General features: G+C 46.0%; 64 protein-coding genes (1 of these 64 only partly in view). 54 read left to right on the top strand and 10 right to left on the bottom strand.

The features are described from left to right. On the top strand, positions 1-602 hold the 3' portion of the coding sequence (locus MHI38_RS05920; RefSeq protein WP_090922559.1) for a cytochrome c biogenesis CcdA family protein. The gene continues 118 nt to the left of window position 1, outside the view; the window shows 602 of its 720 coding nt (coding positions 119-720); its start codon lies beyond the left edge, outside the window; the stop codon is at positions 600-602. 107 nt (positions 603-709) lie between these two features. Here the strand turns inward: MHI38_RS05920 and splB are convergent, their stop codons facing one another. Further along, entirely contained in the window at positions 710-1,780 is a 1,071-nt protein-coding gene (gene splB, locus MHI38_RS05915) for a spore photoproduct lyase (protein WP_154888424.1), read from the bottom strand. Between the two features lie 186 nt (positions 1,781-1,966). Between splB and mntR the strand changes: the two genes are divergently transcribed. From mntR to MHI38_RS05900, 3 genes are all read left to right on the top strand, one after another. Then, positions 1,967-2,395 carry a transcriptional regulator MntR gene (mntR, locus tag MHI38_RS05910; protein ID WP_090922556.1) on the top strand — a complete coding sequence of 143 codons (429 nt, stop codon included), beginning with the start codon at positions 1,967-1,969 and terminating at the stop codon, positions 2,393-2,395. A 186-nt stretch (positions 2,396-2,581) separates the two neighbouring features. After that, positions 2,582-4,183 carry a family 10 glycosylhydrolase gene (locus tag MHI38_RS05905; protein ID WP_154888426.1) on the top strand — a complete coding sequence of 534 codons (1,602 nt, stop codon included), beginning with the start codon at positions 2,582-2,584 and terminating at the stop codon, positions 4,181-4,183. A gap of 130 nt (positions 4,184-4,313) precedes the next feature. Then, positions 4,314-5,315 (top strand): patatin-like phospholipase family protein, encoded by a 1,002-nt coding sequence (locus tag MHI38_RS05900; RefSeq protein WP_154888682.1) that lies wholly within the window; start codon positions 4,314-4,316, stop codon positions 5,313-5,315. Positions 5,316-5,411: 96 nt separating this feature from the next. Here MHI38_RS05900 and MHI38_RS05895 read toward each other — a convergent pair whose 3' ends face one another. Next, a complete protein-coding gene (locus tag MHI38_RS05895; RefSeq protein ID WP_154888428.1) occupies positions 5,412-5,750 on the bottom strand; it encodes a hypothetical protein in 339 nt (112 codons plus the stop codon). A gap of 5 nt (positions 5,751-5,755) precedes the next feature. Then, positions 5,756-6,748 (bottom strand): DUF1385 domain-containing protein, encoded by a 993-nt coding sequence (locus MHI38_RS05890; protein WP_090922548.1) that lies wholly within the window; start codon positions 6,746-6,748, stop codon positions 5,756-5,758. Between the two features lie 215 nt (positions 6,749-6,963). Between MHI38_RS05890 and MHI38_RS05885 the strand changes: the two genes are divergently transcribed. From MHI38_RS05885 to MHI38_RS05865, 5 genes are all read left to right on the top strand, one after another. Beyond that, a complete protein-coding gene (locus tag MHI38_RS05885; RefSeq protein WP_154888684.1) occupies positions 6,964-7,575 on the top strand; it encodes a YqhR family membrane protein in 612 nt (203 codons plus the stop codon). Between the two features lie 77 nt (positions 7,576-7,652). Further along, positions 7,653-8,096 (top strand): type II 3-dehydroquinate dehydratase, encoded by a 444-nt coding sequence (aroQ, locus tag MHI38_RS05880; protein WP_090922544.1) that lies wholly within the window; start codon positions 7,653-7,655, stop codon positions 8,094-8,096. A 39-nt stretch (positions 8,097-8,135) separates the two neighbouring features. Continuing rightward, positions 8,136-9,209: a M24 family metallopeptidase gene (locus MHI38_RS05875; RefSeq protein WP_154888433.1), complete on the top strand. Its 1,074-nt coding sequence runs from the start codon at positions 8,136-8,138 to the stop codon at positions 9,207-9,209. Between the two features lie 41 nt (positions 9,210-9,250). Continuing rightward, positions 9,251-9,808, top strand: coding sequence for an elongation factor P (efp, locus tag MHI38_RS05870; RefSeq protein WP_090922540.1), 558 nt, complete (start codon positions 9,251-9,253; stop codon positions 9,806-9,808). Positions 9,809-9,999: 191 nt separating this feature from the next. Continuing rightward, positions 10,000-11,253 (top strand): aspartate kinase, encoded by a 1,254-nt coding sequence (locus MHI38_RS05865; protein ID WP_090922538.1) that lies wholly within the window; start codon positions 10,000-10,002, stop codon positions 11,251-11,253. An 87-nt stretch (positions 11,254-11,340) separates the two neighbouring features. Here the strand turns inward: MHI38_RS05865 and MHI38_RS05860 are convergent, their stop codons facing one another. Next, on the bottom strand, positions 11,341-12,090 hold the full coding sequence (locus tag MHI38_RS05860) for a 2-phosphosulfolactate phosphatase (RefSeq protein ID WP_154888435.1): 750 nt from the start codon (positions 12,088-12,090) through the stop codon (positions 11,341-11,343). A 253-nt stretch (positions 12,091-12,343) separates the two neighbouring features. Here MHI38_RS05860 and spoIIIAA point away from each other — a divergent pair, with 253 nt between their 5' ends. The 26 genes from spoIIIAA to MHI38_RS05730 all read left to right on the top strand — a co-directional run bounded on the left by spoIIIAA (position 12,344) and on the right by MHI38_RS05730 (position 35,529). Further along, positions 12,344-13,348, top strand: a complete 1,005-nt coding sequence (gene spoIIIAA / locus MHI38_RS05855) for a stage III sporulation protein AA (protein ID WP_154888437.1) — start codon at positions 12,344-12,346, stop codon at positions 13,346-13,348. Then, positions 13,341-13,859: a stage III sporulation protein SpoIIIAB gene (gene spoIIIAB, locus MHI38_RS05850; RefSeq protein WP_154888439.1), complete on the top strand. Its 519-nt coding sequence runs from the start codon at positions 13,341-13,343 to the stop codon at positions 13,857-13,859. Before spoIIIAA ends, spoIIIAB begins: the two co-directional genes overlap by 8 nt. A gap of 29 nt (positions 13,860-13,888) precedes the next feature. Continuing rightward, positions 13,889-14,092: a stage III sporulation protein AC gene (gene spoIIIAC / locus MHI38_RS05845; protein WP_017687585.1), complete on the top strand. Its 204-nt coding sequence runs from the start codon at positions 13,889-13,891 to the stop codon at positions 14,090-14,092. Between the two features lie 31 nt (positions 14,093-14,123). After that, on the top strand, positions 14,124-14,513 hold the full coding sequence (gene spoIIIAD / locus MHI38_RS05840) for a stage III sporulation protein AD (protein WP_090922532.1): 390 nt from the start codon (positions 14,124-14,126) through the stop codon (positions 14,511-14,513). Between the two features lie 20 nt (positions 14,514-14,533). After that, the gene (gene spoIIIAE / locus MHI38_RS05835; RefSeq protein ID WP_090922530.1) at positions 14,534-15,724 is read left to right on the top strand and encodes a stage III sporulation protein AE; all 1,191 of its coding nucleotides are present in this window, start codon (positions 14,534-14,536) and stop codon (positions 15,722-15,724) included. Between the two features lie 32 nt (positions 15,725-15,756). After that, complete coding sequence (spoIIIAF, locus tag MHI38_RS05830; protein WP_154888441.1) at positions 15,757-16,608, top strand: stage III sporulation protein AF; 852 nt, start codon at positions 15,757-15,759, stop codon at positions 16,606-16,608. Between the two features lie 15 nt (positions 16,609-16,623). After that, positions 16,624-17,262 (top strand): stage III sporulation protein AG, encoded by a 639-nt coding sequence (spoIIIAG, locus tag MHI38_RS05825; RefSeq protein WP_090922526.1) that lies wholly within the window; start codon positions 16,624-16,626, stop codon positions 17,260-17,262. Positions 17,263-17,330: 68 nt separating this feature from the next. Then, the gene (locus MHI38_RS05820; protein WP_154888443.1) at positions 17,331-18,161 is read left to right on the top strand and encodes a SpoIIIAH-like family protein; all 831 of its coding nucleotides are present in this window, start codon (positions 17,331-17,333) and stop codon (positions 18,159-18,161) included. Between the two features lie 139 nt (positions 18,162-18,300). Beyond that, positions 18,301-18,771 carry an acetyl-CoA carboxylase biotin carboxyl carrier protein gene (gene accB / locus MHI38_RS05815; protein WP_090922713.1) on the top strand — a complete coding sequence of 157 codons (471 nt, stop codon included), beginning with the start codon at positions 18,301-18,303 and terminating at the stop codon, positions 18,769-18,771. Between the two features lie 53 nt (positions 18,772-18,824). Then, positions 18,825-20,168, top strand: a complete 1,344-nt coding sequence (gene accC, locus MHI38_RS05810; protein WP_154888446.1) for an acetyl-CoA carboxylase biotin carboxylase subunit — start codon at positions 18,825-18,827, stop codon at positions 20,166-20,168. 217 nt (positions 20,169-20,385) lie between these two features. Next, a complete protein-coding gene (locus MHI38_RS05805) occupies positions 20,386-20,796 on the top strand; it encodes an Asp23/Gls24 family envelope stress response protein (RefSeq protein ID WP_090922519.1) in 411 nt (136 codons plus the stop codon). 146 nt (positions 20,797-20,942) lie between these two features. Then, positions 20,943-21,482, top strand: a complete 540-nt coding sequence (amaP, locus tag MHI38_RS05800) for an alkaline shock response membrane anchor protein AmaP (RefSeq protein ID WP_090922517.1) — start codon at positions 20,943-20,945, stop codon at positions 21,480-21,482. A gap of 14 nt (positions 21,483-21,496) precedes the next feature. Continuing rightward, the gene (locus tag MHI38_RS05795) at positions 21,497-21,730 is read left to right on the top strand and encodes a DUF2273 domain-containing protein (protein WP_251511132.1); all 234 of its coding nucleotides are present in this window, start codon (positions 21,497-21,499) and stop codon (positions 21,728-21,730) included. Between the two features lie 215 nt (positions 21,731-21,945). Beyond that, complete coding sequence (gene nusB, locus MHI38_RS05790; protein ID WP_154888448.1) at positions 21,946-22,398, top strand: transcription antitermination factor NusB; 453 nt, start codon at positions 21,946-21,948, stop codon at positions 22,396-22,398. A 100-nt stretch (positions 22,399-22,498) separates the two neighbouring features. After that, complete coding sequence (gene folD, locus MHI38_RS05785; RefSeq protein ID WP_090922511.1) at positions 22,499-23,356, top strand: bifunctional methylenetetrahydrofolate dehydrogenase/methenyltetrahydrofolate cyclohydrolase FolD; 858 nt, start codon at positions 22,499-22,501, stop codon at positions 23,354-23,356. A 10-nt stretch (positions 23,357-23,366) separates the two neighbouring features. Further along, complete coding sequence (gene xseA, locus MHI38_RS05780) at positions 23,367-24,731, top strand: exodeoxyribonuclease VII large subunit (protein WP_154888450.1); 1,365 nt, start codon at positions 23,367-23,369, stop codon at positions 24,729-24,731. Next, positions 24,721-24,978, top strand: coding sequence for an exodeoxyribonuclease VII small subunit (gene xseB / locus MHI38_RS05775; RefSeq protein ID WP_090922507.1), 258 nt, complete (start codon positions 24,721-24,723; stop codon positions 24,976-24,978). The genes xseA and xseB overlap by 11 nt, the downstream gene beginning before the upstream one ends. Continuing rightward, the gene (locus MHI38_RS05770) at positions 24,971-25,876 is read left to right on the top strand and encodes a polyprenyl synthetase family protein (protein ID WP_090922505.1); all 906 of its coding nucleotides are present in this window, start codon (positions 24,971-24,973) and stop codon (positions 25,874-25,876) included. Before xseB ends, MHI38_RS05770 begins: the two co-directional genes overlap by 8 nt. 285 nt (positions 25,877-26,161) lie before the next feature. Continuing rightward, entirely contained in the window at positions 26,162-28,069 is a 1,908-nt protein-coding gene (gene dxs, locus MHI38_RS05765; RefSeq protein ID WP_154888452.1) for a 1-deoxy-D-xylulose-5-phosphate synthase, read from the top strand. Between the two features lie 31 nt (positions 28,070-28,100). Beyond that, complete coding sequence (locus MHI38_RS05760) at positions 28,101-28,946, top strand: TlyA family RNA methyltransferase (protein WP_154888454.1); 846 nt, start codon at positions 28,101-28,103, stop codon at positions 28,944-28,946. Positions 28,947-29,031: 85 nt separating this feature from the next. Next, a complete protein-coding gene (locus MHI38_RS05755; RefSeq protein WP_154888456.1) occupies positions 29,032-29,517 on the top strand; it encodes a hypothetical protein in 486 nt (161 codons plus the stop codon). Positions 29,518-29,607: 90 nt separating this feature from the next. Beyond that, complete coding sequence (gene ahrC / locus MHI38_RS05750) at positions 29,608-30,057, top strand: transcriptional regulator AhrC/ArgR (RefSeq protein ID WP_090922497.1); 450 nt, start codon at positions 29,608-29,610, stop codon at positions 30,055-30,057. A gap of 23 nt (positions 30,058-30,080) precedes the next feature. Then, on the top strand, positions 30,081-31,799 hold the full coding sequence (gene recN, locus MHI38_RS05745) for a DNA repair protein RecN (RefSeq protein ID WP_090922495.1): 1,719 nt from the start codon (positions 30,081-30,083) through the stop codon (positions 31,797-31,799). Positions 31,800-31,919: 120 nt separating this feature from the next. Next, entirely contained in the window at positions 31,920-33,248 is a 1,329-nt protein-coding gene (gene spoIVB / locus MHI38_RS05740) for a SpoIVB peptidase (protein WP_090922493.1), read from the top strand. 204 nt (positions 33,249-33,452) lie between these two features. Further along, positions 33,453-34,268, top strand: a complete 816-nt coding sequence (gene spo0A / locus MHI38_RS05735; protein ID WP_090922491.1) for a sporulation transcription factor Spo0A — start codon at positions 33,453-33,455, stop codon at positions 34,266-34,268. Between the two features lie 298 nt (positions 34,269-34,566). After that, on the top strand, positions 34,567-35,529 hold the full coding sequence (locus MHI38_RS05730) for a GGDEF domain-containing protein (protein ID WP_154888458.1): 963 nt from the start codon (positions 34,567-34,569) through the stop codon (positions 35,527-35,529). 322 nt (positions 35,530-35,851) lie between these two features. Here MHI38_RS05730 and MHI38_RS05725 read toward each other — a convergent pair whose 3' ends face one another. Beyond that, positions 35,852-36,670 (bottom strand): hypothetical protein, encoded by an 819-nt coding sequence (locus MHI38_RS05725; protein ID WP_154888460.1) that lies wholly within the window; start codon positions 36,668-36,670, stop codon positions 35,852-35,854. A gap of 582 nt (positions 36,671-37,252) precedes the next feature. Here MHI38_RS05725 and MHI38_RS05720 point away from each other — a divergent pair. From MHI38_RS05720 to MHI38_RS05705, 4 genes are all read left to right on the top strand, one after another. After that, positions 37,253-38,851 carry an AraC family transcriptional regulator gene (locus MHI38_RS05720; protein ID WP_261764508.1) on the top strand — a complete coding sequence of 533 codons (1,599 nt, stop codon included), beginning with the start codon at positions 37,253-37,255 and terminating at the stop codon, positions 38,849-38,851. 152 nt (positions 38,852-39,003) lie between these two features. Continuing rightward, entirely contained in the window at positions 39,004-40,038 is a 1,035-nt protein-coding gene (locus MHI38_RS05715; RefSeq protein WP_154888464.1) for an NAD(P)/FAD-dependent oxidoreductase, read from the top strand. Between the two features lie 268 nt (positions 40,039-40,306). After that, positions 40,307-40,960 (top strand): hypothetical protein, encoded by a 654-nt coding sequence (locus tag MHI38_RS05710; protein WP_154888467.1) that lies wholly within the window; start codon positions 40,307-40,309, stop codon positions 40,958-40,960. A gap of 539 nt (positions 40,961-41,499) precedes the next feature. Beyond that, the gene (locus tag MHI38_RS05705; RefSeq protein ID WP_090922478.1) at positions 41,500-41,976 is read left to right on the top strand and encodes a hypothetical protein; all 477 of its coding nucleotides are present in this window, start codon (positions 41,500-41,502) and stop codon (positions 41,974-41,976) included. 104 nt (positions 41,977-42,080) lie between these two features. On the opposite strand, the gene MHI38_RS05700 is transcribed toward MHI38_RS05705, so the two are convergent. Continuing rightward, entirely contained in the window at positions 42,081-42,680 is a 600-nt protein-coding gene (locus MHI38_RS05700; protein ID WP_090922476.1) for a thymidine kinase, read from the bottom strand. Positions 42,681-42,856: 176 nt separating this feature from the next. Here MHI38_RS05700 and MHI38_RS05695 point away from each other — a divergent pair, with 176 nt between their 5' ends. After that, positions 42,857-43,069: a hypothetical protein gene (locus MHI38_RS05695; RefSeq protein ID WP_154888469.1), complete on the top strand. Its 213-nt coding sequence runs from the start codon at positions 42,857-42,859 to the stop codon at positions 43,067-43,069. A gap of 40 nt (positions 43,070-43,109) precedes the next feature. On the opposite strand, the gene MHI38_RS05690 is transcribed toward MHI38_RS05695, so the two are convergent. Then, positions 43,110-43,427: a DUF2627 domain-containing protein gene (locus tag MHI38_RS05690; protein WP_090922472.1), complete on the bottom strand. Its 318-nt coding sequence runs from the start codon at positions 43,425-43,427 to the stop codon at positions 43,110-43,112. Between the two features lie 233 nt (positions 43,428-43,660). On the opposite strand from MHI38_RS05690, the gene lpdA reads away from it, so the two are divergent. The 5 genes from lpdA (at position 43,661) to lipB (ending at position 49,583) form a co-directional block, all read left to right on the top strand. Continuing rightward, positions 43,661-45,085, top strand: a complete 1,425-nt coding sequence (lpdA, locus tag MHI38_RS05685) for a dihydrolipoyl dehydrogenase (protein WP_154888471.1) — start codon at positions 43,661-43,663, stop codon at positions 45,083-45,085. Between the two features lie 142 nt (positions 45,086-45,227). Continuing rightward, a complete protein-coding gene (locus MHI38_RS05680; protein ID WP_154888473.1) occupies positions 45,228-46,256 on the top strand; it encodes a thiamine pyrophosphate-dependent dehydrogenase E1 component subunit alpha in 1,029 nt (342 codons plus the stop codon). Between the two features lie 2 nt (positions 46,257-46,258). Beyond that, positions 46,259-47,245 carry an alpha-ketoacid dehydrogenase subunit beta gene (locus tag MHI38_RS05675; protein ID WP_090922464.1) on the top strand — a complete coding sequence of 329 codons (987 nt, stop codon included), beginning with the start codon at positions 46,259-46,261 and terminating at the stop codon, positions 47,243-47,245. 37 nt (positions 47,246-47,282) lie between these two features. Beyond that, the gene (locus MHI38_RS05670; RefSeq protein WP_154888475.1) at positions 47,283-48,758 is read left to right on the top strand and encodes a dihydrolipoamide acetyltransferase family protein; all 1,476 of its coding nucleotides are present in this window, start codon (positions 47,283-47,285) and stop codon (positions 48,756-48,758) included. Between the two features lie 117 nt (positions 48,759-48,875). After that, on the top strand, positions 48,876-49,583 hold the full coding sequence (gene lipB / locus MHI38_RS05665; protein WP_154888478.1) for a lipoyl(octanoyl) transferase LipB: 708 nt from the start codon (positions 48,876-48,878) through the stop codon (positions 49,581-49,583). Positions 49,584-49,616: 33 nt separating this feature from the next. On the opposite strand, the gene prli42 is transcribed toward lipB, so the two are convergent. Further along, positions 49,617-49,718, bottom strand: a complete 102-nt coding sequence (prli42, locus tag MHI38_RS05660) for a stressosome-associated protein Prli42 (protein WP_090922458.1) — start codon at positions 49,716-49,718, stop codon at positions 49,617-49,619. 81 nt (positions 49,719-49,799) lie between these two features. Here prli42 and MHI38_RS05655 point away from each other — a divergent pair, with 81 nt between their 5' ends. Then, entirely contained in the window at positions 49,800-50,939 is a 1,140-nt protein-coding gene (locus tag MHI38_RS05655) for a M20/M25/M40 family metallo-hydrolase (RefSeq protein WP_090922456.1), read from the top strand. A 120-nt stretch (positions 50,940-51,059) separates the two neighbouring features. Here the strand turns inward: MHI38_RS05655 and MHI38_RS05650 are convergent, their stop codons facing one another. Next, positions 51,060-51,197, bottom strand: coding sequence for a Z-ring formation inhibitor MciZ (locus MHI38_RS05650; RefSeq protein WP_090922454.1), 138 nt, complete (start codon positions 51,195-51,197; stop codon positions 51,060-51,062). A gap of 155 nt (positions 51,198-51,352) precedes the next feature. On the opposite strand from MHI38_RS05650, the gene MHI38_RS05645 reads away from it, so the two are divergent. From MHI38_RS05645 to MHI38_RS05610, 8 genes are all read left to right on the top strand, one after another. Further along, positions 51,353-51,946: an NUDIX domain-containing protein gene (locus tag MHI38_RS05645; RefSeq protein WP_090922453.1), complete on the top strand. Its 594-nt coding sequence runs from the start codon at positions 51,353-51,355 to the stop codon at positions 51,944-51,946. 2 nt (positions 51,947-51,948) lie between these two features. Further along, positions 51,949-53,175 carry an endonuclease Q family protein gene (locus tag MHI38_RS05640; RefSeq protein WP_339831237.1) on the top strand — a complete coding sequence of 409 codons (1,227 nt, stop codon included), beginning with the start codon at positions 51,949-51,951 and terminating at the stop codon, positions 53,173-53,175. 160 nt (positions 53,176-53,335) lie between these two features. Then, positions 53,336-53,965, top strand: a complete 630-nt coding sequence (spoIIM, locus tag MHI38_RS05635; protein WP_339831234.1) for a stage II sporulation protein M — start codon at positions 53,336-53,338, stop codon at positions 53,963-53,965. Positions 53,966-54,072: 107 nt separating this feature from the next. Next, positions 54,073-54,540 (top strand): ferric iron uptake transcriptional regulator, encoded by a 468-nt coding sequence (gene fur / locus MHI38_RS05630; protein ID WP_090922447.1) that lies wholly within the window; start codon positions 54,073-54,075, stop codon positions 54,538-54,540. Beyond that, positions 54,530-54,679: a hypothetical protein gene (locus MHI38_RS05625; protein ID WP_186375458.1), complete on the top strand. Its 150-nt coding sequence runs from the start codon at positions 54,530-54,532 to the stop codon at positions 54,677-54,679. Before fur ends, MHI38_RS05625 begins: the two co-directional genes overlap by 11 nt. A 22-nt stretch (positions 54,680-54,701) precedes the next feature. After that, positions 54,702-54,944 carry a DUF4227 family protein gene (locus MHI38_RS05620; RefSeq protein WP_090922446.1) on the top strand — a complete coding sequence of 81 codons (243 nt, stop codon included), beginning with the start codon at positions 54,702-54,704 and terminating at the stop codon, positions 54,942-54,944. 92 nt (positions 54,945-55,036) lie between these two features. Continuing rightward, positions 55,037-55,927 (top strand): tyrosine recombinase, encoded by an 891-nt coding sequence (locus tag MHI38_RS05615; RefSeq protein ID WP_154888486.1) that lies wholly within the window; start codon positions 55,037-55,039, stop codon positions 55,925-55,927. Positions 55,928-56,111: 184 nt separating this feature from the next. Continuing rightward, positions 56,112-56,936, top strand: a complete 825-nt coding sequence (locus tag MHI38_RS05610; RefSeq protein WP_090922442.1) for a purine-nucleoside phosphorylase — start codon at positions 56,112-56,114, stop codon at positions 56,934-56,936. Between the two features lie 132 nt (positions 56,937-57,068). Here MHI38_RS05610 and MHI38_RS05605 read toward each other — a convergent pair whose 3' ends face one another. After that, the gene (locus MHI38_RS05605; RefSeq protein ID WP_341181032.1) at positions 57,069-57,620 is read right to left on the bottom strand and encodes a glutathione peroxidase; all 552 of its coding nucleotides are present in this window, start codon (positions 57,618-57,620) and stop codon (positions 57,069-57,071) included. Positions 57,621-57,671 lie beyond the last annotated feature (51 nt).

Raw genomic sequence — 57,671 nt, 5'->3', positions numbered from 1 at the left:
AGTTAAAAGAGGATCGGAATCAGCGAGAGGTGCGCTTGAAGACGTTAACGCATACACTGGCGTTTATTCTCGGATTCTCTGCAGTATTTTATTCGCTGGGTCTGGGTGCTGGATTATTTGGACAATTTTTTAATGATAACCGGGATTTGATTCGTCAATTGTCCGCGATTTTAATTATGTTGATGGGACTGTTTTTGTTAGGTATCTTCAAGCCGCAATTTTTAATGAAGGAACGAAAACTGGATATGAAATGGAAGCCGGCGGGGTATTTAGGTTCCTTTGTTTTTGGGATTGGTTTTTCGGCAGGCTGGTCGCCTTGCATCGGACCGATTCTGACGGCGATTATCGCCATGGCAGCGAGCGAACCTTCAACTTGGCTGACACTGATTACAGGTTATACGGTAGGCTTTGCTTTACCCTTTTTTGTTCTAGCGTTCTTTATAGGTTCGACACGCTGGATTTTGCGTTATTCAAACCTCATGATGAAGATTGGCGGAGCTTTAATGCTCTTAATGGGTATTTTGCTATTCACGGATCAGATGACCCAAATAACAATCTGGCTGCAGCAAATTACACCCGATTGGATGATCAACTTAACATGAAGCATTTTTCTTCTTCAGCAGAATAAATAATTGAAAGCAGGCTGCAGGAACCAGAACTTCTCTGGAACATGCAACCTGCTTTTTGATCTGATGATATACGAGTTGAATTAGGTAAAATAGTCAATGTTGGCTAAAGGAAAGTGTTCGAAAATGCGTTCTGTAATGAATTCGCGCAGGGCATCTTGCTGGTCATCTTTATACACATATTTGTACTGACCCCAGCGACCCCATTTCATTTTCCGTTTCTCAATATCCATCTCCAGCTTGGTTTTTGGATATCTTTTCTCAATGGTTGCTTTAGCCGTTTTGGTGAAACGGTGCTGAATCATTTCAAATGTCAGTTCTTTGGTAGCCTCTTCAGGCAAGGTATCTGCCAGCTTTTGCAGTAGCTCAGCATAACCTTCTTGCCAGCCATCGTACCAAATAATCGGAGCAATAATGAAACCGAGTGGATATCCGGCATGGGCTATTTTGCCTGCAGCTTCAATTCGCTCTTCAAAGCGGGAAGTTGCGGGTTCAAAGTTTTTGATAACATAATCCGAGTTCACGCTGAACCGGATACGCGTATGGCCATTATGCTTGATGTTAAGTAGCGGATCGACGTGATGATATTTGGTCACAAAGCGTAAACGCCCGTATTCTTCATCAGCCATAAAACGAATAAGGTCGCTCAGGTTTTCCGTGATATGTTCCAGACCGACGGGGTCGGAGGTACAGGCTGCTTCGAAACGGGTAATTTCGGGTTTGCGTTCCTCGATGTAACCTTTGGCAGCTTCAATGATTTCTTCCGTGTTTACGTACACGCGAACGTATGGTTTTGCACCTAATGTGGTTTGAAGATAACAATAATGGCAATGCCCCATACAACCTGTCGAGATAGGGATCGCATACTCTGCTGATGGTTTGGACTGGTCAAATTTCAAGGTTTTACGTACCCCTACAACCAGAGTTCGCTTGGCCATCCGGTATTTTTCTTGCTCTGTCTCACCGGGGAGGTTGGTGATTCGATTGTGTGAAGTGGTCATCTGATAAGGAATTTTTTGGGAGGTTACCCATTCCATAATCCGTTTTCCTTTTTCATATTCAAGCGCACCTGGTTCAAAATACACCAAATCGGGAATAAAGGGTTTAGTACCCTTTACTTTTCTAACAGGGGGCTGGGCCACGCTTGTGCTCACAGAATCACTCCTTTCAATACGAAACTGGACTTAGTTTGCCTCAAATGAAGAGAAGTCACGCCTGCCAATCCTTGTGTAAGGCGGATCGGAATCGGGTAGGACTTGCCAATGCGCATTGATAACATGTATCATTAGAAGATAGGGACCAGGTACGTAGAACCGGTCAGAGAGAAGAGAGGGAAGCAGATGCCAACGCCCAGTATGGAAGATTATTTGGAGCGTATATACAAATTGATTGATGAAAAGGGCTATGCTCGTGTGTCTGATATAGCTGAAGGACTAGAAGTACATCCTTCATCCGTGACGAAGATGATCCAAAAGCTAGACAAAGACGAGTACCTGATCTATGAGAAGTACCGCGGGCTGGTACTAACGCCAAAAGGGAAAAAAATGGGCAAACGGTTGATGGAGCGCCATCATCTGCTTGAGCAGTTTCTAACGACGATCGGTGTTCAGGAAGAGAACATATATAACGACGTAGAAGGTATTGAACATCACTTAAGCTGGGACTCCATTACATGTATTGAGTCTCTCGTGGAATATTTCCGTCAGGATGAGAGCCGTCTGCAAGACCTAAAAAACATTCAGGAAATCATGAGTAACACGGACTCTTGAGCCTTGAATTCATAAGTTGATAAATAAAGGATGCTTCTTGCCAATGGAATGGCGAGGAGCATTTTTAATTTCAATATTTTAATTCCAACCAACATTTGGTCAATTGCGCAACTAAACCCGTCTGCCAAGCGTCTATTAAACTAGTAGAATTTACCGCAAATTTAATGATGTTGGAGGATTGTATTGATGAAATTGCGTAAAGGATTGTTGCTACTGCTCATTTTTGTTCTTGGATTACAGTCAGTCGGTATGACCGCTCAGGCAGCAAGTTCAAAACAGATTACTATTTTTCTGGATGGTCAGCGTCTGGAATCAGATGTGTCACCCTATATCATGCCCAAGGTGAACGTAACGATGGTGCCGTTACGGGTCATCAGTGAAGGACTGGGGGCTTCTGTGTTATGGTCCCAGGCAACCCGGACGGTGACGATTCAGAAATCGGATTCAACGATTACGATGACGAGTGGACGTCAGCAAGCGACAGTGGACAATGCCGTGGTTGATCTGGATGCTTCCGTGCAACTCAAACAAGGTCGCGTGATGGTTCCAATTCGTTTTGTAAGTGAAAATTTGGGGATTCAAGTGAACTGGAATCAGGCGGCTCAAACCATTGATCTGTACACCGGGGCAGAACCAACGCCAACACCGGAACCAACTCCTGCAGAACCGGGAGGAAGTGTAACCCCACCAGCAACGAATGAGATGCGCGGAGCCTGGATATCTACAGTTAATGGGGACTGGCCATCTTCTGGCGCGAAAGGCAATGTAGATAAACAGAAGCAGGAGTACACAAGTCAACTGGATCAGTTAAAAGACATGGGGATCAATGCTGTATTTGTACAAGTTAGAGCAAATGCAGACGCCATTTATCCATCCAGTCTGGTGCCTTGGAATAGTGTTCTGACAGGAACCCAGGGGAAAGATCCAGGTTATGACCCACTGGCTTTTATGATTGAGGAAGCGCACAAACGCGGGCTTGAATTTCATGCCTGGTTCAATCCGTTTCGGGCAACGAACTCAGCAACAACAGCCAATCTGGCGACTAACCATGTATCCAAGCTACATCCGGACTGGATTGTAAATGCATCGGGTAAACTATATATTAACCCAGGTGTTCCAGAAGCACGGCAGCATATTATGGATACCATTATGGAAGTGGTGAATAACTATAACGTGGATGGAGTGCATCTGGACGATTACTTCTATCCTTCCAATGTGACCTTTAATGATGATGTTGCTTACAAAATGTATAACACGTCAGGTTCAACAGACCGTGCAGCATGGCGCCGTGACAACATTAATCAGTTTGTACAGCAACTTGGACAACGTATTCATCAAGCAAAAGCTAATGTAGAGTATGGGATCAGTCCATTTGGTGTATGGCGTAACAAAGTAAATGATCTGACTGGCTCAGATACCAAAGCAGGCGTAACTGCTTATGACAGCATGAATGCAGATGTTCGGACATGGATCAAACAAGGGTGGATCGACTACGTTGCACCACAGGTATACTGGAGCTTGACGCTAAGTGCAGCAAGATACGATAAGGTCGTAGATTGGTGGGTTAATGAGGTAGCCAATACCAATGTAAAATTGTACATTGGCCATTCTCCTTATAAACTTGGAACGCCAGAGATTGGGTGGCAGACATCACAAGAAATCATTGATCAATTGACATATAATCAGAAGTATCCATCTATTGGCGGAGACATTTATTTCAGTTCCCAATATCTTACGAAAAACCCGCTCGGTTTGATTGAACGACTGAAAGCTTACTATGGATTGTAGGGTCTAGTCTAACGTTAATTTTTCTTTGTTAATGATCACGGATTCTTCAACTCATAGTTATATGACCAACCCCTGTTCTCATACAGTGGCAGTAGAAGTATGGCTGCCTGGAGAACGGGGGTTTTTTGTTGTGTTAATTAATGGCGTTTTTGAAGGTGGAGGCGTAAAAGGAGCTTCCCTTGCAGGAGCTGTACAGGGAGCACAGGACTGCGGAGTGCAATTCAACCGAGTTGCTGGCACGTCATCCGGTTCGATTGTTGCTGCCCTACTGGCTGCGGGTTACCGGGCCGAGGAGATGAAAGAAATCATTGAGAGTACGCCGTTTGCTTCGCTTCTGCAACGGTCGCCTATATTTAATACACGCTGGATTGGTCCAGCAACAAGGTTGTTTTTGAAAAAAGGTTTATATTCAGGTGAAGCACTGGAGTCATGGATACGCAAAATGCTGGCGCAAAAAGGAATCCGAACCTTCGCTGATTTGCCACCTGGAAAGTTGCTCATTACCGCATCGGATATTTCTAACGGAAACATTCTCGTCTTGCCCGACGATATTCGGCGCTTTGGGATTGAACCTTCGAAGCTTGAGGTTGCTAAAGCTGTACGTATGAGTTGTAGCATTCCGTATTTTTTCGATCCTGTCATTATTCGGAAATCACCGATGATGTCCAAGGGGCTACCTTTCCAAGATCAGTTTGTGTATGTCGTGGACGGAGGGCTACTGAGTAACTTCCCACTGTGGTTGTTCGATGGAGAACGCTCTGAATCAGGGGGAGAGATCATTCCAGTAGTCGGTTTTAAAATGGTAGGTAAGACAGAAGTAGAACCTGCACGAATTAAAGGGCCTTTGACCATGTTGCAAGCGCTTGTCGAGACCATGTTAACAGCTCACGATGAGCGTTACATTGAGCAGATTAACCGATTCCGTACGGTCAAAATTCCTACACTTGGTATTAAACCGACACAATTTAATCTCTCCGTTCAAGACAGTACGAACTTATATCGTTCAGGTGTGGCCTCTGGTCTGGAGTTTTTCACCACATGGAATACGAAGATGTACAACGAGCAATTGGAAAAGCAGCGAAAAGAAATGCGGAAGAAACAGGCGGGTTCGCCACCGCTGGTTCCCATATAGAAACGTGAAAAAAGCAATTCTCCGGATGATGGAGAATTGCTTTTTGGGTTTTATTTTACTGTGAGAAGAAAACAGAGACATCACAAGATTGACAAATCAGTGATATTTGGGAACGTCCTCTTCGTTGCTTTTGCCTTTCTGGCCCTGAATGACCTGAAAAGGATAGTCCTTGCGTTTCTTGGACGAACTGCTCTTTCTTGCATTGACATTATTTTGTGCGTTCACTTTAGCCATCGTTTTTGCCGAAGGTTTGATCTTTGGTGTTTTGGCTTTTCGTGACCAACGGGCAGGCGGGAATTTGTACAGCAGGAACACAACTCCGAACACGATCAGAGGGATGAGAATACTGGACAACGAAGCTCTAGTCATAAAACTGATAACCCCAAGAGCAGCCAGTACAATGAATGCCCAAAATACAATAGCCTGCTTATTCATTTCATTCACCCTTTCACAGGATCAAGTGTTGCTACAGGAACTTCCGTTGCGGTCGAAACGTTGGCAAGTTTGGCGTCCAGTTCAAGCATGCGATTGAAAGACGCAATGGATACTTCCACTTGAGCGTTCGTAGGTTCTTTGGTCGTAAGCAATTGCAACCACAGGCCAGGGTATCCCAGATAACGTAACACAGGAATATCACGAAGCGAATTCGTAATCTTGAGTAGCTCGAACGAAATACCTAGTACGACTGGCAACAAGAGCAAACGCTGTCCCATCCGTTCCCATAAATTATCGTATGTGAATACGGAGTATAAGAAAATACCGATGATGACAGTCAACATGATAAAGCTACTACCACAGCGGTAATGTAGCCTGCTGTACTTCTGAACATTTTCCGGTGTAAGTTCTTCGCCAGCTTCGTATGCGCTTATGACTTTGTGCTCTGCCCCGTGGTATTGAAACAGGCGTTTAATCATTGGTGTCTGTGAGATTAGCCACAGATAAGCGAGTAACAGGATCAGTTTGATGACACCTTCCAATACATTATGCAGAAATTGATTGTCGAATACATTTTTAAATAAGAAGTCCTCGATCACGACAGGAAGCAGCGTCAGTACAATTTTGCCGAAAAGGAAGGAAAGTATGGCTACCGCAGTCACACCGATTATCATGCTAAGGCTCCAGCCAGTTCCTTGTTTCTCTTGTTGTTTGGCTTTTTCTTCAGGTTCTAGCTCATCATCAGCATAAGCGTCAGCAGAGTAATTAAGATGTTTGCTACCTTTGACACTTGAATCTATAATGCTGACAATTCCGCGTAATAAAGGAATCCGCCGCAATTTCATGACCCAGGTCTTGTCTTGCTTGGGAACTTCCAGATACGTAATTTCGCCGTCTTTTCTACGAACGGCCGTAACATTGACGTGTTTACCGCCAAACATTACGCCCTCGATGACAGCTTGCCCCCCGTAGCTGACAGGCTTGGATTGTTGAGGCAAATTATTCACCTTCCTATTCTGTTCTAAGCCTTTACAATCAAAGGCAGTTTAATATCCTTATTGTATCGAATTTTGAGAGCAATTTCTAGTTTACGAGAGAAAAGGCAAGTGCTGCTGTTAAGATTGTCCTGTTTTGAACATACTACGCCCTAGAACTGTGAGAAAATATCTAGCACGCCTGCGAGATCATCTTGCGAAGAAGGGGACGTTTTATGATGACAGATCATACTCATGAGGACGTATTAACGAATCATAATCACGAAGGTAAAACGGATCAGCGCACAAATCGGCAACGACCGCGAGAACGTGACGAAAACGTGACGAAAAGGCGCTCCGTGCCAAGGCAGGGAGATGCGCACTATTTCACAAATCCGTTTTCCTTTGCGCTGGAACTGGGGTTCTTTGCCGGGCTAATCTGGGGAGGAATCCACTGGCTATTTCATTTTCTGCATTTTACCGTTGTACCCGTGGGTTTTCTGGCGGAGCCTTTTTTCAAGCATAAATATATTTATACGCCGGCAGGTCACTTGACAGGTTGGTTGTGTTTTATCGTGTTTTCCATCTTTGCGTCACTGTTATATACCTTTACCATCCGCAAATTAAAAGGGCCGTTTCCCGGTATGGTGTATGGGATCGTCTGGTGGGTGATCCTCTTTATCCTGCTTGGGCCTAAACTCGGAATGATGAAACCGTTAAATCAATTGACATGGGATTCGATTTTCACGGAAATTTGTTTCTTCCTTCTTTGGGGGCTGTTCATAGGTTACACCGTAGCGATGGAGTACACCGACGAAAGGAAACGGGAGCCAGAGCACGCAGGAGCCTAGACGCAAAAAAGCTTCTCAATCCGGTAACGGCTGTGTTAAAATAGCAGATGGTTATTTGCAGAGAGGGTGGAGCAGCGATGAAACGAATTATTGTGATCAATGGCCCGAACCTGAACATGCTTGGTGTTCGTGAACCAGGTATCTATGGAACGCTTAGTCTGAAGGATATTGAAGACAAAATTCGCAGACAGGCTGAAGAATTGGGCGTCTCCATCGCTTTTTATCAATCCAACCATGAAGGAGACATTATTGACCGCATTCATGCCGCAATGGGTGAGGCAGACGGGATCATGCTGAATGCCGGGGCTTTTACTCATTACAGTTATGCGATACGGGATGCAATCAATGCCGTGAAAGTTCCTACCGTGGAGGTTCATCTATCCAACATTCATGCACGCGAAGCGTTCAGACATCATTCAGTGCTAGCAGCAGAAACGATCGGGCAGATTGCCGGATTTGGCGAAGTAAGCTATGAACTGGGATTGCTGGCTCTCGTGCGTCATCTGGACAAACAAACCTGAGCCGGGAACCCGGGAATGTGAGAGAAAGAAGGGTTACCGATGGAAAACAAACGAGTACACAAGTTACGTGAGGCCATGGCCGAGCGTGAACTCAAAGCAATGCTGATTACGAATCCGATTAACCGCCGTTATATGACGGGATTTACGGGTTCGGCAGGATATGTGCTTATTACTGAACAGGAAGCTTATTTGCTTACTGATTTCCGTTATATGGCACAGGCATCCACGCAAGCGCAAGGCTTCAACGTGGTGGAGCACGGTGTAAAACCGATGGATTCTGTACGTGATTTGCTGGTTGCAGCGAACATCAACGAAGTTGGCTTCGAACAGGATTCGGTTACATTTGGTACGCACGCTTCTTATGCGGAATCGTTGCAATCGGTTAAACTTACAGCAGTATCCGGCATTGTTGAGCAGCTTCGGATGTTCAAGGATGCTGACGAAATTGCAGTGATGCAGCGTGCTGCAGATTTGGCAGATGCCACATTCAGCCACGTTTTGCAATTTGCGAAACCGGGTATGACTGAACGTGAAGTGGATCTTGAAATGGAGTTCTTCATGCGTAAGCATGGGGCGACCAGCTCCTCCTTTGACACCATTGTCGCTTCAGGCGAACGTTCTGCTATGCCTCACGGTGTTGCAAGTAGCAAAGTAATTGGACAGGACGAACTGATTACGTTTGACTTTGGTGCGTTGCTGGACGGATACTGTTCAGATCTGACACGTACGATTGCAACAGGTAATCCTGTAAGTGAACTGCGCAAGATTTACGACATCGTACTGGAAGCACAATTACATACGCTGGAGAACCTGAAACCAGGTATGACCGGACGGGAAGCGGATGCACTTGCTCGGGATATCATTGCAGGCTATGGATATGGAGAACAGTTTGGACACAGCACGGGCCATGGTCTGGGTATGGAGGTTCATGAAGCTCCGCGTCTGTCCAAGCTTAGCGATGATGTGTTGAAACCGGGAATGGTGGTTACAGTTGAGCCGGGAATTTATATTGATGGACTTGGCGGCGTACGAATTGAGGATGACGTTGTGATTACCGAGTCAGGTATTCATATTCTTACGAAATCGGACAAAAAGTTCACCGTTATTGGCTAACATACCCAAACACTTTTTACTTATATCAGGAGGGATCTTTTGTGATTTCAGTTAACGATTTTAAAACAGGTTTGACCGTGCAAGTAGACAACGATATCTATACCGTGCTTGATTTCCAACACGTAAAACCAGGTAAAGGCGCAGCTTTTGTACGTTCCAAGTTAAAAAACCTTCGTAATGGTAATACGGTTGAAAAAACATTTCGTGCAGGTGAAACGATTGGCCGTGCAATTATCGAAAACCGTGGAGTATCTTACCTGTATGCAAGTGGTTCTGAGCATACGTTTATGGACAATGAAACATACGATCAATTCACACTGACTAGTGATCAACTGGAGTGGGAACTGAACTTCCTTAAAGAAAACATGAACGTGAAGATCGTTAGTTACCAAGGTGAAATCCTGGGTATCGACTTGCCTACAAGCGTTGAGCTGAAAGTTATTGAAACAGAGCCAAGCGTTAAAGGTAACACAGCACAAGGCGCTACGAAGAACGCAAAAGTGGAAACAGGTCTGAATGTACAAGTTCCTTTGTTCATCAATGAAGGCGACGTGCTTCTGATTGATACACGTGAAGGTAAATACTCTTCCCGTGCGTAACTTTCACTTGCTGTAAGCTTTAATGCAAGAATGAAAACCCTTTGCCATGAATATGGCAGAGGGTTTTTTTGAAAAAAGATTAGCCTATCAGACGCTTTCGTAATATACTGGGTTAAAGTCATTTCTCGTAGAGAATAATGACGAAAGATATCAATTGATGCATACTGCACAAGGTAGGGAGTGGATTTGCGTTGTCATTGTACGTCATGAAATTTGGGGGCAGCTCGGTCGGAGATACAGAACGCATGAAGCGTGTAGCCGGACGTGTTGTAGAAAAAGCGGATGAAGGACATCAATGTGTCGTCGTGGTTTCGGCCATGGGAGATACTACAGATGATTTGATTGATCAGGCGAAGCTGCTAAACAGTGATTTGCCTGCTCGTGAAATGGATATGTTGTTGACAACAGGGGAACAAATTTCGATCTCCTTATTATCCATGGCCATTCAGGCACTTGGACGCAAGGCCGTATCCTTTACAGGATGGCAAGCCGGTTTCCGAACAGAACCGGTTCACGGTAAAGCTCGGATTCAGGATATCCGTCCTGAACGTGTCAAATCTGCGCTTGCTGAAGGCAATATCGTTATTGTCGCTGGTTTCCAAGGCATGACGGAAGACGGCGAGATCACTACACTGGGCCGCGGCGGTTCGGATACAACAGCTGTTGCGCTCGCAGCAGCAATTCAAGCGGACGCTTGCGAGATCTATACGGATGTGGACGGAATTTATTCCACAGATCCGAGGATCGTCAAGGTAGCGCGCAAACTGAAAGAAATATCCTACGACGAAATGCTGGAGCTTGCGAATCTGGGAGCGGCGGTATTGCATCCACGTGCTGTTGAGTACGCGAAGCATTCCGGTGTACCTTTGATTGTAAGATCAAGCTTTAACCATAATGAAGGAACGGTTGTGAAGGAGGAAGCGGCAATGGAACAAGGAGTAGTGGTAAGTGGAATCGCGTATGACAAAAACGTAGCTCGCATCAGTATTTTGGGTGTTCCGGATGTCCCGGGCGTCCTTGCCGAAGTATTTGGCGAACTGGCTAGTGAGCAACTGGACGTCGATATTATCGTGCAGAGCGGGGTACAGGACGGCAAAGCGGACTTCTCCTTCTCGGTTGCACTGTCTGATCGTGAGAAAGCACTTCGTGTCATTGAAGGTCTGCACAGCCGGTTGCCTTACCGTGAAGTTACCTCCGAAGAGAACCTGGTTAAAATCTCGATTGTTGGTGCAGGTATGGTGAGCCATCCAGGTGTAGCTGCTAAAATGTTCAAAGTGATCTCAGGTGAAGGCGTAAGCATCAAAATGGTCAGCACTTCCGAGATCAAGGTCTCCTGCGTTATCGATGGAGAGAAGCTTCATGACGTGATTAAAGCTCTGCACACGGCTTACGATCTGGATACGGCTGAGCAAGCCGTAATCGGTGGACCGCAAGTTCGTAGATAAGATTGCAAATGATGCGTAAAATAAACGTATAATTAGGAAGAGGTGTACCGTTGCCACTAGGCAGCGGTACACCTCTTTTAGCTGTGACTATAGTCGTCTGCACATGTTGCCTCCTCTTACTTTACGGTAAGGTTTTAGCTCGTTCCCTTCCCTCATCTCTGGTACACAATCCAGCAGATTCAATTGTGAACAATAGGTAACATCATGCATTTTCCCTAGTTTATCCAGTCTGCGTGCACTGGATGATGTGCGAACCAGATCTGTAATCTGGTCATGACACTGAGACACAGCCTGATGCAGAATAATACCAAGATCGTTCAGTTGCAGTGGCGAACGGGTCTGACGATACAACTCTTCAATAATACATCCGGCACATAGGCCGTCCTCCAGAGCAAACTCATCCTGCTCTCCGGCACATAATAACAAAATATCCCGTTGTAATTCCAGTAGAGCGGAAGCAACCGCTCTAACATTTAAGAATGCTCCCGCAAGTATATGTCTGGCTCTGGATGCTTTAATCAGAGCTCTTGTACCATCTGTTGTGGTGAGAATAATGACTTTTTCCGCAATGTCACCACTCATATATTCATAGGGAGAATTACCCGCATCGAATCCGGTTATTTGTTTGTCAAAACGTTCCCCGCCCCGAATACTGTTTCCTACCAACATCTGTTTGGCTTGCGGAACAGTCTCCGTAGCAATAACCCCCGCAGCATGATGAGCAAGCGCGGTCACAATTGTGCTTGTTGTTCGCAAAACGTCAATGACGACCACACTTCGCCCTTCAATATCTATCGTTCGTACTTCATTTACATTACCTACAACGTCGACACGCACACCCCACAACTCCTTTTTGTTCCTCGGGATCGAGCATTGGTTTATCAGTGGAACAGTCCATCTGTTTGCAAGCACTATATGCATGAATGTCTAGACAGGTGCCTAGAACAAGAGATGTCTATGAGTTTTGGCTCTCATTCATCGTCCTTGAAGAATTGATAGATTTCAGCGTCATAAAATGAATGTACAGGCATAAACTTGAGATATGAACAAGCATCAGAGATGAAATTAATCAAGTTGGAGGAGCCTACTCATGAAAGTGAAATGGAGGGATCTTTTTCCGGAACCCATCCGAACCATTCTGGGCAGAATGCCGCCCGCCTTATTGGAACAAGTAGAGGAAATCCGTATTCGAGAAGGCAGGCCGCTGGAAATTAATGCAGGAAACAATTATCACTTCCTCACCCCAGAAGGTGTACCAACGGGAAAACCAGAGGAAGCATATGTTCCTCTGAAAGAAGTAACGCACAGACTGCTTGATCTCATAAGCAACCATTCGCTCTATACCTTGGAAGAAGAATTACGAAAAGGATTCATCACCATCCCGGGAGGGCATCGAATCGGACTTGCTGGCCGGACGGTGCTCAGTGGAGGGCGTGTAGAATATTTACGGGATATCAACGGATTTAACGTCCGTGTTGCCCGGGAAGTGCAGGGCGTGGCTGACCCGATTCTTCCATACCTGCTAGATATGAGGAACGGACAGGTGATGCATACCCTGATACTATCTCCACCGCAGCAAGGCAAAACAACGTTGCTGCGAGATTTGGCAAGGCAGATCAGTAACGGCACGAAACTGACAGCCGGTGGTGAACTGAGGCAGGGGATACGCCCCCGACTAAAAGTGGGCATTGTAGATGAACGTTCTGAGATAGCGGGAAGCTATAAAGGTGTGCCTAGCTTCGACGTAGGGCCGCGCACAGACGTAATGGATGGATGCCCCAAGGCTGAAGGCATGATGATGATGCTTCGTTCCATGTCACCTGACGTTCTGATTGTGGACGAGATTGGTCGGCCGGAGGATGCGGAGGCAGTTATGGAGGCTCTGCATGCAGGAGTTTCTGTCATTGCCACGGCTCACGCAAGGGATCTGTCTGAACTATCTGCAAGGCCTGCCTTGAAAACACTGATTGCCGAGCAGATGTTTCAGCGTTATGTACAGCTGCAGCGGACGAGCAGAGGCATGAGCTTTCGACTGTCCGATGGCAAGATGAGAGGACTGCAACAGACCGGGTCAGGAGGTGAAGCCTTTGCTTAATATGCTTGGTGCCTTGCTGATTCTGCTAGCAAGTACTCTCGCTGGTTTTCACAAGGCGAGGCAATATGCATTAAGGCCAAGGCAGCTACGTGAGTTGATTGCGGCCCTACAGCGGCTGATGACAGAGATTAATTACGGCTTAACGCCGCTGCCTGATGCGATGAACAAGATGGGGGCCCAGACCAAAGAGCCGGTGAGAACTCTTTTTTTACACGCCTCCACACAGATGGAACCCCCACATGGCCTTACAGCCAGGGAGAGTCTGCAAGCCGGTGTCGAGGAGGCATGGGGGAAATCAGCGATGAAATCAGACGAGCGGGAGGTCATGCTACAGTTGAGTTACAGTCTTGGCACCAGTGATCGTCAAGATCAGACCAAACATATTTCGTTAGCCATTCAGCAACTTATGCATGAGGAATCCCGCGCACAGGCCGATCAAGTGAAGTACGAACGAATGAGCCGCAGCCTGGGGATGCTTGTCGGAGCGTTAATCGTCATACTGATCTTCTGAAATAGCCGGGATAGCGAGGTGCCAAGGTCATGAATTTAGAAGTGAACGCAATCTTTCAAATTGCGGGCATTGGAATCATTATAGCGATGATTCATACCGTATTGAAACAAATGGGAAAGGAAGATATGGCTCACTGGGTGACCGTAATCGGATTTGTCGTTGTACTGTTCATGGTTGTTCGAATGCTGGACAGCCTGCTACAAGAGATTAAATCCATATTTCTTTTTCAATGAAATCGGTCATGAAGCCGGATGGTGGTGACCCGTGGAGATTATTCAAGTTGTTGGTCTGGCACTCATTGCAACCGTATTGATTTTAGTCATTAAGGAACAAAAGCCGATGTTTGCCTTTCTGATTGCGGCAGCCACTGGTGTAGTGATCTTTATGCTGTTGATTGGCAAAATTGGCACAGTCATTGAAGTGCTGAAGCGACTTGCTGAAAATTCCGGTATGGAGAGCATCTATCTGAAAACGGTATTGAAGATTATCGGCATTGCTTACATTGCTGAATTCGGTGCACAGATTGTCAGAGATGCAGGGCAAGAGAGCATCGCCTCCAAGATTGAACTCGCTGGCAAAGTGCTGATTCTTGTACTCGCGATTCCGATCATTAGCATCATTATCGAAACCGTGATGAAACTGATGCCAGTGTAGAAAGGGCGGGCGGATAACTGATGAAATTGATGCATAACAAGCCGCGCTGGCGCCTCATCATTGTGCTGATGATATGTTTCATGTTCGGTGTAATTGGACAGGTTGTAGCCACCACACCTTCAAACGAGTGGATAAAGCAGCAGGCTGATGAGCTTCCGAAGGATCAGGTCGAGAAATATTGGGATCAACTGATGAAACAGTACGGTGGTTTTTTTCCAGAAGGCAAAACACCATCGTTCATGGACATGTTAATTCCCGGGAATGAAGGATTCAGTCTGAAATCGGTATTTTCGGCAATTGGCACGTTTATGTTACATGAAATTTTATATAACGGCAAACTTTTGGTCACGATCGTGATGTTGACAGTGCTGAGCATGATTTTGGAGACACTTCAGACTGCTTTTGAGAAGAACAATATTAGTAAAATTGCATATGCCATCTGTTATCTGGTCATCATTATCATCGCAATCAACAGCTTTAGCGTAGCGATTGGTTATGCAAAAGAGGCTATATCCAGCATGATCAACTTTATGATGGCGATGGTTCCACTTCTGTTCACACTGCTCGCTTCGATGGGTAATGTCGTTACCGTTTCGGTGACGCACCCGCTAATTATTTTCATGATTCATCTCGTAAGTACGCTGATCCATCTGCTGGTGTTCCCACTTCTCTTCTTCTCGGCTGTGCTGCATCTGGTGAGCTCGCTTTCGGATAAATACAAATTGACACAAATGGCTGACCTGTTGCGAAACATCAGTGTAGCCTTGCTGGGCATTCTGCTGACGATGTTTCTGGGGGTTATTTCGGTACAGGGAGCTTCGGGGTCGGTTGCGGATGGTGTCAGTTTGAAGGCAGCCAAATATATTGCAGGAAACTTTGTACCCGTTGTAGGGAGGACATTTGCAGATGCAACGGATACCGTGATCACGGCATCGTTGCTTGTCAAAAATGCAATCGGACTGACAGGTGTCATTATTATCTTGTTCCTCTGTGCGTTTCCGGCCATTAAAATTCTGGCGCTGGCCTTGATCTACAACGTGACCGGAGCGATCATGCAACCTTTGGGAGAGACGCCGATCGTAGATTGCTTGCAAGCGATTGGTAAAAGCATGATTTATGTGTTCGCGGCACTGGCCGCCGTTGGACTCATGTTTTTCCTGGCAATTACGATTCTGCTGACCGCAGGGAATCTGACAGTGATGATGCGTTAACTACCTGTCTGCAGGGAAAGGGGCTGGAGAGGATGGGGTGGCTGAGCAATTGGCTGCAGGATCTGATCATGATCGTTTTACTGGCAACGTTTGTAGATATGCTACTCCCGAATCGTTCCATGGAACGGTATGTCAAGCTTGTGCTGAGCCTTCTCATCCTACTGACCTTGTTATCCCCCATCACGAAACTGTTGAAAAGTGATCCGGTAGGGGAACTAAAACGCGCCATGACCGCAATGGATGCACCTCCTGACGGGCAAGCCACACTGGAGCAGATTCTGGCTCAAGGGAAGCGAATGCAGGCGAGTGAACAACAACAGTCCCTAAAGTGGACGGCGAAGGAACTCGCTAACGTTATGAAAGGTCAGATTGAAGAGACAACTGGAGCAAAGGTTCAGTCGGTTGAGGTACAACTGGCGATGAAGAAATCAAATTCGGATACCCAAGCAACCACTTCTGTTGAACTGCCTGTCATTCAGCATGTGGAGGTGCAACTAGCAAGTGGAAAGGGTGATTCAAAAACGGATGGGGATGCGGCCGAACCTGTGAGTAGCAACCCGATGACAGAAACCAAAGATTCGTTAGAACATGATGAAAATTATTCGAGTACTCAACCTGTGCAGATTGATCCAGTTGAAATTAAGAATATACAGATTGAGTCAAACGGGCAGCGATCCGAGCAACCAAAGAGAGATCAGGTAGCTTCTAATCAAGCATCCGAACCCTCCGTTACCCGGAATGATAGTGAAGATTCAAACGTTAAGCAAACTAGTGTTTCACGGTCTGAACACGCAGTACAAATTATCACATTGCTCAAGGAGAAGTGGGAAGTTGATGCGAGCCAGGTGCGAGTGACGGAGAGAGAAAATGCAGAAGTGCTCTGAAAAGGAGGCGGTCCGATGAAACACTGGTTCAAAAAGCTGGAAAGCTGGATGGGTGGCGGTGAAGGTGGTGCGAAGCGCAGTCAAACCTTACGGTGGTTAATCATTTTGGGACTGATCGGTGTGGGCATCATGCTCTTTAATTCCTTTGTCAACGTCAAAAAGATCGATTCTGAAAACATCGGTCGTGAACCACCAGAACAAGCTACTTCCATGTCGACGATGCAAAATGGTTTGTTGGAAGAAAACCCTTTTCAGGCGATTGAAGTGGCATTCGAAGACAAGATCAAAGGCGTGTTGGAAAATATCGTTGGTGTAGGCACTGTGGATGTGATGGTTACCGTGGATTCTACGGAAGAACTCGTGGTGCAGCGGAACGTCAAAGATTCACAGCAGCTTACCGAAGAGACGGATGCCAATGGCGGTAAACGGCATATGACGCAATATACCCGTGACGGTGAGATCATTACGTATGAATTATCAGGGGATCAGACACCCATTGTCACGAAAAAGCTGAAACCGCAAATCCGCGGAGTGCTGGTGGTGGCAAAAGGTGCAGAGAACAAGGTTGTGAAAGACCTCATTACAGATGCCGTTGAAAAAGGTTTGAACGTAGCGGCTTACCGGATCTCGGTTGTTCCGCGCAAACAGGATTAAAGCTTTGAATGACGATAAGAAGAGATGTGTTGTCAGAATCAACCCTATTTTTGAGGAGGAACTTCTAAATGAATAACAAACGTCAAACAATATGGCTCGTTTCCATGCTGAGTCTAATGGTTATCTTGTCCGCCTATTATCTCTTTACTGAAGATTCCGGGCCCGTTAATCCCCCTGTGGCTGACAGTCAGCAAGTAGATGCGATGAAACAAGGCGAGGCAAAGGAAACTGCCGGTATTCTTGATCCAACAGAAGGTCTGGTGATCAACGAGGTCGTGAACAGCGGAGAGATTAAGGGTGATTCCGGTGCGGCGAGCCCGGCCGAAAACACAACTGGCGCAGAAGGTAAGGAAGCGGGAAGCGCAGAAAAAACACCTGCTACTGAACCGGGCAGCAAAGAAGGAGAAACGGATCAAAAGTCAGAAAGTAGTGCGGAAAAAGGAGCGGCGACTACCCCGGAAACTGAAGGGAAAACAGAGGGGACTGCTGCTAAAACGGATGAAGAAGTGCTAAAAGAGATGGAACAGCAAAATACGGCTGTGTCGGCAAGCAGTCAGTTCCAGAATTACCAGTGGCAGCGTGAAGAGAGTAACAACCGTAAGTACGAGGAATTGATGACCATTGCAGGAGATCTTAGTAAAACACCGGAAGAAAATGCAAAAGCAACAGAACAGCTCCGGGTACTTGAAGATAAAGAAGCCAAAATTACAGGCATTGAAGAGACACTTTCCCAGCAATTCGCAAATGCAGTCGTTCAAGAAGAGGCTGACAAGTATAAAGTGGTGGTTCTGAGTGACAAACTTGACGTTAAACAGGCGGTTTCTATTGTTGATCTGGTTATGAAAGAATTGTCTGTATCACAGAACAAAATCAGCGTGCAATATGTCACAGAACAGTAATCGGAAATGTGATAAGGAAGCCCCGGGAGCCTGTTCGACTCTCGGGCTCTTTCCATTTTTAATGATTATGATATAATACTAAAAGCCATATGACCGTCCTCGTGAGACTGGCATGATGCCGAAGGAGTGAATAATGGAAATGTTTAAATTGAGCGAAATTAAAGAACTGATCAAATTGGTTGATGAAAGTTCTGTTCAGGAATTGGAAATTGAAAATGAAGGATCACGTTTGTCGATTCGCAAACCAGGTAAAACGGAGTTCGTACAGGCTGCTGCCGTACAACCGCAAGTGATTGCTGCTCCTCAGGTGCAACCTGCTGCTACCGCAGTGGTTAGCGAGGCTGCCCCGCAAGCCGATACAACAAGTCATTTACATAAAATTGTATCTCCGATGGTAGGTACATTTTACAGAGCTTCCTCACCGGAAGCTGGTTCTTTTGTGAGTGTGGGTGATAAAGTTGTTGAGAAAACAACGGTATGCATCATCGAAGCCATGAAACTGATGAACGAGCTTGATGCGGACATCAAGGGAGAAATCGTTGAAGTGCTGGTTGAAAATGGACAGCTTGTCGAATACGGACAGCCTCTGTTCCTGGTAAAACCGGAATAACGGTTTACAGGTTTATAGCAACCGCATGAGCTTCGAAGGAGGACAAAGACGAAATGAAATTCCATAAAATATTGATTGCCAATCGTGGTGAGATTGCTGTGCGCATTATTCGTGCCTGCCGCGAGCTTGGCATTTCGACAGTGGCTGTTTACTCGGAAGCGGACAAAGATTCCTTGCATGTCCGTCTTGCAGACGAGGCCTACTGTATCGGACCAACACTGTCTAAAGACAGTTATCTTAACTTTACTAACCTGATGAGTGTAGCTACTTTGACGGAATGTGACGCCATCCACCCTGGATACGGTTTCTTGGCCGAGAATGCTGATTTTGCGGAAATCTGTGATTCCTGCAACATTACATTCATTGGTCCTTCACCGGAAGCTATTACCAAGATGGGTGACAAGGCTGTAGCGAAACAGACGATGAAGGATGCAGGCGTACCTGTTATTCCTGGATCAGACGGCCTTGTAGAAACTACCGAAGAAGCGATTATGATTGGACGTGATATCGGGTATCCTGTCATTATCAAAGCTACCGCTGGTGGTGGGGGTAAAGGGATTCGGATCGCTGAAAACGAAGAGCAATTGGTAAAACAAATCACGGCTGCGCAGCAGGAAGCTCAGAAAGCATTCGGGAACGCCGGTGTGTATCTGGAGAAATTCCTGACAGGCATGAAGCACGTTGAAATTCAGATTATGGCTGACAAACACGGCAATGCCGTGCATCTTGGCGAGCGTGATTGTTCGGTTCAGCGCCGTCGTCAGAAGCTTGTTGAGGAAGCACCGTGTCCTGTGATCAACGAGGAAGTCCGTACGCTCATGGGAGAAGCTGCTGTGCGAGCTGCACTTGCGGTGAATTACTCAGGAGCCGGTACACTGGAATTCCTTCTAAGTCCAAACGGGGAGTTCTACTTTATGGAGATGAATACTCGTATTCAGGTTGAACATCCGGTTACCGAGATGGTAACGGGTGTCGATCTGATCCGTGAAATGATCTCTGTTGCCGAAGGTAATCCGTTATCTTTCCGTCAGGAAGATATGGTTATTAACGGATGGTCCATTGAATGCCGAATCAACGCTGAAGATCCTGACCGTAACTTTATGCCTGCACCAGGCAAGATTGGTTTTTACCTTGCACCGGGTGGCCCTGGAGTTCGGGTGGACAGCGCAGCGTACCCTGGTTACACAATCTCACCATTCTATGACTCCATGATTGCAAAATTGATCGTTTGGGGCGCAACTCGTGATGAAGCGATCGCCAAAATGAAGCGTGCTTTGGCAGAATTCGCGATTGAAGGCATCTCAACAACGATTCCTTTCCATCAGAAACTTCTGGAGCATCCAACGTTTATTCGCGGAGATTTTGATATTAAATTTCTCGAGGAAAACGAGATTTAACAGTCATATTGGACTTGTTTGTCATAATCTAGCCCAAATGATATAGTATGTAATAATAAGAGCGCATGTCTCCTGCATCGGATAAGCCCGCCTTCTAGCGGATGGTTGCAGGAGCTCCGGTAAAGCCGGACCGGAAGGGTTCTGAGTGTTGTGAAAATGAACCGGCACCCTGACGGATGGCCGCAAACTTATCTCGCGAAAGGTGTGTTGAACATTTATGAGTACACTACCGACAGAATTTGAACGCACGGATATCGGTGAAATCCAGATCGCACCTGAAGTTATCGAAGTGATTGCTGGACTTGCAACTGTGGAAGTTAAAGGAGTAGCTGGGATGAGCGGTGGATTCGCAGGTGGATTCGCGGAATTGCTCGGCCGCAAAAACCTTTCAAAAGGAGTTAAGGTTGAAGTAGGTCAACGCGAAGCAGCCGTAGATGTTTCCGTTATTATTGAATATGGATACCGTTTGCCGCAGGTTGCTACTGAAATCCAACAAAACGTGAAGCGCTCCATTGAAAACATGACAGGATTGAACGTAAATGAAGTGAATGTTCACATTCATGACGTTCAGTTCAAGAGTGCTGAAAAGGTGGAAGAGATCGACCTGAACACGCAACGTGTAAAATAATAAGACAGATTTCCCCCGGCACTTCTGTCGGGGGTTATCCCGTCTTGGACGGGTCTTTCGTTATGCACTTGAGACGGACAAGGTGATCAACGTTAAGCTTTTCAGCAGTTAAGCAATGTGAGTGAGCAAGGGAGGCTGTGCAGTTCGTGGCTAAAATACTGGATCGGCTTCTGTTGTTTATATACAGCATAAGCGTAGGAGCAATCTCGGCAGCGGTAATCTTACTGATTAGCGGTGTGCTGCCATACGAATTGAATTACCAGCAGGAACAAAATGTTATTGTTGCGTCAATTGTCGCGGCAGCGATTTTGTTTGTCCTGAGTTTACGTTTTTTCTACATCTCGATTCGCCGCGAGCGTGGCTCGTTACCTTCTGTGGATCAACGTACCGAGTTCGGGGATGTTCAGATTTCAATGGAGACAATTGAAAATCTCTGTTTGAAGGCTACTTCCCGTTTTCGTGGAGTACGTGACGTCAAAGCGCGCATCCGTGTGGTGGAGTCAGGACTGGAGATTAAGATTCGGGCTGTTGTGGATGGGGAGACACCTATTCCGGCGCTGACTACGGATCTGCAAAAGGCGATACATGATCATGTTCAAGAGATTACAGGAATTCCTGTTTCTTTTGTAACCGTATATATCGCTAATGTGACCCAGTCGCCTAACTACAAGAGTCGCGTGGAATGAGGTGAGTTTCACTGATGTTGTGGAAAGAGATTTGGGATAGCTACAAGGGACGTATTCTTGGCGTTGCCTTTGGTATTTTATTAGGATTTCTTTATGTATGGATCGGTTTTTGGGATATGTTGTTCTTTGCACTTTTGGTGTTCATCGGGTATACATTTGGCAGACGAAGCGATGAGAAGCTAGGCTCGTTCATCCCTTGGGGAGAGTTACGACAATGGCTTGGAGATCGCTGGCGTCCGTTCAAATAAACCTATCAGAACCCTGCAATATGTTTCTTCCGAAAATAGAACTGTAGTTTGAGTTGCCCGATTTTTGGAGGAAACGTGTTGCAGGTTTTTTTGTGAAAAGAGAACGCAATATCAGAGAGGAGCCATGGGTATCCTGTATAGGGTAATGAAGTGGTTTCTTGAATTTTAAAATAAGCATGATGACGCTCGGGATTGAGCGCTGCAGGAGGCAGGACATGAAAAGACGTTTGGCAAGGGAAATTGCAGTACAGAGTCTGTATCAGATGGAAATGAATGAAGTAAGCGCGTCTGAAGCGGTAAATATGCTGATTAATGAAGCGGCTGAGGAAAATGAAACGGAAGTTGAAATCCGTGATGAAGAAAAGATGCGTAGCTACGTTACCGAAATGGTGCAAGGTGCGTGGGGGCATAAGGAAGCGATTGATGGTTTGCTTGTGGACTATTTGAAAGGCTGGCAGCTGAGCCGTTTGTCACGTGTAGACCGCCAAATTTTGCGCTTGTCCACCTATGAGATGGTATTCCGTGATGATGTACCAGCCAAAGTTTCTGTCAACGAAGCGATTGAACTGTCGAAGTATTTTGGTACAGATGAATCAGGCAAGTTCGTCAATGGTGTTCTTGGCCGCATGATTCAGGAAGTAGATAGCATCAAGCAAAAATTATCCTAAGGGAACATTCTGATGGAGTAGATTAGACAAGCCAGCTTTTCTGTAAGGATGTATCTAGATCGTTTTATCTAATATATGTTCATATAAGGGAGAGAGTACAATGACAGCATCTATTATTAACGGTAAAGAAGTATCCCAAGAGCTCCGCGCAAGCATGACCGCAGAAGTAAAACAACTAAGCGAACAGGGAGTAGTACCGGGTCTGGCTGTTGTGCTCGTGGGGGAAGATCCGGCTTCTCAAGTTTATGTGCGTAATAAGGAAAAAGCATGTCATGACCTCGGTTTTTACTCTGAAGTACATCGGTTGGATGCAAGTACATCGCAAGCGGATTTGCTAGCTCTCGTGGACAAGCTGAACAATCAGAAGTCCATCAATGGTATTCTTGTGCAGCTTCCACTGCCGAGCCACATTGAAGAGAAAGCGGTAATCGATGCGATTGCTGTAGATAAAGACGTAGATGGATTCCACCCAGTGAATGTGGGGAATTTGGTTATCGGTGATGACAGCTTGCTCCCATGTACACCTGCCGGTGTCATTGAATTAATTAAACGCACGGGTCTGGAAATGTCCGGTAAACACGCTGTCGTTATCGGTCGTAGTAACATTGTAGGTAAACCGGTGTCCTTGTTATTGCAACGTGAAAATGCAACCGTAACGATGTGTCATTCCCGTACGGCTAATATGAAAGAAATTACACGTCAAGCGGATATTTTGGTCGTAGCGATCGGTCGTGCCAATTTTGTGGATGCCGATTATGTTAAACCAGGCGCTGTTGTGATCGATGTCGGCATGAATCGTTTGGATAACGGAAAACTCGCGGGGGATGTAGATTTTGAAAGTGTAAAAGAAGTCTCTGGCCCAATTACACCTGTTCCCGGCGGCGTGGGTCCAATGACGATCACCATGCTGATGCAGAACACTCTGATCGCGGCAAAACGCGCTCACGGATTGGCCTAGGTAACTGTCTGTGGCAGAGCAAAAAATTTACTCTATCAAAGACCTGAACCGATATATCCGGATGAAACTGGAATCGGATCAGGTTCTGTCGGACGTCTGGCTGCGCGGAGAGATATCCAATTTCACGCATCACTCCAGCGGCCACATGTATTTTACATTAAAGGACAAGGACAGTCGGATTAAATCCATCATGTTTGCATCGCATAATCAGCGTTTACCCTTTGTACCGAAGGAGGGTGCAAGGGTTATTGCGCGTGGTAACGTTTCGGTATATGAACGCGACGGGCAGTATCAATTTTATGCGACACATATGCAGCCAGATGGTATAGGCAGTCTATATCTGGCTTATGAGCAGCTGAAAAAGAAACTGGAGGACGAAGGATTGTTCTCTCCTGCTCGCAAAAGACCCATCCCAAGTTATCCACAAACGATTGGTGTTGTAACATCTCCTACAGGAGCGGCTGTTCGTGACATTATAATCACACTGCAACGAAGGTATCCATCGGCTAAAGTTGTATTGTACCCGGTGCTTGTTCAAGGCAAAGGGGCTGCACCATCCATCGTCAAGGCAATAAACAACTTTAACCATATGGCTGAAGCAGATGTGCTTATTGTAGGACGGGGCGGTGGATCACTCGAAGAACTGTGGGCTTTTAATGAAGAAATTGTAGCTCGAGCCATTGCAGCTTCAACCATTCCAGTGATCTCTGCGGTTGGGCATGAAACGGACTTTACGATTGCAGACTTTGCTTCCGATTTACGTGCTGCGACACCAACAGCGGCAGCGGAACTTGCTGTGCCGAATCGTGCAGAGCTGATGGAACAGATTGCACGAAGACAGCGCCAGTTACAAAACAGTCTGAAGCAACGTGCCGTATATCATCGTGAACGCCTAACTCGTCTTCAGCGCTCCCCGGTGCTTGTGCATCCGCGCAGAACGTTGATGCAGCATACAGAACGTCTGGATATGTTACATCAACGCTTGCAACGAAGTGTGGATACACGAATGAAATGGACGGGAGAAAAACAAGAACGGTTGCGGACAGCTTTACAGCGGTTTAATCCTCGGGAACAAGTGAATACAGCACGCCGGGATAATGCAGCTGCTCGTAAGCAACTTGAACTTGCGATGAGATCAATTACACGTAGCAAGCAACAACAGTGGAAGTCACTGGTAAGGCATCTCGATGCACTCAGTCCGCTGAAGGTAATGTCACGTGGTTATAGTCTTGTCTACGATGAGCAGGAACAGCAATTGATTAAATCCATAAATGATGTACAGCCGGGCGACTCGGTGAAGATCAAATTAGCGGACGGACAGCTGGACTGTCAGGTCTGGGGAATGAAGGAGGACAACAACATCCATGGCGAATGAACCGGAACTGAATTTTGAAGAGGCAATGGCGGCATTAGAAGACATCGTAGGTCAGCTGGAGCATGGGGATGTTCCTCTGGAGCAAGCGATTGATTTGTTTCAGCGCGGAATGAAACTTTCCCAGTTATGCGGTTTGAAGCTGGAACAAGTGGAACGTAAGATCGAGATGATCGTAGAAGAAGATGGGGAGCTTCGCAAGAAGCCTTTTGGCACGGCTGACGAGGAGAGCGGTGAGATCAATGAGTAACCGTCTTTCATTCGAAGCGTACCTTCAGGAAGTAACTGGAGATGTTACGGAAGCGCTGAAACACACCCTTCCCGAGCATTGGGATGTACCTCGTTCGCTCACGGAATCGATGCAGTATTCATTAATGGCTGGAGGGAAACGCCTTCGTCCACTTCTGGTCGTTGCTGCGGCGGAAGCCTTCGGCGCGGAGCGTACAGCTGCGATGCCGGTAGCCTGCGCCGTGGAGATGGTTCATACGTATTCGTTGATCCACGACGACTTGCCTGCGATGGATAATGATGATTATCGTAGGGGAAAATTAACGAATCACAAAGTATATGGCGAAGCGACAGCCATTCTTGCGGGAGATGCACTGCTGACCCACGCTTTCTACAGCATTGTTCAGACAGGACGTCAAAGCGGAGTGAATGCTGATGCTCTGTTAGCTATTGTCCAGGATTTAGCTGAACTTGCAGGAGCCAGAGGCATGGTTGGTGGCCAGGTTGCTGATATGGAAGGCGAGCAAGGGTTGACCGATTTGTCTCAGCTTCAATACATTCATCTGCATAAAACAGGTGATTTGATTGTCTTCTCCCTCCTTGCAGGTGCTCGCATCGGCGGGGCTACAGAAGGACAGTTGGAGGCGCTGAGTGTATTTGGGCGGGATTTAGGACTTGCATTCCAGATTCAGGATGACATTTTAGACCTGACGGGTGACGAGCAAAAGATGGGAAAAAAAACGCAAAGTGACGTGAATCAGCAGAAGGTAACTTATCCGTACTTTATCGGAATGGAAGCTTCCGTTGCAGAAGTGAAATCCCTCACACAATCCGCTAAAGATGCACTTGAACGAGCGCAATTGCCGGATGCTTCAAGGTTAATGGAGATTGCCGATTATCTGATGAGCCGTGACCATTAACATTTAACTTAGGCAGCTGATTCAATGTGAAACGAACAGTGTAATGATAGTAATGGCTTCTTTATGCCAATAAACGAAAGCTTCTTTCATGATTGGAGAATACATAATTATAGAGCTTCGGATATGAATCGTAAGCGAACGACTCTTGATCGGCTGAAGCGGGCTGTAAATTATGATTCTTGTTCATTTATGGTATAATGATTCAATGTTATTCCATCCATTACACTCAATAAATGATACACATCTAAATAAACAACAACATTCTAGGAAAGCGGGGAGATTCTCGTGCTGCTTCCACAAATTAAACAACCCAGTGATCTAAAGGTGATGTCCCAGGATGATCTTGTCCTTTTGTCGGCAGAGATCCGCCAGTTTCTGATTGAGAAGCTGTCTGCTACAGGCGGGCATCTTGCACCGAACTTAGGAGTGGTTGAGCTCACCGTGGCCCTGCACTACTGCTACAACAGTCCAACGGATAAAATGATTTTTGATGTGGGGCACCAGGCTTATGTGCATAAAGTTTTGACGGGGCGGATGGATCGCTTTGATACGTTGCGTCAACAGAACGGATTATGCGGATTTGTCAAACGGAACGAAAGTGAACACGATGTATGGGAAGCCGGACACAGTAGTACTTCATTGTCTGCTGCCATGGGTATGGCTATGGCTCGTGATCTGAAAGGTGAGGATAACCAGGTTATCGCCATCATTGGAGACGGAGCGCTTACAGGCGGTATGGCGTTTGAAGCACTGAACCATATCGGACATGAACAACGTAAGCTGATGGTTATTCTCAATGATAATGAGATGTCTATCGCACCCAATGTGGGAGCCATGCATAAATACTTGAGTAAAATTCGTTCAGATCGTCATTACTTGAAAGCTAAAGATGATGTGGAAGGTATTCTCAAAAAAATTCCGGCCATTGGTGATCGTCTGGCGAAATCGGCGAGCTGGATTAAGGATAGTGTCAAATATATGATGGTTCCTGGTGTTCTTTTTGAAGAACTGGGTTTCACGTATTTGGGCCCGATTGACGGGCATGACATCCCGCAACTGATTGAGGCTTTCAAACAGGCTGACAATGTGGATGGTCCTGTAATGGTCCATGTGCTTACAACCAAAGGCAAAGGTTATCAGCCTGCCGAGGCAGATTCGCATAAGTGGCACGGAATTTCGCCATATAAAATTGAATCAGGTCAAGTGCTCAAAGCCGTTGGAAAACCGATGTACACCGAAGTATTCGGTCAGACGCTCGTTGAACTAGCGAAAGAGGATAAACGTATCGTTGCGGTTACACCTGCAATGCCTACAGGTTCAGGTCTAATTCCTTTCAGCAAAGAGTTTCCGGATCGCATGATTGATGTGGGGATCGCAGAACAGCATGCAGCTACGATGTGTGCGGCACTGGCCATGGAAGGGTTAAAACCGGTTTATGCGGTATACTCTACGTTCATGCAACGTGCATATGATCAGATCGTTCACGACATCTGTCGTCACAATGCAAATGTTATATTTGCAATTGACCGCGCTGGATTTGTTGGACCTGACGGTGAGACACATCAGGGAGTATACGATGTTGCGTTTATGCGTCACATTCCGAATATCGTACTTATGATGCCAAAAGATGAGAATGAACTGCGCCATATGATGAAAACGGCGCTAGATTATAACGAAGGTCCGATTGCATATCGTTACCCGCGTAACAATGTTGTCGGCGTACCAATGGACGATGTGTTAGTTCCGATTCCAATTGGTTCCTGGGAACAGCTACGTCCAGGTGAAGGATACGCGATTATCGCCTCGGGTTCCATGGTTCAGCTGGCTGAAGAAGTAGCAGATACGGTGAAACGGGAAGGGATAAATACTGGAGTTATCAATGCTCGTTTCCTCAAACCATTGGATGAACAGATGCTTCGTGATCTGGCTGTCCGTGGAACAAAGCTGATTGTGCTCGAAGAAACCTCGCAGGCAGGCAGCATGGGAAGTGCGGTGTTGGAATTCTATGCTGAACAAGGTATACATGATGTACATGTGCATCTGATGGGCATTCCTGATCGATTTATCGAACATGGCAGCATCAAGGAACAACGTGAAGAGGTTGGTCTCACGGTGGAGAATGTAAGTGCCGAATTGCGTAAAATGGCCGTTCAATCTTCATACGGAATGTCCAAAACACGTTTCCCTTCCTAACATTAGAATGATTAGCGGATAGGAGAAAGACATGTCACTCCCGAAAGAACGAATCGATGTGCTGCTGGTGGAACAGGGCTACTACGAAAGCCGTGAGAAGGCAAAGGCAGCGATTATGGCTGGACTTGTGTATGCCAATAATGAACCGATTGAAAAAGCAGGCATGAAAATTCCAAGGGATGCTCAGCTGAAGGTAAAAGGTTCGGTGCATCCCTATGTAGGCAGAGGTGGACTAAAGCTTGAAAAAGCGATTCGTCATTTCAACCTGAATATGAATGATCTTGTCATGTTGGATATCGGTTCATCCACTGGTGGTTTTACGGATTGTGCTCTTCAACATGGCGCATCCCATGTATACGCCATTGATGTGGGGTATAATCAACTGGACTGGTCACTGCGTAATGATGAGCGGGTCACCGTGATGGAACGTACGAATTTCCGTTACGTCACTCCTGAAGATCTGAGTGGACCTGTGCCAAACTTTGCAAGCATTGACGTATCCTTTATTTCCTTACGAATTATACTTCCGCCGCTTTTGGCTCTGTTGCAACGGCCTGCGGATATTGTGGCTCTAATTAAACCACAGTTTGAGGCGGGACGAGATAAAGTGGGTAAATCAGGTGTTGTCCGAGACCCGAAGGTACACAAGGATGTATTGCAGACCATGCTTCATTTTGCCAGTCAACTTGGATTAAACCTGAAAGGCCTGACCTTCTCACCGATTACGGGTGGGGAGGGGAATATCGAATTTCTCGCACACTGGCGTCTGGAAGAACCAGAGGCCACACAACCAGAGAACGACGAGGCTTCACTTGATGCACTTGCAGAGCAGGTCGCCAAAGAAGCCGCTCATACTTTTACGGGAAACTCATCATAGGATGGGTTTCTTTTCGCTGGAAAGATATTTTGGGACAAAGGAAAACGGGTGTTCGATCTCGAATATATCACTGAGGTGAGCGGTAATGGAGGGTCAATATGACACAATCGTTATTGGTGTGTTTGCTGTCTGTTTAATCGTATGGTTGTTTCTCGGACTGCGTAGCTGGCTGAATCGTCCGATTCCGGTAAGCTTTGCCGAGTTGAGACTTAATGAAAACATTCAAGATTCTCCTGCTCTGACTTTACTTGAGGCAAATGGATACGACGTGATTGGCGGGAAAATGAAAGTACCTTTAGCCTTTGAGGCCGATAATTCCGTTTTATACAGCAGGTTGTTTATTGATTATGTTGCTGAGCGGCAGGATGCAAGGTATCTAGTCAAAACTTCCCGTCGCAGGCAACCGCTTGAACGAAGCGGACCTGCTATAAGGGATCGCTTTCTTCCCTATTTATTATTGTACCCTGGATGTGAAGGATTGCTTTATGTAGATCTGGATGATTCCGATATAATGGTAATCAGGCTTATGGATTATCAAGAAGACGTGTATGATGGAGAGGATCTGGATTAATATATAATAAGTTTGAAATATGGCATGATACAGCATTGCATTAAAGGTCAAGACTGCATCTTTGCAATACATTTTTAATTGGAGGCATGTATGAAAGGACAACGACATATCAAGATTCGTGAAATTATTAGTCAAAATGAAATAGAGACCCAGGATGATCTGGTTGAAGCATTGCGACAAGCGGGTTTTCAAGTGACACAGGCAACGGTATCGCGGGACATCAAAGAGCTTCTTTTAATCAAAATTCCAATGGATGATGGACGATATAAATATTCATTGCCAACCGATCAGCGCTATAATCCGATTCAAAAGCTCAAGCGCGCGCTCGTGGATAATTTCCTGCACATTGATCACACCAACAATCTTGTAGTGATGAAATGTTTGCCGGGAACAGCGAACTCCATTGCAGCATTGCTTGACAATATCGAGTGGACTGAAGTGATGGGCACGATCTGTGGAGATGATACAATCCTTATTATTTGCCGTACAGAAGACAACAGCGTCACTGTCATTGAGCGCATAATGGGATATATTGCTTAAATCAGCCGGAGGTGTTTTTGCAGATGTTAGTTACATTATCAATTCGCAATCTCGCCGTGGTGGAAGAAGTCGATGTGGTCTTTCATCCGGGATTTCATGTGTTGTCTGGGGAAACCGGTGCAGGTAAATCCATTATCATCGATGCTCTCGGCTTGATCGCGGGAGGACGGAGTTCAGCAGATCTGATTCGGTACGGATGTGACAAAGCAGAGATGGAAGCGCTGTTTGAGATGGAGCCTAGTCATCCGGTGTGGAATACGCTGGAGCAGCTGGGTATTCACTGTGAGCCCGAGGAACATCTGGTGATTCGGCGTGAATTAAACACGCAGGGTAAAAGTACATCACGGATTAACGGACAGCTTGTGAATTTGACAATGCTACGCGAAGTGGGCGAGAAGCTGATCAACATTCACGGTCAACATGAGCATCAGAGTCTGCTTCGTGCAGAAAGTCATCTCGGGTTGCTGGATACGTATGGCTCCGATATAATCGGACCCGTCAAAGCTAAATACCAGGAGCGCTACAGCAAATTTATTGCAGCTGAGAAGGAATTGCGGGCGCTACAAGAGTCAAGCCAGAGGGCTTACCAACTGCTTGATATGTACCGTTTTCAACTGGAAGAAATCGCTGCGGCTGGTCTTACCCAAGGGGAAGATGAATTACTTGGCGAAGAACGGGTCAAACTATCCCATAGCGAGAAAATGATGGACAGTGTTTCGGGTGCATACGATTTACTGAGTGGACAACGCGGATTAGAAGCGATAAGCATAGCTTTATCCCAAATTGAAGATATCTCTGGATATGACAGCAAAAGATTGCAGCCGATTGTGGAGCAACTGCAGTCGGCTTTTTACCAATTGGAAGACGTCACCTTTCAACTGCGGGATTATCGGGAACGAATCGAATTTAATCCCGGCAGACTGGAGGAAGTTGAGCAACGATTAAATCTAATCTCTGGACTAAGACGCAAATATGGAGATAGTGTAGAACTCATTTTGAATTATTATGAACAGATCAGTCATGAGACCGACCAGCTAGAGAACAAAGATGAGCGCTTGGAGAAGCTTCGTACGGAGCGTGACAAACTGCTTGTGCTTGTGATGGAATCGGCTGAGGAGCTAAGCAAAGTGCGTAAACAATGTGCGGAGGAACTGGCTGCTCAGGTAGAAAGTGAGCTCAAGGATCTGCAGATGGAACGAACGTCACTACGTGTTCAGATCGTGCCTGCTGAAGATCCAAAGGGCATTGAATGGAATGGACGCCGTATTAGGTTCAGCCGCCAAGGTGCCGACAATGCGGAATTTCTGATCTCTCCTAACCCGGGTGAGCCTCTTCGGCCACTAGGTAAAATCGCTTCAGGCGGAGAATTATCCAGAATCATGTTAGCGATGAAGAGCATATTTGCTCGTCATGACCGCATTCCGGTATTGATTTTTGACGAGGTGGATACAGGGGTCAGCGGCCGGGCAGCACAATCCATTGCGGAGAAGCTTCATCGTCTGTCTTCGACGTGTCAAGTATTCTCAATAACACACTTGCCACAAGTAGCTTGTATGGCGGATCATCAGTATTTGATCGAGAAACATGTTTACGACGGACGCACGATGACTCAAGTGGAATCGCTGTCCGAGGAAGGCCGAGTGAAAGAATTGGCACGTATGCTCGGTGGTGTGGAAATTACAGAAAAAACATTGCATCATGCGCAAGAAATGCTGAATTTGGCGGAAGCCAAAAAAGGGTGAAACGGACGGCTGGCGTAATGTTTGACAGTAATAAAAGCCTGGGGGCGGGGTTATCTTATAGGTACGCAATTGGCGACCACCTTTCGTCAAGCGAAAGAAGCAAAGGGAGTGTGACAGCCATTGAATTCCCCCCTCAGGAAAAAATTGCTAGGTCTTTTATTTGCCTTCTTTCTATGTGTACTTAGCCAGGTTGTACAGCCGATGCAGAGTTATGCTTCTCTGCCTGATGAAGTGCAGGTCTTTGCGGGCAGGCAAGCAGACGTCAGGCTTGCAGTACCAGCCGCTTCAAGCGCTGTCGTAGATCGGCCGGATATCGTTGGACTGGATCATCAGTCTGCGCTCAAGGTTACTCGTCAGGAACCTTTACATCTTCATCCTCAGCAGACGGGACATGCTAAACTAACCTTGAAGCTATGGGGGAAAATTCCCGTTAAAACGGTTAATGTAAACGTAATTCCTGATCTGCGTGTTGTTCCAGGGGGTCAAACGATTGGCGTCAAAGTTAAATCTGCAGGTATCCTGGTTGTTGGGCATCATCTCGTTCGTTCTAATCCGGATGAACAAAAATCACCAGGTGAAGCGGCCGGGATCAAATTAGGTGACTTGATTACACATATGGATGGCAAACGTCTGGATGGTGTATCGGGTGTATCCGAGGCCGTAGAACTTGCTGGTAAACGTAATCAAGGTATTGATGTTGTGCTAAAACGGGGGAATGAAACCATTAAAACCAAGTTAACCCCGGCGTATGATGCAGAAGATAAAGCATGGAGACTGGGATTGTACATTCGAGACTCGGCAGCTGGTGTAGGTACGCTTACCTTCTATGCACCTGATCAAGGCGTTTATGGGGCGTTAGGTCATGTCATCACGGACATGAATACTCAAACCTCCATCGTTGTAGGCAGTGGACAAATTGTACAATCTAATGTTACATCCATCTCGAAAAGTGAAACTGGTGATCCTGGTGAGAAAAGAGCCCATTTTCTTAAAGAAAGCAAAATTTTAGGAAACATCGAGCGTAATACGGCTTTTGGTATCTTCGGTAAGATGTCTCAGAATCCGGAACATAGCTTGTATTCGCAAGGAATACCTGTCGCTTTTTCACATGAAGTGAAGGAGGGACCGGCTGAAATTTTGACTGTGGTCGATGGGCAACAGGTCGAGCGATTCACCATCGATATTGTGCATGTTGCCGATCAATCGGAGCCAGCGACAAAAGGGTTGGTATTGCGTATTACAGACCCTAAACTGATCGATAAGACGGGTGGCATCGTTCAAGGAATGAGTGGTAGCCCGATCGTTCAAGATGGCAAGCTTATTGGTGCAGTGACTCATGTCTTTGTGAATGATCCGAAATCGGGTTATGGATGCTTCATTGAATGGATGCTTCAAGATGCTGGTGTAATGATGAAAAAAGGTCAAGCGAAAAACCTTAAGGCTGGTTAAACAGCTTTAAGGTTTTTTTGTCGAAAGTAAACATATTATATCGTATGCTGAAATAAAATATTTATTATAAAGGATCAAGAAAAAAAAATAAAGAAAAATAATTTTCGACAGAAGGAATTTCACTTGGCGTGTCGAAAATTTAACGTGTAAGGAAATGTACGAAATTGTAAAATACGAGGTTTTAAATAAAAGGAGGATACCGTTTTGCAAAAAATTGAGGTATTGCTGGCCGATGATAACCGTGAATTTACGAATTTGCTCGCCGAATATATATCCGAACAGGAAGATATGGAAGTGACCGGTATTGCATACAACGGTGAAGAAGTACTGCAATTACTGGAACAAACTCGGGATGTACCGGATGTGTTAATTCTGGATATTATCATGCCTCATCTGGATGGACTCGGCGTGTTGGAACGCCTGCGCGGCTTAAACCTGTCTCCGCAGCCCAAAGTAATTATGCTCACTGCATTCGGCCAGGAAAACATCACACAGCGTGCTGTGCAACTCGGAGCTTCCTATTATATTCTCAAGCCATTTGACATGGAAGTACTGGCGAATCGGGTGCGTCAGCTTGTAGGCACGCAAACGACAATGTCTACAAGCAGCGGTTCTTCTTCCTCCATGTATATCAATAAATCTAATGTTGTACCGATGGGCAAACACAAAAATCTGGATGCCAGCATCACGTCAATCATACATGAAATCGGAGTTCCTGCGCATATTAAAGGATATCAGTATTTGCGGGAAGCCATTACGATGGTATACAACAATATCGAAATTTTGGGCGCCATCACCAAAACGTTGTACCCGGCGATTGCCGAAAAGTTCAAAACGACGCCGTCTCGCGTCGAACGTGCCATCCGTCACGCCATTGAAGTGGCATGGACACGCGGCAACATCGACAGCATCAGCCACCTGTTCGGCTACACAATCAACATCAGCAAGTCGAAACCGACGAACTCCGAGTTCATCGCGATGGTCGCTGACAAGCTGAGAATTGAGCATAAGGTTAGCTGAAAGGATAAGGAGTAAAAATAATGTACACCCCTTCGTTCAATCGCTCCTGGCGAGTATCGAAGGGGTGTGTTTTATTTTGGACACGGAATGTGCTGTATTGTCACTCAGCATATTGAACAACACGAAAAAGTGTAAATGTGACTTATTACCTAAAAAGTTTACAGATTTAAGCAAAGCATTGGTGTTTTTCGAAAAAATTTACCTGAAGTTAACGCTTTTTTAGGTAAAAAGTGGTACGATGTGACCACGGATAGATCAAAAGTGACATGGTTGATGATATGGCGAGGGGTTGATTTATGTGTTTACTCAAATAGGTGAAATTGCTGAACCGATTCCAGTCGTACTGCCAGAAACCAAGTGTGATGCCTTATATCAACTGTTTAAATCCAATCCAAATTTGGAGGGTGTAGCGGTTGAAGGGAAAAAAGGAATTTCATTGATGATGCGAACACGTTTTTTTCAACAGATCGGCTCACAATATGGTTACAATCTCTACATGGGGCGTCCTGTGAAGCTGCTTATGAACGTAAACGCACTGGTCGTAGATTATTCGGAACAAATTACAGATGTCAGCGTGGCGGCGATGAAGCGTGAAGAAGCGGATCTGTATGATTTGGTTCTGGTCACATCTGGAGGTCGATTCCATGGGGCGGTGAGTATTCGGCGATTATTGCTAGAGGTTGCGGATGTTCGAGCGGAAATGGCGATTTTTATGAATCCGTTAACAGGGCTTCCCGGCAATCGAATCATAGATGATCGATTAGTTCAGGTACTTAAACAGGATCAGTTCAGTGTTCTATACATTGATCTGGATCAGTTCAAATCGTATAACGATAGCTATGGTTTCAAATTGGGGGACGAGCTTATCCAAGCAACGGCCACTTTACTCCGTGAGCATTTTGGGGTAGCAGAGGCTTTTCTTGGACATATCGGCGGGGATGATTTTATCGCAATCCTGAACCACCATCAGTATAAGCGGGTCTGTGAAGAAGTCATTTCCCAGTTTGAAGAGTTGAAGAAAAATTTTTACAATGAACAGGACTGGAACAATCAGTATGTGATGGGTGAAGGCCGCTCGGGATTGAATCGACCCATTCCTTTAGTATCGGTATCCATCGCAGTTGTAACCAATCTATATCAACGATATGAAAATATTAATCAGATTATTGATGAAGCTACACGTGTGAAAAAAAGCTGCAAATCCATCAATGGCAGCATCATTTGTTCGAATGACATGGAGGGGGAGGCTGTGCGGGCCTAGTTGTACCTAAACTTAGATACTACATAGGTTAATGTTAACGGTTTAGAGGAGAAGTAATCATATTGAAATTGAAGCTTAAATCCGTGCAAATCAAATGAGCCTGAGTCACTGTCAATGGTGAATGACAAAAAAACGCCGAGATTTGGAGAATACGTCCCAAAAAACAGCGTTGTCTAATTAGATCTTTATAAATAATTCACAGTCACATGTGTTAAGTAATAAAAGATCGTTTCGTGATAGAAAGGGAATATTAAACTGGCTGAGAATATGTATAATTGCATTCAGTCTAGATCCGTATAAGGCCAAACGTATTCTTTCTCCGTTAGATACGAATGTCCACAGAAGAATAAGCCGAAGCAGCAGATTCACTTGCTTTGTTTGGTACAGAGCTGCTTACGCGTCCCTGTTCTGATTTTTCCTCATCGGGAGCACTGTCTTCCAACTTAGGTACCGCCGATTTTCCTCGGTCAATCTCTTGGGATTCTTCTTTGCGCGAACCTACAGATGAGGGAAACTGTCCCGAATCGTGACTTCCAGGCTTATGAATATCGTCTGCCAACTCACCGAGCTTATGATTCGCTTTTCTTATGTTGGACTCTAGATCCTGCATTACTTCTCTTTTTTTCTGAAAAACCGTGCGTTCCGCGTTTTCAAGCATCTGCGTTTTGCCAATATCGCTGTGTGTGTCGTTCTCCAACACAATCCGGTCAAACCGGGTTTCCCCCTCAATCGTATGAATTGAACTTTGCATTTTGTCCCGTAAACCAACCAGCTTTCCCATCTGATCATACGTCTGACTATGCTTGATAAGATGATTCATTGACGGAGTCTGTTGTGGCTCTTCAGGCTTCGATTGTGGTTGCTTCGTCTGATTCATCTGTTGTAACTTGTTCTTCTCTTCCATCTCTTCTGCTTTGATCTGCGCGATGTGACTATCAATCTGCGCAATGGAACCGGTTAAGGATTTTATGCGTTCTGCCTTAGTTTTGATATCAAGCTCATCATTGGATTTAACAACGTGGATTTGTTCATTTAATTTTACTTTCTGCTGCATCAACCCTTGAATTTCTTTATCTCGGTTTGAGGTCGGGCTGGCCGGTGGTGTGAAGCTGCTTTTGGTTGCAGGTGAAATTGAATTCATTTTACCTTCTCCCTCTTTAGTATGGTAACGGTCTTTTATCCATATATCGGTTGATGAGGGAGAAGAATGAAGGTTCTACCTGCTCACTAAAAATATACTTTATGTAAAGTATTGCGAACTTTATCAGGATAATTGATAATGGTTATCAATGAGTGTGTGGTTTTTAGCGGTTATTGTTTCAGGAGAAACGGAGATTGGAGAGAAATAATGCAATTAAATGAACAGATGCAATATTGGAATTATGCGGCCGTGAAGGTGCTGGATATACGCCGCATCGTCTTAAAGAACGAAATACAACATGGATCATATACACTGCCTGCTGCTTGTTTTATATATTCAATTCGAGGGTCAGCCGACATTCAATTGAATGGACATAAGTATAGATCAGAACCATTTTTTTTAATTCATGGAGCCAAAGGATCATTATTGAATATACAGGCCCATAAAGATTTCGAATATATTATGTTGTATTACAGAGCATTTCGAGCATTTCCAAATTATCGTAAAAGGTGGTTACAAGGACAGGTTCTAGGTGCTCCGTTTTCCTTACAATATGGATTTACACCGAGGAGTCCATTGAACTTGTTAAGGTATCTTAATGAGATGGAGAAAGTATGGACGCAACCAACCAATTTGGACCTGCTGTATACGAAGAGTCTGTTTTATCAATTCATTCATGAACTGATGGTTCAGCTAGCTGCACAAGAGGTTCAAACCGAAGTTGTTGATCCGGTAAAACAGACGCTTGAATACATTCATCAGCATTATAGAGAACAGGTCACACTTGATTTTCTAGCAGAACAATTCAATTTTAGCTCGCGTCATTTATCTATGCGATTCAAACGAAAGACGGGTTACAGTCCCATCGATTACTTAATTCAGACGCGAATCGGCAAGGCTCAGGATTTACTTGTACGTTCAGATGCAAAGCTTGGTGATATCGCTGCAGAGGTTGGTTATTCAGATGTATATTATTTTAGCCGAATCTTCAAGAAACATGTGGGCATGTCTCCAACCCTGTATCAAAAGAAGATGAAGGAATTGGGCCGAATAGAAGATCGTCCATTGCACGTATCCGAATCGTCCATTGGCTGGGCATTGAAGTCAAGATATATTGATTATGATAATCATTATCGATATATAAACGGAGGGTCCACACCAATGAAAAGAAAAAATTCAAGTTCCAGCATGATCATGATTGCAATATTAAGTCTAACGATGCTCCTTACGGCCTGTTCTTCAGGTACCGCCAATACACTTTCAGCTGGAGAAGGAACGGGTGCTAATTCGACTAACAGTAGTTCATCAGTAACATCAGAGACGGGAAGTCAAGTAAACAAAGATAAAGAAACACGCACGGTCTCGACCATAAAAGGTGATGTTATCGTTCCGGCTAATCCGAAAAGAGTTGTTGTGCTGTATCTTCAAGGTGATGTTGTTGCACTTGGAGTCAAGCCAATCGCTACATCAGATGTATACGACGGGGCTGCTTACAAGAGTGAGCTTGAAGGTGTAAATTCACTCGGTACCTGGTTCGAACCGAACCCTGAAGCGGTCATTGACCTTGATCCAGACCTGATTATTGTTCCGTCGGAAGAAACATATAACACGTTGAAAAATATCGCACCTACGGTGTATATTCCGTACGAGAAAATGACAACGGAAGAACGGCTTCACAGCATAGCCAGCATTTTTGGCAAAGAGAAGGAAGCTGAAGTCTTGATTAACAACCTTAACAGCAAAGTGGAAGAGAGTAAAAAAACTCTTGCAGACGCTGGTATATTGGATAAAACCATTTCCATTATTGAAGGCGGACTAAAAGGTATGGTCGTTGTGGAGAGCAAGCAATTTGGTCGGGGTTCTCAGGCAGTCTATGAGTATTTGGAGATGAAAGCTCCTAAAGTAGTACAAGACAAAATCGATGTCGTATCAGACGAAGATGGCTCTACAATCTCAATGGAAGTTCTTCCAGAATACATAGGTGACTATGTGTTCCGCTCTGTGTATGAAGGGGCAGATGTTCTAACGGATAATCCGATATGGCGTAACATTAAGGCGGTCAAAGAAGGTCGGTTGATCGAGATTGATTTTGATTTCTTTTATTATTCAGACATCTATTCCATCAATAAACAACTCGATTTTGTTGTAGATAAACTTTTGTCTGCTCCAAGAGCACAATAAATGAAGAGGAAATCGTGCACATAAAGTTACGCAGGAGGCAAAAATGATATTGGGATTGTAATTTGAACCCATTTCCATTAGACTTAAACGATAATGAGAATCAATATCATATAATTAATTACCATAGTCGAGTGGATGGAGGTCCTGTAGAGATGAATCAAGAATTAGAGCTTTATGATGTGACGATTATCGGAGGCGGCCCGGCAGGCATGTACTCTGCTTTTTATAGCGGTATGCGAGATATGAAAACGAAATTAATTGAGGCACGCGACAGATTGGGAGGACGGATGCTGTTTTATCCGGAAAAGATGATCTGGGATGTTGGAGGGGTAACACCCATCCTGTGTGAAGATCTGATTAAACAGTTGGAGCAGCAGGCGCGCACATTTGAACCGACACTCGTGTTTGAACAACAGATTGAAGGATTTGAACGTAAAGCGGATGGCACCATTCTGCTAACTTCTGCTACAGGTGAGCAACACTGGACACGCACTGTCATTTTGGCAATAGGATACGGAATATACAAAATGGCGAAACTGGAGCTTGAAGGGGCAGACCGCTATGAAGTATCCAATCTACATTATACGGTGCAAGAGCTCGAGCCTTTCCGCGGTAAACGAGTGTTAATCTCGGGTGGAGGAGATTCCGCTGTGGATTGGGCGAATGAGCTAGAGAGCTTGGCTCAGCAGGTAACGGTCGTACATCGACGTGATCACTTCGGAGGACTGGAGCGGAACGTGTCGCGTATGAAAGAATCCTCAGTTGACGTGCGCACACCCTACGCAATTGAGAAGTTACACAGCATAAGCGGGGATATGATTGAACAGGTAACCGTTACACATATGGAAAGCGGAGAGACGGAGATGCTTGAAGTGGATGCTGTGATTGTCAATCATGGCATGAAGAGTGATTTTGGTCCCATTCGTGATTGGGGATTAGACTTGGGTGAATGGCATGTGAGCACGACCGAAAGATTGCAAACGAACATACCTGGTGTTTTTGCCGCGGGTGATTTCGTCGATTATGGAAGCAAATTGTATCTGATCGCGGGTACATTTACAGATGCAGCTCTAGCTGTTAACAGTGCGAAGTTATATATGGATCCGGAAGCCGAAAAAGTAGCTTATGTCTCTTCTCATAACAGTCGCTTCAAAGAAAAAAACAAAGCGCTTGGTGTTGTAGAGTAGTTAATATTAAGTCGAAACAAGACTTGAACTTAAAATAACTTCGGAAATTTTTCCGAGGTTATTTTTTTGTATCATGTGCGTATGAAGTAGTTAGAATTGCACAAGATATAACAGTCTTTGAACAGGTTTTGGATTGAAGATCAGCTCTAAACCGTCTATAATCAAAATCTACAAGAGGCTTGCGCGAATAATAACAGGTTTTCACGTCTTGCATGCTAGCTTAGGGACTCAAAACCGGATTACATTTCGACAAGGGTGGAGTACAACAATGAAAAAAGGCTCATCATCCGGACAACAAAATACGACTTTCATTCAAAGATTGCTTCAACGCGTGAATATGAAACGAGTGAAATGGTCCGAGGTTTATCTTGCTACAGCCGGAGCACTGCATCATTTATTGGTCGAGGGCCGACGTAAACGTGCCGCTGTAAAAAGGCAACAGCAGGATATGCCTCTAAGTGAATTAAAATTGTTGAAGCTTGAGCCAGGGGACATCGTCTATACGCCAAGCTCGGAATCAACTTATTATGCCGGGCATATGGGCATTATTGGTCTGGACGGAAAGGTGTATCATGTGCATCCTTACGGGCCGGTTTTTGCGGATACATTGGACTGGTATCTCACTCGCTTTTATGAAGGGGATCGCTTTATTGTATTCCGTTCCAAGCTCCATCAGGTGGGTATGCGGGCAGCAGAATGGGTTCAAGAACACTACAAGCAGGTGAAGTTCTACCGCTTGCAAACGAACCTTCTAAGTGTCGAGCGAAATTATTGTTCCAAATTCATATATCAGGCTTATAAGTTTACATCCGGACTGGATCTGTGGGGACGAAAGTTCGCTAAACTGAAACAGGGGTTCATCTATCCTTTTCGCATAGAGCGTTCATCGGATCTCGACGTACTGGGCACATTTTATAAATAAAACGATGACTGAAAAAACCGATTAGGCCGCTGTTTCTCGGGTGCAGAGAATACAGGTGTCTACGGTTTTTTTTAATATGTACTGAGATTAAAACAGGAAAAACACCCGAAACGTCGAATAAAATATGAGATCGGCACGCACAACTTGGAATCGTATACATAACAGGTGGCGCGATTTTGCAGGCCAAGGAAAAAACGACGACAAGGCTAGCGCATAAGAAAGAGTGAAGCGAATATGAATTGGCTAGGTTTTTTACGGAGGTTTCGGCGGCAGCAAAACGTAGTGAAGCTATCGGACTACACTCCAAAAAAGGAAAGGAGGAACTACTGTTCCATTTGCAGGAAACCTGTGAAAAGGGTCGTGTATTATGCCGCTCCACAGGGAAATGTTACAGGTGTATGCAGTTCTTGTAAGACAATAGCAGATGAGAGAGGTATGTTTCCCATTTAATAAGAAGAAATGCGCTCAGGAAACAATATTTTTTTGATTTATGCGCGTTTTTGTAGTACATTAGCAAATGTATTCGAAGGAGGATTCTAATGTACTCAGGAAGACAAGACGATACTTTATACATCATGACCTACACCTTAAATAGCGGTATCAAGGGTACGGTTCCACTGTCTAATAAGCAGATTGTTGAATGGCTCGATTGTTATAGAAATGAGAGACGCTTCGTAACGGAGATCGGCAAAGAATTTTTTGGGTTAAATGCAGGTTTGGTCGCAGACTTTAAGGTTCAAAATCATTTATCCGATTATCAGCAGACGATCATGCCAACACAGCAGCAGGATAACCTGGAACGTCTGTCCAGTGCTTATAAATCCACCGAGCTATTGATGAAAATTGATTGTAAATGCGGCACGGCCTACGTCACAGAATCTCCTTATAAACGTACCAAATGGTATTGCACGAAATGTAAAGAGATTGTATTCCTGGATGCCAAAAAAGGAATGGTAGAAACGTCACGTGGCGACGCATATTACATGACCAACAAATATTTTGTTTCCCGTGACTAGCGGGAAGTGATTTGGAGAGCATCGCACACAGCGGTGCTTTTTTGTGCCTGTTCTGTTGCAGACAATAAAAAAAAGCCCAATTGGGCTTTGGTTCTGAGTGTATCTTAGGACGGGCATTCCACTTTATGAGGAGGAATAAAGCAGCAACGACAGCGGGGCTCATAAGCCTCCGAATCGCCGATCATGACAACTGGACCCAATGTAACAGGTTCTCCGTTGACAATTCGCTGTGTAAAGGCAGCATCCGGGCTGCCGCATACCGCGCAGAATGCAGAAAGTTTCTCAATATCATCAGCCATGGCAAGCAGGCCACCGATATATCCGAATTCTTTTCCGCGATAATCCATGTTCAGTCCATCCACAATCACATGTTTGCCACAGTAAGCTAGTTCGGAAACGAGTTCCATGATGGCGCTGCTGAAAAACTGAACTTCATCAAAGGCAACAACATCGGCATCTATGGTTTGATTCAGAATGGTCTCAACGGATTCCGGCGTTAATTGCCGGGGAATGGAATGGGCAGGAAGTCTGTAGCCGATCCGGCTTACGATCTCGTCCTGAGCGAATCGATCATCCTCGGCTGGTTTGTAGGCAACGACCTTTTTACGGCCAAATTGAATAAGTTTCTGACAACGGCGAATAAGTTCACCAGATTTTTCACTGAACATGGGTCCAGTAATTACGGTAATACGTCCAGTTTGCACGGTGCTGCTACCCCTCTCGCATACGGAATTCAAAAAAAGCGACCATTACAGATTACCACATCTTCTTTGGAAAGAGCCAGAACTAATATAAATCGGTTTGTGTTACTATATGGATGGTTACGATGTTGGTTCCGAAAGCTTGCGCCACTAGAGTTATCTGAAAAGAGGTGTTACCAATGAACGAAGCATTAACCTCACTGAAGCAACGATATGAGGAGCTGAATAAACAAGGCAAGCTGGATGAAGCTGCGCAGGCATTATTTACGGAACTACTGACAGAAGCAGAACGGCTACAAGCCAGCAATCTGACATTGCGCAGAACGATTCTGAAATCATCTTCGAAAGAGTCACGCATGTCCACTAAACTTCGAGATGCCTTGTATGAATGAAGCATCTCTAATCATGCGCAGAAAACAAAAAAGCCCGGAATCATGAAGTGCTTCCGGGTGTTTCCATCTGTTCTGACTGTTTTTTGGAGCGAAAACGTGGTCCTACATAATTGCGTTTGCGGTCGCGAAACAGAATCCAGCCGCCGAGAAAACTCATGCCTGCCGCAAAAAGCACGAGCCCACCCAAGAAGGAAAGCCACTGGAATCCGGGAGCGATCAGGTCGTTTCCGTGCTCCGCGTAATATAGAAATAAGGCATCTTTCATCATGAGGAAGCCCTTCATGGCCATTAAGCCTGGGATAACGAGTATAACAATTGCGAGAAAGCGCGCAAAGACTATTTTTGTATTCATGAGCATTATACCCTTTCTGCCAGTGTAGACATAAAATAAAGGTTACGCTTACAGGGAATCCCTGCTTATATCATAGCTTGGAATGTACAGACTGTCCATGCGAGAATGGGTTAAATTTTGAGTTGACCGCGCAAGGAGAGTACAATGATATATAGAGGGTAGGAAGTAAATTAGGTATTACAGGTCATTTTATTATTATTTATTTTCAAAAAAATGAGCATATAGAGGAGAACATAGAGATGCCAATACCATGTGATGTTGCTGTATTAGGTGGAGGAACGGGCGGATATGTTGCGGCGATCCGTGCTGCCCAGCTAGGCAAAAAGGTCGTTATTATAGAAAAGGACAAGCTAGGTGGAACTTGCCTGCATCGTGGATGTATCCCAAGCAAGGCGCTGCTAAAAAGTGCCGAGATGTACGCTGAGATTCAGGATAGCGAGAGCTACGGCATCGAGACAACAGGAACAACGCTTGTGTTCCCGAAGGTCCAGGCGCGTAAAGATGCGATTGTGGAGCAACTTCATCAGGGCGTTCAATATTTGATGAAAAAAAATAAAATCGAAGTCGTGCACGCCAAAGGACGTGTGATCGGGCCGTCGATCTTCTCACCACAGAGCGGGGCTGTAGCGGTGGAGTATGAGGACGGCGAGATGGACACGGTTGTTCCAACGAACCTGATTATTGCTACGGGCTCACGTCCACGCGTGCTACCGGGTCTTGAACCGGATGGACGATACATCATGAGCAGTGATGAAGCGCTCCGCATGGACGAATTGCCAGCTTCAATCCTCATTGTGGGCGGTGGTGTAATCGGTCTGGAATGGGCCTCTATGCTGAATGACTTTGGCGTGAGTGTTACGGTGGTTGAGACAGCGGCTCATGTGCTTCCTGCAGAAGATGAGGATATAGCAAAAGAAATGCAACGTTTACTTGGTAAACGAGGCGTGCGTTTCTTGACTGGCGCTAAGCTGATGACCGACAGTTACCACACCGATGATCAGAACGTGAACATTGACGTGCAGCTTGCGGGAGATAAGGTAGAAGCTCTGACGGCTGAAAAAATGCTGGTGTCTGTTGGGCGTCAAGCTAATGTTGAAAATATTGGACTTGAGAATACCGATATCAAAGTGGAACGAGGTTTTATTGCGGTTAACAAACACCTGCAGACTGGAGAAGGCCATATCTATGCGATTGGTGATTGTATCGGCGGGTTACAGCTTGCTCATGCCGCAAGTCACGAAGGCATCCTTGCAGTCAATCATCTTGCTGGTGAGAGCGTGCATCCGGTTGAAGCACATCGGATTCCGCGCTGCGTGTATACACGCCCGGAAGCTGCCAGCATTGGATTCACCGAGAAAGAAGCTAAGGAACGCGGATACGAGATCAAAACCGGCAAGTTCCCATTCCAGGCCATCGGCAAGTCTTTGATTCACGGAAGTCGCGATGGATTCGTGAAGGTTATTGCGGATGCCAAAACGAATGATATTTTAGGGGTACATATGATTGGCACCCATGTTACGGAATTGATCGCTGAGGCTGCATTGGCACAAATGCTGGATGCAACGCCATGGGAAGTCGGACAGACCATACATCCGCATCCTTCATTGTCGGAAATTATGGGCGAAGCGATGTTAGCCGTGGATGGAAAAGCGATTGGAATGTAAGTCAGACAACCCTGGGTGAGAAAGGTACTTTCCTTTTTTGGGCAAAAGGGATTATAATAAGGTTAAGCCAAGTCTTAGTACCAGGTTATAAGATCGGGTAGTAGGACTTGCAAAAGGCTTTGATTAAAAGGAGGTACCTCATATGAGTTCACAAGGTACTGCAGATGCGGTTCATCGACATCAACAACTGGGACTTACTGATGGAGAAGTTTTAGATATGTACAAATACATGCTGCTTGCACGCAAGTTTGACGAACGTTGCTTGCTCTTGCAGCGGGCGGGCAAAATTAACTTTCACGTATCCGGTGTAGGCCAGGAGGCAGCGCAAGTCGGGGCGGCTTTTGGTTTGGACCGTGATCATGATTACTTTTTGCCTTATTACCGGGATTACGGTTTCGTTATGGCCGTAGGTATGACACCGCGTGAGCTGATGCTGTCTGCCTTTGCCAAGGCCGAAGATCCAAACAGTGGCGGCCGGCAGATGCCAGGCCACTTTGGTCATAAGAAACTGCGTATCGTTACTGGGTCCAGCCCGGTGACTACACAAGTTCCTCATGCGGTCGGATTTGCTCTTGCTGCCAAAATGCAGAAGCAAGAGTTTGTTTCTTTTGTTACCTTTGGGGAAGGTTCAAGCAACCAGGGGGATTTTCACGAAGGCGCAAACTTTGCAGGTGTGCATAAGCTGCCTGTCATCATTATGTGTGAGAACAATCAATATGCAATTTCGGTTCCTATTCACAAACAGCTCAGCGGCAAAATCTCTGATCGTGCATTGGGGTATGGTTTCCCGGGACTTCGCGTAGATGGCAACGATGCACTCGAAGTGTACGCGGCTGTGAAGGAAGCGCGTCAGCGTGCTATCGCCGGTGAAGGTCCGACACTGATTGAAGCGATGATGTATCGTTTGTCTCCACACTCGACTTCGGATAATGATTTGGCCTACCGGACGAAGGAAGAAGTTGAGGAGAACTGGAAGAAAGACGGCGTACTTCGGATGAAAAATTATTTGATTGAATGCGGCATCTGGGACGAAGCCCGGGATGCGGATCTGGCTTCCCAGCTTGCGCTGGAAATGAAAGAAGCAACTGAATATGCAGACAATGCGCCATATCCCAAACCTGAGGACACGCTGACGCATGTCTATGCAGACAGCGAAGAAGGGGGACGGTAATCATGGCTATGATGGAATATATTGATGCAATCCGTCTCGCAATGAAAGAAGAGATGGAACGGGACGAGAATGTTTTTGTTCTTGGCGAGGACGTCGGTGTAAAAGGTGGCGTGTTCACCACAACCAAAGGGTTGCAGGATCAATTTGGCGAGATGCGTGTCATGGATACGCCACTATCTGAATCGGCGATTGCCGGTGTGGCTATCGGTGCAGCAATGTACGGCATGAAGCCGATTGCGGAAATGCAATATTCGGACTTTATGTTGCCGGCAACAAATCAGATTATTAGTGAGGCGGCCAAAATCCGCTATCGCTCCAACAATGATTGGAGCTGTCCAATTGTGATTCGAGCGCCAATCGGTGGCGGGATCTTCGGCGGCTTGTACCACTCCCAATGTCCGGAATCCATCTTCTTTGGTACACCGGGACTTAAAATCATTGCTCCTTACTCGGCGTATGACGCGAAAGGTTTGCTGAAAGCGGCTGTCCGCGACCCGGACCCGGTACTCTTTTTCGAAAATAAAAAATGTTACAAGCTGATCAAGGAAGATGTGCCTGAAGATGATTACATCGTTCCAATCGGTAAGGCCAATGTGCTTCGTGAAGGTGCCGATATTACAGTTATCGGGTACAGTCAGCCATTGCATTTTGTTATGCAGGCCGCTGAGGAGCTGGAACGGGAAGAAGGTATCACGGCACACGTACTGGATCTGCGTACGCTGCAACCTCTCGACCGTGAAGCGATTATCGATTCTGCCCGGTTGACAGGCAAGGTGCTGATCGTGCACGAAGATAACAAAACCGGTGGTGTAGGCGCAGAAGTGGCGGCGATCATCAGTGAGGAATGTCTGTTTGATCTGGACGCCCCTATTCAGCGTTTGTGCGGTCCAGATGTACCAGCTATGCCAATCAGTCCTACGCTGGAGAAATTTTATATGCTGAGCAAGGATAAAGCCAAAACAGCCATGCGTGAACTTGCAGCGTATTAATCGATAAAGATAGAACAAAGTTTGGAGTGATAAATCAATGGCTGAACGTATGAAATGGATCGAGGTCATTATGCCGCAGCTCGCGGAATCTCTGGTCTCGGCTACCATAGCCAAATGGTTGAAAAAACCGGGTGACCGTGTGGAGCAGTACGAGCCGATCTGCGAAGTCATTACGGATAAAGTGAATGCCGAGATACCGTCTACGGTGGATGGCATTATGGGTGATCTATTGGTGGAAGAAGGAACGACCATTGCGGTGGGTGAGGCCATCTGCCGTATGCAAGTCGTTGCTACGGATGAAGATACGGCGGAACAAGTTACACCTGTCGCGAGCGAGCAGCAACAATCGCAGCAAGCTCAGGTTCAGCGTAATGCAAGTCAATCTGCAACTACGGGTACACACGCAGCTGCGTTTGATCCGAATCAGCCGATGCGCCATCGCTATTCTCCTGCGGTGCAGTCCTTGGCAGCAGAACATGGATTGAATCTGCAGCATGTTCAGGGAACAGGGGCAGGCGGCCGGATTACACGTAAAGATGTGCTTTCTTATGTTGCACAGGGCGGCCAGGCAAACACAGAATCAGCGTCCGTACAAACATCTAATGTTGGTACTCAGGCTGCACAGGCTTCATCGTCTTCTCCGTTCAGTGGAATCAGAGATACCGGTGCAACTACGTCATCGATATCTATGAACGGTGTAACTGGACAGACAGTTCCTGCATCCGATGCAGGCGTTCCTGTGCGTCATTCCGGAATCCACCTGACCGAAAGTCCGAAAATTCCACAGATTGAAGTGGAAGGCGGCGGACAAGGAAGATCAGAATATTTTATCGATGTTACCCCTGTGCGTAATGCCATAGCGCGTAACATGCGTCAAAGTGTATCTGAAATCCCTCATGCGTGGACCATGATTGAAGTGGATGTAACCAACCTCGTCATGTTGCGCAACAAATTGAAGGATGAGTTCAAACGGAAAGAGGGCATTAACCTGACCTATCTTTCGTTTATGATGAAGGGTGTCGTCAATGCGATTAAAGATTACCCGATTATGAACTCAGTATGGGCTGTTGATAAAATTATTGTGAAGCGGGATATTAACTTGTCCATGGCTGTAGGTACAGAGGATTCGGTGCTTACACCGGTCATCAAACAGGCTGACCAGCGTAATATCGCGGGTCTCGCTCGCGAGATTGATGATCTGGCTCGCAAGACCCGTGAAGGTACGCTGAAGCTGGATCATATGCAAGGCGGTACATTTACAGTGAACAATACAGGTTCATTTGGTTCGATCTTGTCCCAGCCTATTATCAACTATCCACAGGCCGCTATTCTTACCTTTGAATCCATTGTGAAGAAACCGGTTGTCATTAATGATATGATCGCGGTGCGGTCCATGGCTAACTTGTGTCTTTCTCTGGATCATCGGATTCTGGATGGGGTCATCTGTGGCCGGTTCCTGCAGCGTGTTAAGGAGAACCTGGAAGGCTACAACATGGAAACGAAAGTGTATTAAGTTTATATTGTAGAAAGACGGGAAAGTGTATGTGCCTCGGGCCGTGCACTTTTCTGGCTGTCTAGAGACGAATATATCTTCATATATTAAACCATGGGCAGAAGGATGTGAGGAAACATGGGTAAACCGCTGAATGTGGCATACATACCGATGCTGGATTATGAGGCGGCATGGAATCTTCAGAAATCAATTGTGCAGCAACTGGACGAAGGCGAAGGCCCTGAACAGATGTTGCTTCTACAGCATCCACCAACCTATACCATTGGTTCACAGAACCATCCGGAGCATCTGCTTTGGAGTGAGGAAGAGTTGAAAGCACAGGGCATCTCCTTGTTTCAAATTGATCGCGGCGGTGATATTACTTATCATGGACCGGGTCAATTGGTAGGTTACCCTTTGTTAGTACTTGGTCGGGATGAGGAGCTGGATCTGCATGCTTACTTGCGTAAGCTGGAGCAGGTGATGATCGATTATCTCGCTGATCAGGGCGTTGAATCCGAGCGCAAAGAAGGATATACGGGCGTATGGATCGGTGATCTGAAGATTGCGGCCATCGGCATTAAGTTTAATCGGTGTAAGCATCGACGTGGATTTGTGACGAGTCACGGGTTTGCTTTTAACATTACCTCAGGCATTCAACATGCTGGGTTTCAGGGTATCATTCCATGCGGAATTGAACAGTATGGTGTGACTTCTTTGGAGGATATCACGGGGAATTCATACACGGTTGAGCAGGTAGCCCGGGATATTGTACCTTATTTTCAGCGTATATTCCCATATGATCTGATATGGAGTACAGAAAAAGAAGCCCTCCAGCGTCTGTAGACAGCGCGTTAGAAGAGCTTCAGATCAGGGTGACTACCCGAACAGCAACGGTTCCAGTGCGATGAAAAGAGTGGAGCCAACCATAGCTGCCAGCATGAGATAGATCACAATTTTGAACCATTTCTTATTTTGCATGAAGAGAGAACTCCTTTCAGAACTTTTGAACAAGCCATAGTACCTGTATTGTACCGTATCTACGATAGGGAGGAAAGTCTAATGATTAATGAACAGCGTGTGATTCAGCATTTTATGGATCTGGTGCAGATTGATAGCGAAACAAAAAATGAGCAGAATATATCCAAGGTGTTAAAAGAACAATTCGCGGGTCTTGGTCTTCATGTCTATGAGGACGATACAATGAACGAGACAGGGCATGGAGCGGGCAATCTGGTCGTTACACTGGAAGCTGAAGGTGTGGCAGGTGTAGAAGGTGTAGAGCCGATGCTCTTCACATGTCACATGGACACCGTAACCCCCGGACAGGGAATCAAACCGGAGCTTGGTGAGGACGGATGGATTCGCAGTGATGGCACAACAATTCTGGGAGCGGATGACAAGGCGGGCATTGCAGCTCTGTTTGAAGCCATTCGTGTTATTCAGGAGAACAACATTCCGCATGGCAAAATTCAGTTTGTGATTACGGTCGGAGAGGAGTCGGGTCTTGTCGGTGCACGAGCAATGAATCCGAAAGATATCGATGCTTCCTTTGGTTATGCGCTGGATTCTAACGGAGCGGTGGGTACGATCTGTGTGGCTGCTCCAGCAAGAGCAGAGATTGAGATGAAAATCTATGGTAAGTCGGCGCATGCCGGAGTGAATCCGGAAGATGGAATCAGTGCCATTCAGGTTGCAGCCAAAGCGATTGCGGCTATGAAGCTTGGACGCATTGACGACGAAACGACAGCGAATATTGGTAAGTTCCAAGGTGGCTCTGCACTGAACGTGGTATGTGACTTTGTTCAGATCGATGCGGAGGCTCGCAGTATTGTGCAAGAGAAAATCGAACAGCAAATTGCCCAAATGCGTGAAGCATTGGAGACGACATGTCGCAAATATGGCGCAACCGCAGAGTTCCGCAGTGAGATTAAATATCCTGCATTTGGCTTCCATGACGACCATGAGGTAGTGCAACTTGCCCAGCGTGCGATTCGAAGCCTGGGTCTGGAAACAAGCACGTTTGCTTCTGGCGGTGGCAGTGATGCGAACATTTTTAACGGGTTCGGCATTCCGACGGCGAATCTGGCTGTAGGGTATGAAGATATCCACACGACCAAAGAACGCATTCGCGCAGCAGACATTGTGAAACTGTCCCAGGTCGTTATCGCGATTGTGCAGGAAACGGCAAAAGGCAAATAAGTGATTGGGATATTTGATAGTCCATGAGATGATGTAATTGGAGCGTTGGTTGAAAAAAAGAAATGAAAGTCCGAATTCGGTGCAGACCGGGTTCGGACTTTTTGAACAATGGTGAAGCTTCTAGCCTTTGCGTCCCGCAAGCATGTCGCTGAGTTTGGTTTCAGGGCCCCATTCACGCATCCACTGTCTAAGGATAAGCTGTACTTGTCTGGCTTGTCCGACCACATGCGCAGACTGAGGTGTGAGATAACTTTTCATTTGGTGAATCCCCCTTGGTTCTCGCTGTACGCATTAGACTTGTACACACGATTAAATTCTTATAGGCTCACCATATGCCTGAAATCACAGTTATATACTACATCTCAGTCCAATTGAACGAGTTTTTTACACATTTAAAAGGAGCTGAAGTACACATGAAATCCAAAACATCTGCTGCATCCATCTATGCACCTCAACCTGCGAATCCCAAGCTTGACGAAGTGACGGTATCCACCAAGCCAATCTTTGAAGGCAAAGTGATTTCACTTCAGGTAGACACAGTGAAGCTACCGAACGGACAGACGGCGACCCGAGAGATTATCAAACACCCGGGAGCAGTAGCGGTACTGGCATTGAGGGGAGATCGTATGCTGGTCGTGGATCAATATCGTCAGGCGATGGGACGTACCGAAGTGGAAATTCCTGCGGGCAAGCTTGATCCGGGTGAAGAGCCGGAGGTGGCAGCAGCGCGTGAACTGAAGGAAGAAACGGGATATGAAGCCAAGTCGCTCCGTCATCTGCGGTCTTTCTACACCTCACCAGGCTTCGCGGATGAGATCATTCACCTGTATATCGCCGAAGAGCTGGAAGCTGGAGAGATGGCTCTGGACGAAGATGAGTTTCTTGAAGTATCGGAGATCACGCTAGAGGAAGCGTACAAGCTGATGGACGAAAATCGAATCAGTGATGCCAAAACGATGATGGCTGTGTATGCCTGGGATATTTACAAAACGACAGGACGGTTTTAATCATGCAAAATCAAAAGGGAACGCTACCGCTGTGGGAGCCATGTTATGCGGATCTGCATATCCACATCGGACGCACGTCCCGTGGTGAGGCAGTTAAAATCAGCGGCAGCCGTGACTTAACTTTTGAGAATATAGCCAGGGAGGCCTCCACTCGTAAAGGAATTCATTTGCTTGGGGTCATTGATTGCCATTCTCCGGTTGTGCAGAGAGATATTGAGGAGCTGCTGGAGAACGGTACGATGTCTGAGGTTGAGGGCGGCGGTATTGCGTATCAGGACACCACCATTCTGCTCGGAACCGAAATCGAGCTTCGCGAGCCTGAGATGCGTGAGTTCCACATGCTCGCCTACTTCCGGGATCTGGGTACCATGAAGTCTTTTACAACCTGGATGGCACGTTATATGAAAAATGTAAATCTCAGCTCCCAGCGGGTATATGTACCTGCTCTTGAGATGCAAGCGGAGATTAAGGCACGCGACGGGTTGATTGTACCCGCTCACGTGTTTACACCGCACAAGGGCATTTATGGTAGCACAGCGCCACGTATGGGGGATGTGCTGGACACGAGCCTTGTGGATGCGGTTGAACTGGGTCTAAGCTCTGATTCCTCTATGGCGAGTTACATTCGGGAACTGGATCAGGTTCCGTTTCTAACGAATTCGGATGCGCATTCGCTAGGTAAAATCGGGCGGGAATACAATGAGTTACAGATTGCATCGCCTTCTTTTGACGAATTCCGTATGGCATTGCTAGGGAAAGAGGGAAGAAGGATTGCGGCCAATTATGGTTTGAATCCAAGACTCGGTAAGTATCACCGGACCTATTGTGCAGCATGTGGTAGCGTCATGGATGAAAAGGATCTGTCTGCTGAACGTTGTCCTCTTTGTGGTAGCCCCAAGCTGGTTCAAGGGGTGCTGGATCGTATTCTGGCTATTGCTGATCGTAAGCAACCGGAGCTTCCTGCAGAGAGGCCGCCATACTATTATCAGGTTCCGCTTGAGTTCATTCCAGGGCTTGGTAAAGCCAAGTTGCGTCAACTGCTGGATCGTTTTGGAACAGAGATGGCTGTCCTGCATCGTACAGATGAAACTCAACTAGCCGAGGTCGTTGGTCCGGTGCTCGCCGAATTGATCGTAGCGGCTCGAAATGGTGGGCTGACATTGTCCTCTGGCGGTGGGGGCACATACGGTAAGGTCGCAACCAAAGAGCAGACATCTCAGAAAATGTAGAACGAGCATGATGTGTAGAGCGGGTTGTTATAATTCGGACAAGAAGTCATACAGATGAGCCCAGGTTCATAAGCTGAATCATAAGGATGATTAAGTCTAACGTTTGATATGTCTTATATCTCCTTGCAGCAGGATAACCGGAAAGGGGACTCGTACCTGTATGCGTTCTTCTTATTTTACGTTCAAAGGGCAAACCTCGTTATATGTATTCGTCGCTGTCTTATTTCTGGTCGGTGTCATCTTTGGCGCATTGATGGTCAACGCTCTTTCCTTGGAACAGCGCCAGGATCTCGAAGCCTATTTGGGCAATTTTTTCATGACGGTGCAACATAGTTCGCAAGGGACAGAGCACACCGCTTATTGGGATATTGCCATGCTTCATCTAAAATGGGTCGGTTTAATCTTTATTCTCGGTTTGTCTGTTGTAGGTTTACCAGGCATACTGGTTCTGGATTTTTTAAAAGGGGTATTAATCGGTTTTACCGTAGGTTATCTCGTCGGACAGTATTCGTGGAAAGGGCTGCTGTTTGCACTTGTATCCGTAGCGCCGCATAATCTGTTCGTCATTCCAATCCTGCTGATCTGCAGTGTGGCTGCGATGACGTTCTCGTTATATATCATACGTAATCGCGTTTTGATGCAACGCACACCAGGCCGCCAAAGACCGTTTGCTTCCTATGTTATTTTGACGGTGGTTATGGCGGTATTGCTGCTTGGGGTGGCCTCTTTTGAAACCTGGATAACCCCCGCAATGATGCGCTGGGTCACGCCGATGCTACTTCCTGTCTAGCTTGTACTACATGTCCTAAAATGTTGACTTTGATATTGAACTCCCCCTATAATGAAAAGAGTGGGTTAAGTTGCAGTGTGCAATGATTTCCTAGGGGGAGGGAGAAAATGGAAGCACGGATCGATAAAATTAAGCAGCAACTACAGTCCCAAGGTTATAAATTAACGCCCCAGCGGGAAGCCACCGTAAGAGTACTTTTAGAGAATGAAGAAGATCATCTGAGTGCAGAGGATGTATTCATGCTCGTTAAAGAAAAGGCTCCCGAAATCGGTCTGGCAACCGTGTACCGTACCCTCGAACTATTGAGTGAGTTGCATGTTGTAGAGAAAATCAACTTCGGCGACGGTGTAGCGCGTTATGATCTGCGCGGAGATACATCCAAGCATCACCATCATCACTTAATCTGCGTGCAATGCGGAAGTATGGATGAAATACGTGAGGACTGGCTTGGACCGCTTGAAGAACGACTGGAGCGGGAATTTAACTTTTCGGTAGTAGATCACCGACTGGACTTTCATGGAATTTGTTATCGTTGCAAAGCTAAAAATGAACAAAAGCCCAAAGATGAAGAATAACATAGCCTATCTTCAAGCTCTCACCGGCGGTTTTGACGGGGGAGCTTTTTTGGTCACGAACCTGGCTTATGGTTCGCTCGTCAAGGCATATTCCCGGACATTTGGACATACCCTGTTTCAAGAACGATACTGGACTTGAAATACGGGAGGGGACAGTTCCAATGATTATATCTGTGCGGAGAGGGCTCCGTTTTATACGATTTATAGTGTTTTTTGCTGCGCTGGTGTATCTTTTCTACCACGTACTCGATCTGTTTAACGGCTGGATTTCACCTGTGGATCAGTATCAGATGCCAACGGGCAATGCGGTTAAGGTATTTCAGGAAACGGATTGGCCAGGCACTGGAGAAGCACGTCCTACGATGGCGGAGCGGCTTCGTCTCTTCTATTGGTACGGTGAGTAGCTGAAGGCGTGAAGAGTAGCTCCGACAGTCAGGGATGCAAATACGGAAGCAGCCTGCCGTTTGGCATTGCTGTCAGATGAGGAGTGTTGTACATGAATCAGACCATACACGCCTATGCTTTATACCTGGAAGAAGATAAAGGGATGTCGAGCAGTACGCTGGAATCCTATCTTCGAGATGTGGACAAGTTCGTTGAATTTGTGAAAAAGGAATATGGAATCCGCGAGGCGAGTGAGGTTAGACGAACACATGTTGTGTTATTTGTGGGTCAGCTCAAACAGGACGGCCGTGCGAATGCAACGATTGCTCGTAGCATCGTGTCTTTGCGATCGTATTTCCATTTTCTGATGCGGCGCGGCGAGATTGTACAGGATCCTACGTTTGATGTGGAAGCACCCAAGGCTGACAAGACACCTCCCCAAGTTCTTACGATTCCGGAGATCGAACTGTTGCTTGCTTCTCCAGATGTCAGCTCGCCCCAAGGCGTTCGAGATCGAGCCATGCTGGAGTTGTTATACGCTACGGGCATTCGGGTATCGGAACTGATTGCGCTGGATGTACGGGATGTACAGCCTGGGATGCGCTTCATTCGTTGCGGCGGAGCGGGGAAAGAGCGCATTCTTCCGATTGGTGCACCGGCTGCCCACTGGGCGAGCGTATATATAGACGAGTTCCGTGAACAATTGCTTAAAGCAGGAACGGACGAGCAGGCATTATTTGTGAATGTATCCGGCAGACGATTAACCCGTCAGGGATTCTGGAAGTTGCTGAAAAAATCTGCTGTGGACGCGGGGATCTCGGGTGAGATTACACCGCACACACTTCGCCATTCATTTGCAGCTCATCTCATTGCAAACGGAGCTGACACTCGTGCGGTTCAGGACATGCTTGGTCATGTCGAACAGCCCGGACAGCAATACAGTCAGCATGGGCGCAAGACGATGAAAGAAATTTATGAGACCCATCATCCACGTGCAAAATAAAGCTTAACGCATGGTTTGCATCTTTAGCGTTTTAAGTTAACTTATATTTGAAACCAACCAACGCCGTTATACATACGCGGGTTGCATGTTAAATTTCTGATTTCTTACGCCAACACAGGCGTAGACATGACAACCTTGCTGAATCTTAAACGGTTCGTTACTAATCAAGGAGGAACAACATCTTATGACAACACTAAACCAACAGATGATTGCAGAGGCGGCAGCCTACATTCAAAGCAAAAGCTCCATCAAACCGGAAGTCGGTTTGATTCTCGGGTCAGGGCTCGGCGTTCTGGCTGAACTAATTGAGGATGGCGTTAACATTGCGTACCAGGATATTCCGCATTTTCCGGTGTCCACTGTAGAAGGACACGAAGGCGAACTGTTGCTTGGTACGATTCAAGGCCGTCCGGTTGTGATGATGAAAGGCCGCTTTCATATGTACGAAGGATACGGCCCGGAATTAACGGCATTCCCGGTACGTGTCATGAAAGAGCTGGGCGTGAGTAGTCTGCTAGTAACGAATGCAGCTGGTGGCGTAAATACTTCTTATCAAGCAGGCGACTTGATGCTCATTTCCGATCATTTGAATATGACTGGCAAAAACCCGCTAATTGGTCCGAATGATGCTGCGCTTGGCGTACGCTTCCCGGATTTATCCGAAGCCTACAGCCGTCGTTTGCGTGCACTTGCTAAAGATACAGCCGCAACTCAAGGTTTTAATGTGCAAGAAGGTGTGTATGCAGGTCTGCTTGGCCCTAATTACGAAACTCCAGCAGAGATCAGAATGCTTCGTACCCTCGGTGCCGATGCAGTAGGCATGTCCACCGTTTCCGAAGTGATCGTAGCGCGTCATGCGGGCATTGAAGTGCTCGGCATTTCTTGCATCAGTAACATGGCAGCGGGGATCTTGGATCAACCTTTGTCACATGATGAGGTAATGGAAACGACGGAGCGTGTACGTGAAGCTTTCTTGGCGCTCGTGCTGGCGGTTATTCCTAAGATGTAATGTTGAACTGAAGATGAACAAAAACGATCTTTAGTTTGAAGGACCTAATAAGGAACAATTCATTGAATGATGTTTGCTCAATGAGCTGTTCCTTTTTTTATAATATGAAATATGAGAATGATGATATTCACTTTAGATGGAGAGCAATGATTGAATGCTTGGTTCAATGTCAAATGGTTCCGTCGTTGTCTCAAATCTTCCTCGCACCTGACCGTTCTGATCGATCAAAAACTTAGTGAAGTTCCACTTGATCCCATCACCCTTGTAGATATCAGGGAATTTTTCGTTTAGAAAATGGTGCATCCATTCTCCGCTAGCCGTTTCGGTGTCAAAGCCTAGAAATGGTGCTTGTTCGGTTAAAAACTGAAAGATATGATGAGCGTTTAGCCCCCTGACTTCGATTTTTTCAAATAACGGGAACGTTAACTTCAATCGATTTTCACAATGAGCTTTCACTTCCGAATTGTCCCCTGGCTCTTTCTCATTAAACTGGTTACACGGAAATGCTAGAATCTCGAAACCATAACGCTGGTACTTTTCGTACAGCTGTTGAAGGGTCTCGAATTGACGAGAGTAGCTACACTTACTGGCTGTGTTAACAACAAGCAGTACCTTTCCTCGGTATATAGTTAGATCAGTTAGCCTGCCATCTATGAAATGGACTTTTTTGTTATAAAAAGACATTGGAATCATCCTCCTAAGTTATTTCAATTGTGACATATACATCATAATCTG

The organism is Paenibacillus sp. FSL K6-1558, from assembly GCF_038002565.1.
Lineage (GTDB): Bacteria > Bacillota > Bacilli > Paenibacillales > Paenibacillaceae > Paenibacillus > Paenibacillus polysaccharolyticus.
The sequence above is the reverse complement of the archived record's forward strand: the minus strand, read 5'-3'. Positions and strand labels throughout refer to the sequence as shown.

What these genes read in the sequence shown, in the direction of transcription:
- MHI38_RS05625 (WP_186375458.1), top strand. Translation starts at nt 54,530, where the DNA reads ATGAAGAATAACATAGCCTATCTTCAAGCTCTCACCGGCGGTTTTGAC.
- spoIIIAG (WP_090922526.1), top strand. Translation starts at nt 16,624, where the DNA reads ATGAAACACTGGTTCAAAAAGCTGGAAAGCTGGATGGGTGGCGGTGAA.
- MHI38_RS05640 (WP_339831237.1), top strand. Translation starts at nt 51,949, where the DNA reads ATGCAAAATCAAAAGGGAACGCTACCGCTGTGGGAGCCATGTTATGCG.
- aroQ (WP_090922544.1), top strand. Translation starts at nt 7,653, where the DNA reads ATGAAACGAATTATTGTGATCAATGGCCCGAACCTGAACATGCTTGGT.
- spoIIIAE (WP_090922530.1), top strand. Translation starts at nt 14,534, where the DNA reads ATGAAATTGATGCATAACAAGCCGCGCTGGCGCCTCATCATTGTGCTG.
- MHI38_RS05905 (WP_154888426.1), top strand. Translation starts at nt 2,582, where the DNA reads ATGAAATTGCGTAAAGGATTGTTGCTACTGCTCATTTTTGTTCTTGGA.
- MHI38_RS05690 (WP_090922472.1), bottom strand. Translation starts at nt 43,427, where the DNA reads ATGCTCATGAATACAAAAATAGTCTTTGCGCGCTTTCTCGCAATTGTT.
- MHI38_RS05760 (WP_154888454.1), top strand. Translation starts at nt 28,101, where the DNA reads ATGTCACTCCCGAAAGAACGAATCGATGTGCTGCTGGTGGAACAGGGC.
- prli42 (WP_090922458.1), bottom strand. Translation starts at nt 49,718, where the DNA reads ATGCAAAATAAGAAATGGTTCAAAATTGTGATCTATCTCATGCTGGCA.
- MHI38_RS05650 (WP_090922454.1), bottom strand. Translation starts at nt 51,197, where the DNA reads ATGAAAAGTTATCTCACACCTCAGTCTGCGCATGTGGTCGGACAAGCC.
- MHI38_RS05770 (WP_090922505.1), top strand. Translation starts at nt 24,971, where the DNA reads ATGAGTAACCGTCTTTCATTCGAAGCGTACCTTCAGGAAGTAACTGGA.
- lipB (WP_154888478.1), top strand. Translation starts at nt 48,876, where the DNA reads ATGGGTAAACCGCTGAATGTGGCATACATACCGATGCTGGATTATGAG.
- lpdA (WP_154888471.1), top strand. Translation starts at nt 43,661, where the DNA reads ATGCCAATACCATGTGATGTTGCTGTATTAGGTGGAGGAACGGGCGGA.
- mntR (WP_090922556.1), top strand. Translation starts at nt 1,967, where the DNA reads ATGCCAACGCCCAGTATGGAAGATTATTTGGAGCGTATATACAAATTG.
- MHI38_RS05705 (WP_090922478.1), top strand. Translation starts at nt 41,500, where the DNA reads ATGTACTCAGGAAGACAAGACGATACTTTATACATCATGACCTACACC.
- MHI38_RS05795 (WP_251511132.1), top strand. Translation starts at nt 21,497, where the DNA reads ATGTTGTGGAAAGAGATTTGGGATAGCTACAAGGGACGTATTCTTGGC.
- spoIIM (WP_339831234.1), top strand. Translation starts at nt 53,336, where the DNA reads ATGCGTTCTTCTTATTTTACGTTCAAAGGGCAAACCTCGTTATATGTA.
- MHI38_RS05885 (WP_154888684.1), top strand. Translation starts at nt 6,964, where the DNA reads ATGACAGATCATACTCATGAGGACGTATTAACGAATCATAATCACGAA.
- folD (WP_090922511.1), top strand. Translation starts at nt 22,499, where the DNA reads ATGACAGCATCTATTATTAACGGTAAAGAAGTATCCCAAGAGCTCCGC.
- spoIIIAA (WP_154888437.1), top strand. Translation starts at nt 12,344, where the DNA reads ATGAAAGTGAAATGGAGGGATCTTTTTCCGGAACCCATCCGAACCATT.
- MHI38_RS05895 (WP_154888428.1), bottom strand. Translation starts at nt 5,750, where the DNA reads ATGAATAAGCAGGCTATTGTATTTTGGGCATTCATTGTACTGGCTGCT.
- spoIIIAF (WP_154888441.1), top strand. Translation starts at nt 15,757, where the DNA reads ATGGGGTGGCTGAGCAATTGGCTGCAGGATCTGATCATGATCGTTTTA.
- MHI38_RS05715 (WP_154888464.1), top strand. Translation starts at nt 39,004, where the DNA reads ATGAATCAAGAATTAGAGCTTTATGATGTGACGATTATCGGAGGCGGC.
- MHI38_RS05645 (WP_090922453.1), top strand. Translation starts at nt 51,353, where the DNA reads ATGAAATCCAAAACATCTGCTGCATCCATCTATGCACCTCAACCTGCG.
- MHI38_RS05725 (WP_154888460.1), bottom strand. Translation starts at nt 36,670, where the DNA reads ATGAATTCAATTTCACCTGCAACCAAAAGCAGCTTCACACCACCGGCC.
- nusB (WP_154888448.1), top strand. Translation starts at nt 21,946, where the DNA reads ATGAAAAGACGTTTGGCAAGGGAAATTGCAGTACAGAGTCTGTATCAG.
- MHI38_RS05610 (WP_090922442.1), top strand. Translation starts at nt 56,112, where the DNA reads ATGACAACACTAAACCAACAGATGATTGCAGAGGCGGCAGCCTACATT.
- MHI38_RS05615 (WP_154888486.1), top strand. Translation starts at nt 55,037, where the DNA reads ATGAATCAGACCATACACGCCTATGCTTTATACCTGGAAGAAGATAAA.
- ahrC (WP_090922497.1), top strand. Translation starts at nt 29,608, where the DNA reads ATGAAAGGACAACGACATATCAAGATTCGTGAAATTATTAGTCAAAAT.
- MHI38_RS05605 (WP_341181032.1), bottom strand. Translation starts at nt 57,620, where the DNA reads ATGTCTTTTTATAACAAAAAAGTCCATTTCATAGATGGCAGGCTAACT.
- MHI38_RS05805 (WP_090922519.1), top strand. Translation starts at nt 20,386, where the DNA reads ATGAGTACACTACCGACAGAATTTGAACGCACGGATATCGGTGAAATC.
- MHI38_RS05680 (WP_154888473.1), top strand. Translation starts at nt 45,228, where the DNA reads ATGAGTTCACAAGGTACTGCAGATGCGGTTCATCGACATCAACAACTG.
- MHI38_RS05820 (WP_154888443.1), top strand. Translation starts at nt 17,331, where the DNA reads ATGAATAACAAACGTCAAACAATATGGCTCGTTTCCATGCTGAGTCTA.
- MHI38_RS05655 (WP_090922456.1), top strand. Translation starts at nt 49,800, where the DNA reads ATGATTAATGAACAGCGTGTGATTCAGCATTTTATGGATCTGGTGCAG.
- xseB (WP_090922507.1), top strand. Translation starts at nt 24,721, where the DNA reads ATGGCGAATGAACCGGAACTGAATTTTGAAGAGGCAATGGCGGCATTA.
- spoIIIAC (WP_017687585.1), top strand. Translation starts at nt 13,889, where the DNA reads ATGAATTTAGAAGTGAACGCAATCTTTCAAATTGCGGGCATTGGAATC.
- MHI38_RS05755 (WP_154888456.1), top strand. Translation starts at nt 29,032, where the DNA reads ATGGAGGGTCAATATGACACAATCGTTATTGGTGTGTTTGCTGTCTGT.
- MHI38_RS05875 (WP_154888433.1), top strand. Translation starts at nt 8,136, where the DNA reads ATGGAAAACAAACGAGTACACAAGTTACGTGAGGCCATGGCCGAGCGT.
- MHI38_RS05670 (WP_154888475.1), top strand. Translation starts at nt 47,283, where the DNA reads ATGGCTGAACGTATGAAATGGATCGAGGTCATTATGCCGCAGCTCGCG.
- MHI38_RS05695 (WP_154888469.1), top strand. Translation starts at nt 42,857, where the DNA reads ATGAACGAAGCATTAACCTCACTGAAGCAACGATATGAGGAGCTGAAT.
- accB (WP_090922713.1), top strand. Translation starts at nt 18,301, where the DNA reads ATGTTTAAATTGAGCGAAATTAAAGAACTGATCAAATTGGTTGATGAA.
- MHI38_RS05675 (WP_090922464.1), top strand. Translation starts at nt 46,259, where the DNA reads ATGGCTATGATGGAATATATTGATGCAATCCGTCTCGCAATGAAAGAA.
- MHI38_RS05710 (WP_154888467.1), top strand. Translation starts at nt 40,307, where the DNA reads ATGAAAAAAGGCTCATCATCCGGACAACAAAATACGACTTTCATTCAA.
- recN (WP_090922495.1), top strand. Translation starts at nt 30,081, where the DNA reads ATGTTAGTTACATTATCAATTCGCAATCTCGCCGTGGTGGAAGAAGTC.
- fur (WP_090922447.1), top strand. Translation starts at nt 54,073, where the DNA reads ATGGAAGCACGGATCGATAAAATTAAGCAGCAACTACAGTCCCAAGGT.
- MHI38_RS05620 (WP_090922446.1), top strand. Translation starts at nt 54,702, where the DNA reads ATGATTATATCTGTGCGGAGAGGGCTCCGTTTTATACGATTTATAGTG.
- accC (WP_154888446.1), top strand. Translation starts at nt 18,825, where the DNA reads ATGAAATTCCATAAAATATTGATTGCCAATCGTGGTGAGATTGCTGTG.